General features: G+C 44.4%; 53 protein-coding genes, 16 tRNA genes, 1 riboswitch and 1 other annotated feature. Of the genes, 17 read left to right on the top strand and 52 right to left on the bottom strand.

What is annotated here, in order from left to right; all coding sequences use genetic code 11:
* Window positions 1–105 precede the first annotated feature (105 nt).
* From E2491_RS08765 to E2491_RS08755, 3 genes are all read right to left on the bottom strand, one after another.
* Window positions 106–423, bottom strand: coding sequence for a thioredoxin family protein (locus tag E2491_RS08765; protein WP_134375019.1), 318 nt, complete (start codon window positions 421–423; stop codon window positions 106–108).
* A gap of 5 nt (window positions 424–428) precedes the next feature.
* Window positions 429–1,439, bottom strand: coding sequence for a PTS sugar transporter subunit IIC (locus E2491_RS08760; RefSeq protein WP_244093921.1), 1,011 nt, complete (start codon window positions 1,437–1,439; stop codon window positions 429–431).
* A 372-nt stretch (window positions 1,440–1,811) separates the two neighbouring features.
* Window positions 1,812–2,318 carry a hypothetical protein gene (locus E2491_RS08755; protein WP_134375017.1) on the bottom strand — a complete coding sequence of 169 codons (507 nt, stop codon included), beginning with the start codon at window positions 2,316–2,318 and terminating at the stop codon, window positions 1,812–1,814.
* A 152-nt stretch (window positions 2,319–2,470) separates the two neighbouring features.
* Here E2491_RS08755 and E2491_RS08750 point away from each other — a divergent pair, with 152 nt between their 5' ends.
* Window positions 2,471–2,917, top strand: coding sequence for a YtoQ family protein (locus tag E2491_RS08750; RefSeq protein WP_134375015.1), 447 nt, complete (start codon window positions 2,471–2,473; stop codon window positions 2,915–2,917).
* Between the two features lie 305 nt (window positions 2,918–3,222).
* Here E2491_RS08750 and E2491_RS08745 read toward each other — a convergent pair whose 3' ends face one another.
* Both E2491_RS08745 and E2491_RS08740 read right to left on the bottom strand, forming a co-directional pair.
* Complete coding sequence (locus E2491_RS08745; RefSeq protein ID WP_134375013.1) at window positions 3,223–3,732, bottom strand: DUF84 family protein; 510 nt, start codon at window positions 3,730–3,732, stop codon at window positions 3,223–3,225.
* Window positions 3,733–3,734: 2 nt separating this feature from the next.
* Window positions 3,735–4,808, bottom strand: coding sequence for a M42 family metallopeptidase (locus E2491_RS08740; protein WP_134375011.1), 1,074 nt, complete (start codon window positions 4,806–4,808; stop codon window positions 3,735–3,737).
* Window positions 4,809–4,981: 173 nt separating this feature from the next.
* Here E2491_RS08740 and E2491_RS08735 point away from each other — a divergent pair, with 173 nt between their 5' ends.
* Window positions 4,982–5,296 (top strand): hypothetical protein, encoded by a 315-nt coding sequence (locus E2491_RS08735; RefSeq protein WP_134375009.1) that lies wholly within the window; start codon window positions 4,982–4,984, stop codon window positions 5,294–5,296.
* Window positions 5,297–5,621: 325 nt separating this feature from the next.
* On the opposite strand, the gene E2491_RS08730 is transcribed toward E2491_RS08735, so the two are convergent.
* From E2491_RS08730 to thpR, 6 genes are all read right to left on the bottom strand, one after another.
* Window positions 5,622–6,476: a YtnP family quorum-quenching lactonase gene (locus E2491_RS08730; protein ID WP_134375007.1), complete on the bottom strand. Its 855-nt coding sequence runs from the start codon at window positions 6,474–6,476 to the stop codon at window positions 5,622–5,624.
* A gap of 147 nt (window positions 6,477–6,623) precedes the next feature.
* Complete coding sequence (trmB, locus tag E2491_RS08725; RefSeq protein WP_134375005.1) at window positions 6,624–7,262, bottom strand: tRNA (guanosine(46)-N7)-methyltransferase TrmB; 639 nt, start codon at window positions 7,260–7,262, stop codon at window positions 6,624–6,626.
* A gap of 101 nt (window positions 7,263–7,363) precedes the next feature.
* Window positions 7,364–8,167 carry a phosphotransferase family protein gene (locus tag E2491_RS08720; protein WP_134375003.1) on the bottom strand — a complete coding sequence of 268 codons (804 nt, stop codon included), beginning with the start codon at window positions 8,165–8,167 and terminating at the stop codon, window positions 7,364–7,366.
* Between the two features lie 123 nt (window positions 8,168–8,290).
* A complete protein-coding gene (locus E2491_RS08715; protein ID WP_134375001.1) occupies window positions 8,291–9,229 on the bottom strand; it encodes a diacylglycerol/lipid kinase family protein in 939 nt (312 codons plus the stop codon).
* Entirely contained in the window at window positions 9,226–10,209 is a 984-nt protein-coding gene (locus E2491_RS08710; RefSeq protein WP_134374999.1) for an NERD domain-containing protein, read from the bottom strand. Before E2491_RS08710 ends, E2491_RS08715 begins: the two co-directional genes overlap by 4 nt.
* A gap of 15 nt (window positions 10,210–10,224) precedes the next feature.
* Window positions 10,225–10,767 (bottom strand): RNA 2',3'-cyclic phosphodiesterase, encoded by a 543-nt coding sequence (thpR, locus tag E2491_RS08705; RefSeq protein WP_166805836.1) that lies wholly within the window; start codon window positions 10,765–10,767, stop codon window positions 10,225–10,227.
* A gap of 230 nt (window positions 10,768–10,997) precedes the next feature.
* Here thpR and cysK point away from each other — a divergent pair, with 230 nt between their 5' ends.
* The gene (gene cysK, locus E2491_RS08700) at window positions 10,998–11,933 is read left to right on the top strand and encodes a cysteine synthase A (RefSeq protein ID WP_134374995.1); all 936 of its coding nucleotides are present in this window, start codon (window positions 10,998–11,000) and stop codon (window positions 11,931–11,933) included.
* Window positions 11,934–12,416: 483 nt separating this feature from the next.
* On the opposite strand, the gene E2491_RS08695 is transcribed toward cysK, so the two are convergent.
* From E2491_RS08695 to pepV, 3 genes are all read right to left on the bottom strand, one after another.
* Window positions 12,417–13,373, bottom strand: coding sequence for an NAD(P)/FAD-dependent oxidoreductase (locus E2491_RS08695; protein WP_166805835.1), 957 nt, complete (start codon window positions 13,371–13,373; stop codon window positions 12,417–12,419).
* An 87-nt stretch (window positions 13,374–13,460) separates the two neighbouring features.
* Window positions 13,461–14,324 (bottom strand): D-amino-acid transaminase, encoded by an 864-nt coding sequence (dat, locus tag E2491_RS08690; RefSeq protein ID WP_134374991.1) that lies wholly within the window; start codon window positions 14,322–14,324, stop codon window positions 13,461–13,463.
* A 22-nt stretch (window positions 14,325–14,346) separates the two neighbouring features.
* A complete protein-coding gene (gene pepV, locus E2491_RS08685; protein ID WP_134374989.1) occupies window positions 14,347–15,762 on the bottom strand; it encodes a dipeptidase PepV in 1,416 nt (471 codons plus the stop codon).
* A gap of 534 nt (window positions 15,763–16,296) precedes the next feature.
* On the opposite strand from pepV, the gene E2491_RS08680 reads away from it, so the two are divergent.
* Complete coding sequence (locus E2491_RS08680) at window positions 16,297–16,515, top strand: DeoR family transcriptional regulator (RefSeq protein ID WP_134374987.1); 219 nt, start codon at window positions 16,297–16,299, stop codon at window positions 16,513–16,515.
* Window positions 16,516–16,592: 77 nt separating this feature from the next.
* On the opposite strand, the gene E2491_RS08675 is transcribed toward E2491_RS08680, so the two are convergent.
* Both E2491_RS08675 and E2491_RS08670 read right to left on the bottom strand, forming a co-directional pair.
* On the bottom strand, window positions 16,593–17,303 hold the full coding sequence (locus tag E2491_RS08675) for a pseudouridine synthase (protein ID WP_134374985.1): 711 nt from the start codon (window positions 17,301–17,303) through the stop codon (window positions 16,593–16,595).
* A gap of 16 nt (window positions 17,304–17,319) precedes the next feature.
* Window positions 17,320–18,936: a putative polysaccharide biosynthesis protein gene (locus tag E2491_RS08670; protein ID WP_134374982.1), complete on the bottom strand. Its 1,617-nt coding sequence runs from the start codon at window positions 18,934–18,936 to the stop codon at window positions 17,320–17,322.
* A gap of 184 nt (window positions 18,937–19,120) precedes the next feature.
* Here E2491_RS08670 and E2491_RS08665 point away from each other — a divergent pair, with 184 nt between their 5' ends.
* Window positions 19,121–20,377 carry a BaiN/RdsA family NAD(P)/FAD-dependent oxidoreductase gene (locus tag E2491_RS08665; RefSeq protein WP_134375113.1) on the top strand — a complete coding sequence of 419 codons (1,257 nt, stop codon included), beginning with the start codon at window positions 19,121–19,123 and terminating at the stop codon, window positions 20,375–20,377.
* A 222-nt stretch (window positions 20,378–20,599) separates the two neighbouring features.
* On the opposite strand, the gene E2491_RS08660 is transcribed toward E2491_RS08665, so the two are convergent.
* The 4 genes from E2491_RS08660 to E2491_RS08645 form a co-directional block, all read right to left on the bottom strand.
* Window positions 20,600–21,565, bottom strand: a complete 966-nt coding sequence (locus E2491_RS08660) for a nuclease-related domain-containing protein (protein ID WP_134374980.1) — start codon at window positions 21,563–21,565, stop codon at window positions 20,600–20,602.
* 304 nt (window positions 21,566–21,869) lie between these two features.
* Window positions 21,870–22,184 (bottom strand): rhodanese-like domain-containing protein, encoded by a 315-nt coding sequence (locus tag E2491_RS08655; RefSeq protein ID WP_134374978.1) that lies wholly within the window; start codon window positions 22,182–22,184, stop codon window positions 21,870–21,872.
* Between the two features lie 85 nt (window positions 22,185–22,269).
* Entirely contained in the window at window positions 22,270–24,681 is a 2,412-nt protein-coding gene (gene leuS / locus E2491_RS08650) for a leucine--tRNA ligase (protein ID WP_134374976.1), read from the bottom strand.
* Between the two features lie 57 nt (window positions 24,682–24,738).
* Window positions 24,739–24,948, bottom strand: a binding site (T-box leader).
* 51 nt (window positions 24,949–24,999) lie between these two features.
* A complete protein-coding gene (locus tag E2491_RS08645; RefSeq protein WP_134374974.1) occupies window positions 25,000–26,184 on the bottom strand; it encodes an MDR family MFS transporter in 1,185 nt (394 codons plus the stop codon).
* Window positions 26,185–26,380: 196 nt separating this feature from the next.
* Here E2491_RS08645 and mnmL point away from each other — a divergent pair, with 196 nt between their 5' ends.
* Both mnmL and mnmM read left to right on the top strand, forming a co-directional pair.
* A complete protein-coding gene (mnmL, locus tag E2491_RS08640; protein ID WP_134374972.1) occupies window positions 26,381–27,340 on the top strand; it encodes a tRNA modification radical SAM protein MnmL/YtqA in 960 nt (319 codons plus the stop codon).
* Complete coding sequence (mnmM, locus tag E2491_RS08635; RefSeq protein WP_134374970.1) at window positions 27,340–27,912, top strand: tRNA 5-(aminomethyl)-2-thiouridylate-methyltransferase MnmM; 573 nt, start codon at window positions 27,340–27,342, stop codon at window positions 27,910–27,912. Before mnmL ends, mnmM begins: the two co-directional genes overlap by 1 nt.
* 1,090 nt (window positions 27,913–29,002) lie before the next feature.
* On the opposite strand, the gene E2491_RS08625 is transcribed toward mnmM, so the two are convergent.
* From E2491_RS08625 to E2491_RS08615, 3 genes are all read right to left on the bottom strand, one after another.
* A complete protein-coding gene (locus E2491_RS08625; protein ID WP_134374968.1) occupies window positions 29,003–30,007 on the bottom strand; it encodes an LLM class flavin-dependent oxidoreductase in 1,005 nt (334 codons plus the stop codon).
* A 134-nt stretch (window positions 30,008–30,141) separates the two neighbouring features.
* The gene (locus tag E2491_RS08620) at window positions 30,142–31,233 is read right to left on the bottom strand and encodes a tetraprenyl-beta-curcumene synthase family protein (protein WP_134374966.1); all 1,092 of its coding nucleotides are present in this window, start codon (window positions 31,231–31,233) and stop codon (window positions 30,142–30,144) included.
* A 15-nt stretch (window positions 31,234–31,248) separates the two neighbouring features.
* Window positions 31,249–32,052: an alpha/beta fold hydrolase gene (locus E2491_RS08615; protein WP_134374964.1), complete on the bottom strand. Its 804-nt coding sequence runs from the start codon at window positions 32,050–32,052 to the stop codon at window positions 31,249–31,251.
* A gap of 120 nt (window positions 32,053–32,172) precedes the next feature.
* Between E2491_RS08615 and E2491_RS08610 the strand changes: the two genes are divergently transcribed.
* Window positions 32,173–32,709, top strand: a complete 537-nt coding sequence (locus E2491_RS08610) for a gamma carbonic anhydrase (RefSeq protein ID WP_134374962.1) — start codon at window positions 32,173–32,175, stop codon at window positions 32,707–32,709.
* 12 nt (window positions 32,710–32,721) lie between these two features.
* Window positions 32,722–34,224 carry a potassium/proton antiporter gene (locus E2491_RS08605; protein ID WP_134374960.1) on the top strand — a complete coding sequence of 501 codons (1,503 nt, stop codon included), beginning with the start codon at window positions 32,722–32,724 and terminating at the stop codon, window positions 34,222–34,224.
* Between the two features lie 69 nt (window positions 34,225–34,293).
* Here E2491_RS08605 and E2491_RS08600 read toward each other — a convergent pair whose 3' ends face one another.
* Together E2491_RS08600 and metK are read right to left on the bottom strand one after the other, a co-directional pair.
* Complete coding sequence (locus tag E2491_RS08600; protein WP_134374958.1) at window positions 34,294–36,408, bottom strand: type IA DNA topoisomerase; 2,115 nt, start codon at window positions 36,406–36,408, stop codon at window positions 34,294–34,296.
* Between the two features lie 402 nt (window positions 36,409–36,810).
* Complete coding sequence (gene metK, locus E2491_RS08595) at window positions 36,811–38,010, bottom strand: methionine adenosyltransferase (protein ID WP_134374956.1); 1,200 nt, start codon at window positions 38,008–38,010, stop codon at window positions 36,811–36,813.
* Between the two features lie 156 nt (window positions 38,011–38,166).
* A riboswitch (SAM riboswitch) is annotated at window positions 38,167–38,311 on the bottom strand.
* 307 nt (window positions 38,312–38,618) lie between these two features.
* Here metK and pckA point away from each other — a divergent pair.
* Window positions 38,619–40,211 (top strand): phosphoenolpyruvate carboxykinase (ATP), encoded by a 1,593-nt coding sequence (gene pckA / locus E2491_RS08590; protein ID WP_134374954.1) that lies wholly within the window; start codon window positions 38,619–38,621, stop codon window positions 40,209–40,211.
* A 420-nt stretch (window positions 40,212–40,631) separates the two neighbouring features.
* Here the strand turns inward: pckA and E2491_RS08585 are convergent, their stop codons facing one another.
* From E2491_RS08585 to ytkD, 3 genes are read right to left on the bottom strand one after another with little or no spacing between them, the layout of a single operon-like run.
* On the bottom strand, window positions 40,632–40,874 hold the full coding sequence (locus E2491_RS08585; protein WP_134374952.1) for a DUF2584 domain-containing protein: 243 nt from the start codon (window positions 40,872–40,874) through the stop codon (window positions 40,632–40,634).
* Entirely contained in the window at window positions 40,858–41,655 is a 798-nt protein-coding gene (locus E2491_RS08580) for an alpha/beta hydrolase family protein (protein ID WP_371414465.1), read from the bottom strand. Before E2491_RS08580 ends, E2491_RS08585 begins: the two co-directional genes overlap by 17 nt.
* An 8-nt stretch (window positions 41,656–41,663) precedes the next feature.
* Window positions 41,664–42,146, bottom strand: coding sequence for an RNA deprotection pyrophosphohydrolase (gene ytkD, locus E2491_RS08575; protein ID WP_134374948.1), 483 nt, complete (start codon window positions 42,144–42,146; stop codon window positions 41,664–41,666).
* 119 nt (window positions 42,147–42,265) lie between these two features.
* Here ytkD and E2491_RS08570 point away from each other — a divergent pair, with 119 nt between their 5' ends.
* A complete protein-coding gene (locus tag E2491_RS08570) occupies window positions 42,266–43,126 on the top strand; it encodes a DUF6612 family protein (RefSeq protein ID WP_134374946.1) in 861 nt (286 codons plus the stop codon).
* A gap of 53 nt (window positions 43,127–43,179) precedes the next feature.
* Here E2491_RS08570 and E2491_RS08565 read toward each other — a convergent pair whose 3' ends face one another.
* Window positions 43,180–43,557, bottom strand: a complete 378-nt coding sequence (locus tag E2491_RS08565) for a hydrolase (protein WP_244093920.1) — start codon at window positions 43,555–43,557, stop codon at window positions 43,180–43,182.
* Between the two features lie 149 nt (window positions 43,558–43,706).
* Between E2491_RS08565 and E2491_RS08560 the strand changes: the two genes are divergently transcribed.
* Complete coding sequence (locus E2491_RS08560; RefSeq protein WP_134374944.1) at window positions 43,707–43,940, top strand: DUF6154 family protein; 234 nt, start codon at window positions 43,707–43,709, stop codon at window positions 43,938–43,940.
* 51 nt (window positions 43,941–43,991) lie between these two features.
* Here the strand turns inward: E2491_RS08560 and E2491_RS08555 are convergent, their stop codons facing one another.
* Complete coding sequence (locus E2491_RS08555) at window positions 43,992–44,441, bottom strand: Dps family protein (protein WP_244093919.1); 450 nt, start codon at window positions 44,439–44,441, stop codon at window positions 43,992–43,994.
* A 141-nt stretch (window positions 44,442–44,582) separates the two neighbouring features.
* On the opposite strand from E2491_RS08555, the gene ytzI reads away from it, so the two are divergent.
* The 3 genes from ytzI to E2491_RS08540 all read left to right on the top strand — a co-directional run bounded on the left by ytzI (window position 44,583) and on the right by E2491_RS08540 (window position 46,283).
* Complete coding sequence (gene ytzI, locus E2491_RS08550; RefSeq protein WP_134374942.1) at window positions 44,583–44,738, top strand: YtzI protein; 156 nt, start codon at window positions 44,583–44,585, stop codon at window positions 44,736–44,738.
* A complete protein-coding gene (gene yidD, locus E2491_RS08545; protein WP_134374940.1) occupies window positions 44,735–44,974 on the top strand; it encodes a membrane protein insertion efficiency factor YidD in 240 nt (79 codons plus the stop codon). Before ytzI ends, yidD begins: the two co-directional genes overlap by 4 nt.
* A 94-nt stretch (window positions 44,975–45,068) precedes the next feature.
* Window positions 45,069–46,283, top strand: a complete 1,215-nt coding sequence (locus E2491_RS08540) for a metal ABC transporter solute-binding protein, Zn/Mn family (protein WP_134374938.1) — start codon at window positions 45,069–45,071, stop codon at window positions 46,281–46,283.
* A 52-nt stretch (window positions 46,284–46,335) separates the two neighbouring features.
* Here E2491_RS08540 and menC read toward each other — a convergent pair whose 3' ends face one another.
* The 6 genes from menC to E2491_RS08510 form a co-directional block, all read right to left on the bottom strand.
* Window positions 46,336–47,442: an o-succinylbenzoate synthase gene (gene menC, locus E2491_RS08535; RefSeq protein WP_134374936.1), complete on the bottom strand. Its 1,107-nt coding sequence runs from the start codon at window positions 47,440–47,442 to the stop codon at window positions 46,336–46,338.
* Window positions 47,429–48,868, bottom strand: coding sequence for an o-succinylbenzoate--CoA ligase (locus tag E2491_RS08530; RefSeq protein ID WP_371414464.1), 1,440 nt, complete (start codon window positions 48,866–48,868; stop codon window positions 47,429–47,431). The genes menC and E2491_RS08530 overlap by 14 nt, the downstream gene beginning before the upstream one ends.
* Window positions 48,869–48,963: 95 nt before the next feature.
* Window positions 48,964–49,782, bottom strand: coding sequence for a 1,4-dihydroxy-2-naphthoyl-CoA synthase (gene menB / locus E2491_RS08525; RefSeq protein WP_134374934.1), 819 nt, complete (start codon window positions 49,780–49,782; stop codon window positions 48,964–48,966).
* 31 nt (window positions 49,783–49,813) lie between these two features.
* Window positions 49,814–50,629 (bottom strand): 2-succinyl-6-hydroxy-2,4-cyclohexadiene-1-carboxylate synthase, encoded by an 816-nt coding sequence (menH, locus tag E2491_RS08520; RefSeq protein WP_134374932.1) that lies wholly within the window; start codon window positions 50,627–50,629, stop codon window positions 49,814–49,816.
* The gene (menD, locus tag E2491_RS08515) at window positions 50,630–52,348 is read right to left on the bottom strand and encodes a 2-succinyl-5-enolpyruvyl-6-hydroxy-3-cyclohexene-1-carboxylic-acid synthase (protein WP_134374930.1); all 1,719 of its coding nucleotides are present in this window, start codon (window positions 52,346–52,348) and stop codon (window positions 50,630–50,632) included.
* Window positions 52,345–53,748 (bottom strand): isochorismate synthase, encoded by a 1,404-nt coding sequence (locus E2491_RS08510; RefSeq protein ID WP_166805834.1) that lies wholly within the window; start codon window positions 53,746–53,748, stop codon window positions 52,345–52,347. Before E2491_RS08510 ends, menD begins: the two co-directional genes overlap by 4 nt.
* A gap of 263 nt (window positions 53,749–54,011) precedes the next feature.
* On the opposite strand from E2491_RS08510, the gene E2491_RS08505 reads away from it, so the two are divergent.
* A complete protein-coding gene (locus tag E2491_RS08505; protein WP_134374926.1) occupies window positions 54,012–54,923 on the top strand; it encodes a 1,4-dihydroxy-2-naphthoate polyprenyltransferase in 912 nt (303 codons plus the stop codon).
* Between the two features lie 119 nt (window positions 54,924–55,042).
* Window positions 55,043–55,651, top strand: coding sequence for a TraR/DksA C4-type zinc finger protein (locus E2491_RS08500; RefSeq protein WP_166805833.1), 609 nt, complete (start codon window positions 55,043–55,045; stop codon window positions 55,649–55,651).
* A gap of 292 nt (window positions 55,652–55,943) precedes the next feature.
* Here the strand turns inward: E2491_RS08500 and E2491_RS08495 are convergent.
* From E2491_RS08495 to E2491_RS08420, 16 genes are all read right to left on the bottom strand, one after another.
* A tRNA-Glu gene (locus E2491_RS08495) sits at window positions 55,944–56,015 on the bottom strand.
* A gap of 7 nt (window positions 56,016–56,022) precedes the next feature.
* Window positions 56,023–56,110: transfer RNA gene (locus tag E2491_RS08490), tRNA-Ser, on the bottom strand.
* Window positions 56,111–56,119: 9 nt separating this feature from the next.
* Window positions 56,120–56,194: transfer RNA gene (locus E2491_RS08485), tRNA-Asn, on the bottom strand.
* 4 nt (window positions 56,195–56,198) lie between these two features.
* Window positions 56,199–56,275 (bottom strand) — tRNA-Ile (locus E2491_RS08480).
* Window positions 56,276–56,294: 19 nt separating this feature from the next.
* Window positions 56,295–56,368: transfer RNA gene (locus E2491_RS08475), tRNA-Gly, on the bottom strand.
* Between the two features lie 10 nt (window positions 56,369–56,378).
* Window positions 56,379–56,454 (bottom strand) — tRNA-His (locus E2491_RS08470).
* 10 nt (window positions 56,455–56,464) lie between these two features.
* Window positions 56,465–56,540: transfer RNA gene (locus E2491_RS08465), tRNA-Phe, on the bottom strand.
* Between the two features lie 9 nt (window positions 56,541–56,549).
* Window positions 56,550–56,625 (bottom strand) — tRNA-Asp (locus tag E2491_RS08460).
* An 8-nt stretch (window positions 56,626–56,633) separates the two neighbouring features.
* A tRNA-Met gene (locus tag E2491_RS08455) sits at window positions 56,634–56,707 on the bottom strand.
* A gap of 28 nt (window positions 56,708–56,735) precedes the next feature.
* Window positions 56,736–56,828, bottom strand: a tRNA-Ser gene (locus E2491_RS08450).
* A gap of 17 nt (window positions 56,829–56,845) precedes the next feature.
* Window positions 56,846–56,922: transfer RNA gene (locus E2491_RS08445), tRNA-Ile, on the bottom strand.
* A 10-nt stretch (window positions 56,923–56,932) separates the two neighbouring features.
* A tRNA-Met gene (locus E2491_RS08440) sits at window positions 56,933–57,009 on the bottom strand.
* 28 nt (window positions 57,010–57,037) lie between these two features.
* Window positions 57,038–57,113, bottom strand: a tRNA-Ala gene (locus E2491_RS08435).
* A gap of 28 nt (window positions 57,114–57,141) precedes the next feature.
* Window positions 57,142–57,218: transfer RNA gene (locus E2491_RS08430), tRNA-Pro, on the bottom strand.
* A 26-nt stretch (window positions 57,219–57,244) separates the two neighbouring features.
* A tRNA-Arg gene (locus E2491_RS08425) sits at window positions 57,245–57,321 on the bottom strand.
* A gap of 13 nt (window positions 57,322–57,334) precedes the next feature.
* A tRNA-Gly gene (locus E2491_RS08420) sits at window positions 57,335–57,406 on the bottom strand.
* Window positions 57,407–57,422: the final 16 nt, after the last annotated feature.

Below are 57,422 nucleotides of genomic sequence, written 5' to 3'. Positions count from 1 at the left end.
ATAGTTGAACAGGTTTTTCTCCGCATTCTATTGTACATGAAAAAAGCCTGACGCTAAAGGAATTCATTTTGCGCCAGGCATTACTTTTTTATGGTGATGATCTGTTTATGCAGGAAGACTCTCTACAAAATGCTCGATTTCTTCTTGTGTCTTACGGTCTTTACTCACAAAACGGCCTGTTTCTTCACCGTTTTCAAAGGCCACAAAGCTCGGAATGCCAAAAACACTAAGGTCTGCACACAGATCAATAAAGTCATCACGATCCACGTAAACAAATGTAAATGATGAAAATTTCTCTTCCACTTCAGGAAGAATCGGTTCAATCACACGGCAATCCGGGCACCAGTCAGCTGAGAACATAAAAATGTGCTTACCGTTATTTTTCAACTCATTAAATTGTTCCATTGATTCAAGCTTCTTCATTCTTTTCATCCTCCTGTATGAATCCTCATCTGACCATCTTTAATCAGACGGACTTTTCTCATGTAATGAGATAGTAACAGGGTTATGACGGCAGGTCCAATAAAATGCAACAGGAGAACCTGACCAAGAACAGTGAATGAAAAGCCCATTGTATTAAATGTCATGATCTGTCCAACAAGCCCACTCGTCCCCATTCCTGCTCCTTCAGGTGAATTCTGCATTTTGAAAATGACAGTCCCAATGGGTGCTAGTGCGACACCTGCAACGGTTGGCGGAATCCAAATGAGCGGGTTTCGGATAATATTCGGCACCTGAAGCATAGATGTCCCAAGCCCCTGGGCAACCAGGCCGCCCCATTTATTCTCTTTATAACTCGCCACTGCAAAACCGATCATCTGCGCGCTGCATCCAACCGTTGCAGCACCTGCAGCAAGTCCATCGAGTCCAAGCATCAGAGCGATCGCAGCACTGGAAATTGGCGCTGTAAGAGCAAGTCCCATGATGCCAGCCACAAGCATGCCCATCACAATCGGACGCTGTTCCGTTGCCCAGCTGATCCAGCTGCCGATCGACTGCATAAATTCATTAATCTCCGGTCCAACAAAAGCCGAAATGATATACCCTGTTGCAATGGTTGTAAATGGGGTCACGACGATATCAAGCTTTGTTGTCTGACTGACCATTTTACCGATTTCAACAGATACAAGTGCCGCCACATAGGATCCGGCAGGACCACCAAGTGAATAGCCTGCTGCTCCTGTAACGACAGCAGCAAAGAGCACTAGCGGCGGCGCTTTTAGGCCGTATGCAACTGCTGCACCAATGGCAGGGCCGGCTAGTGTAATTGCAAGCGTACCCATTTCTGTAAGAAAGGGAATAGAGAATTGATTTCCTATTGTCTGGATAATAAGTCCGATGATGAGGGAACTGAAAAGGCCAAGTGCCATATAGCTGAGGCCGTCGATTAAGTATATCTTAGGGGATAATGAAACTCCTTTTTTTCTAAGCCATTTCACGAATGCCCACTCCTTTACACTTTTACTAGTGTAAAGACAGTTGTTTGTTTTGTAAAGCGGTGGCTTTATGATTTTTCATATGCAGTCGGGCCGTCCTCATCCTTCGCTTTCCGCGGCCGCGCGGTGAGCCAGCTAGCGCTGCGCGCTACGCTGTCTCACCTGTCGCTTCTCTGCCACAGGAGTCTTCGGATGAGGACGGCCCTTTGTATATTTATAACAATTTTTAAAATACAGATTGGATCGGGCGGCATCGGTGTGACAACTATCACAATAATAATCACCGAACCATGATTACTCTCTTATGGTTATGTAGGTTTTCAGATAATAAAAAAAGAAAATGCCCGATGGTTTTGGGCATTTTCCTTTGAATGGTTATTTCCACTGGGCAGAACGGGCTGTTTCCATCATCCATTCGGCATTGTCAGCGATGTTTTGAAGGTCTGTTACGGTGGTGACTTTTACGTGGTTGACGCCTGTCACAAGCTCGTATTCTTCTTCGTCAATCTGTCTGAGCAATACGTAGCCAAATTGGTCGTTGGCTTCGAAAGTTTCGTTCACGAGCCACTCTTCAGATGAAGCTTCTGTCATTGTATAGATCGCATCCTGACCTGCTTCTTCGTTCAGGTGATGAAATAGAACGTAGGTTTCATTGCTTTTTTCAATGACAATGTTGTGATCAGCTTCTTCTGCAACTTCTGAGAAATAAGGAATGTGGAACTCGAGATCCTGTCCTTCTTCATTTGCACGTTCAGGGTCTGCATTAAATACAGCCTCTACTTCTTCAAGCGTCTTGTCTCTTTGTTCCTCTATGGTTGTATTACAAGCTGCCAATACAGCTGAAAGGGCGAGTAATAGGATTAATAAACTGAATTTCTTCATGGTATTTCCTCCTGAAATTTTTAAAGCATTCGTTTAACATCATACTGTTCATAGAGGCTTTTGACAACCCCTGGGAAGAGCAACATATTTCCAGCCTATTTTTTATCGTGATATACTTTGACTATTGCGACATATTTTGAGGAGGAATGTAGATGGAACTGACAATTTATCTTGCGGGAGAAATTCACAGTGACTGGCGGAAGCAGTTAAAAGAGAAAGCGAAGGATCTGCCATACACTCTTCATTTCACAGGACCGATGGAAAATCACGAGCGCTCGGATCAGATTGGGGAAGAAATATTAGGTGAACAGCCTTCTGCTGTTTTCAAAGACGATGCAGCTTCTGCCTTTAACAATCTTCGTACACAGGTGCTTATGCAAAAGGCTGACCTGGTTATCGCGCTTTTCGGTGAACAATATAAACAGTGGAACACCGCAATGGACGCATCCGCTGCCTTAACAGCCGGAAAACCGCTGATTCTGATTCGCCCGGAAAAGCTACACCATGCACTAAAAGAGCTTTCAAGAAAAGCAACCGTCACAGTCGAAACACCTGATCAGGCACTAAAAGCCGTTTCTTATATTTTTGAAGAGGAATAAAAAACTTTCATTTTTATATTTGTTCATTAATGAAAAGAAATGTTTGTTAACTTGTATAGATATAATGATATGATTGACTATATTTTTGAGGGCCGTTGCCACCCGAAGACTGCGGCTTATCGTGTGGCCACGAAAAAGCGGAGGCGGGCTTTTAAACAAATTTATTAGATAACTCTTTTTGATTAATTAACAATGCTGTTGCATTATTTGACTACTCTAGGTGGTTAATAAACAACTCTCACAAAAACCAGACGCAATTTTAATAAGACCTTCATCTAAAAAATCCGGCATTGCTGCCGGATTTTTTATGCTCTATTTGAAAACTCCCACTGACCAATCAGCAGCTCCAAAATATGTTCAAACATCTGATCACGGGTAATTCTGTGGTTCGTAAAAAAACCAACCGCTCCTTCTTCCTGACTGATGTTTTTATTTTGACTGTAAGCTCTCATCAAAGGCCCGAGCTCTTCCCCCTGCCGGAGCGGTTCAGCCAGCTCATCCGGCAGCCTGAAGCTCGCGCCTGCAGCGATAAAAGGTTCTCTGCCATCAGGGGTCACAAGCGCTCCCCAGTTACAAATAAAAAGTCCGTGCGGTGTCTCTGTTACGCCACCTTCAAGACCAATCCCAACGGCTCCGGGAAGCTTTTCTGCTGCTCCTTTTGCCCTGTTCACCGCGCCTTCGATTGTTTCCTCGTGACCAAATGGCTGGTCGTTGACACCTGAAGGGATATCAAACCCCTGAACGTCACCGATCTTCCAGGCAGCTTCAACTGCTTTTAATTTCGCTTTGTTCAGTGTACCTACTGCTGCCTTCATTTTTATGAACCCTGACGGATCGATTCGACCGTTGAACGATCACTTGCCTTTACGAGTTTAACTAGCAGTTCTTTTGCAGCTGCATAATCATCAATATGGATCATCGAAGCTGCTGTGTGGATATAGCGTGAACAGATGCCGACAACCGCACTTGGCACACCTTCATTTGAAATGTGGACGCGGCCTGCATCAGTACCGCCTGCAGAAACAAAATACTGATACGGAATATTGTTCGTCTCTGCTGTATCCAGAACGAATTCACGCATACCGCGGTGTGTCACCATACTGCGGTCTAAAATACGCAGCAGCGTTCCTTTACCGAGCTGACCGAATTCATTTTTATCGCCTGTCATATCATTTGCAGGACTTGCATCCATGGCAAAGAAAATATCCGGTTTAATCAGGTTGGCAGCTGTTTGTGCTCCTCTTAAGCCGACTTCCTCCTGCACGGTTGCACCACTGTACAGCGTATTCGGCAGTTTTTCATCCTTCAGCTCTTTCAGAAGTTCCACTGAAATTCCGCAGCCGTAGCGGTTATCCCATGCTTTAGCCAGAATTTTTTTATTGTTTTCCATTGGAGTAAACGGACATACAGGCACAATCTGCTGTCCCGGACGGATGCCCATTGATTCAGCATCTGCCTTATCGTCTGCACCTACATCAATGAGCATATTTTTAATTTCCATCGGTTTTGCACGTTTTTCTTCGCTCAATAGATGAGGAGGGATAGATCCAATGACGCCAATGATCTTTTTATCTTCAGCCACAATTTCAACGCGCTGAGCAAGTAACACCTGACTCCACCAGCCGCCGAGTGTCTGGAATCGGATCATCCCGTTTTCGGTAATGCCCGTCACCATAAACCCAACTTCATCCATGTGACCTGCAGCCATAACAACCGGTCCATCTTCAGGTCCTTTTTTCAGTCCAAATATGCTACCAAGACCGTCCTGAACGATTTCATCTGAGTACTTTGAAAGCTCCTGTTTCATAAACTTGCGGATCGCATGCTCATTTCCGGGTGCGCCGGGTAATTCTGTTAAAGTTTTAAATAGGGATAATGTATCCTGATTCATTATGTATAACTTCCTTTCTGTCGTGTGTCGAAACAACTAACGTTTATTTTACAGAACTTTCACTCCTCTTGCCACAATGGAACAACTAATTTGTCAAAATTGGAAAAGAGAGATGCAGATAAAGAGCCGATCCGCTATACTGATAAAAGAACGGTCCGGAGGTGAAAGTGAACATGAACTGGAAAGATGTATCAATTGGTGCAGCAGTTGGGCTGGCAGCAGGTGTTCTTATCAGTAAAAGCGCTGCTCAAACCGTTTCAGTATCTGCTGACAAAGTGTTGAATGATGTAAAAACACAATTTAAGAAGCAGGGCCCAATCGATGGCTCCTGGATTCAGATGAATCCTGAAGAGCATGAAGTGATGGGTGTAAAAAATAAAGTCTACCGTGGGGGCATTTCCCGTCATCAGGGAAGTGATCTTGAGCAGTTTGAGTTTATTGCGGACTCAAAGACCGGTACAGTGATGGATATTTACAAAATCTCATAAATGCTAAAGAGACTGGAACGGTTTGTTCCAGTCTCTTTTTGAGTTTGAGAAGCTTGTTAAAAGCCGGACGGAGACGCATCCTGCGCGGCCGCACGGTCCCGAAGCTGATTAACATTAACAGACATTACGAAGCAAAAACGGGACGGGTCGCATCCTTCGCTTTCCATGGCCGGGCGGTGAACCCCTTGTGCTGCGCACAATGGTTTCACCTGTCCCTTTCCGCCATAGGAGTCTTCGGATGCGACCCGTCCCTCTGATGATCATTTTCAGAAAGAAAACAATAAGGGCAAAGCGCGCTGTTCAGTCTAATTGTTTAAAAGATCTATTAGTCCTTGAAAGCAGTTCTTTTTAGGGAGTCTGCTACTTCTTTGCCTGATGGATCCCATTTGATCATGCGGTAGATGGCGTCGTGGTAGAAGCTGAACCACCAGCCTTCTGCCAGTCCTTTTTTCACCCAGTGTTCTTTAGCGAAGACGCTGGTCATTGGGTAATCGTCATAGGCAAGCACCCATAAAGGGTTCTGGTGGGCGTGGGTTGGCATGAGATCAGCCATATGAACAATGGTTTCTCCATGCTGTTCAAGAACAACGATGGAGTGTCCGTCACTGTGTCCGCCTGTATGGATCATTTTGATGCCGGTCAAAATCTCTATCTCTTTTTCAAAAGTTTTCACCTGCTCCTGAACCGGCTCCCAGTTTTCTTTCCAATATGTATTACGTGATCTGATATTCGGATTTCTCAATTCATTCCATTCTATCTCTGATGTGTAAATATCCGCATTCGGGAACACTGAATACAGGTGACCATCAGTAATGCCGGTTAAACCGCCTGCATGATCAAAATGCATATGTGTCATTAAAACCGTATCAATATCCTCAAGCGTAAGCCCCAGCTCCTTCAATGATTGATCCAAAGCAGCTTCCCTGGTAACCCCGTAATTCCTTTTTTTCTTGTCATCGAGCTTACCGTATCCGACGCCTGAATCAATCAGCAGATTCCGTTCACCTGTTCGGATCAGTAACGGCTCTGTCACAAGCTCGATCTGGTTAAGCTCATTAACCGGGTATTTTCGTGACCAAAGCGGCTTTGGCACAACCCCAAACATCGCCCCTCCGTCCATGTTTGTAATACCCCCATCAAGCCAATACAAAGTCCAATCACCAAAAGTAAAAGAATCCAACTCCATCCCCTCCTTATGTATACGTTTTCATTTTAACATAAACAGTATGAAAAATGAGCGCTTGCTCAGTTGCTCATATACAAATAGCCCGACTCACCCATACACTCCTATGATGGAAGCGAGGGATTAGTCGAGCCCGGCTCTTTATTACTGATACTGCACTTCACAACGGTAAATCGGCTGACCTTTAGCCGAAAACTTCTCTTCATACTCTGTCATAATATTACCCTCAAAATCACTCTTATGAAGATCCAGACTTACATATTTGAGCAGCATGCCATACTGCGAAAAACTCCAAAGCGAATACTCAAATAGTCCGCGATTATCTGTCTTAAAATGAATCTCCCCATTTTCAGGAAGCACCGTTTTATACAAATCAAGAAACTTCTTAAATGTCAGACGGCGTTTCTCATGACGGGTTTTTGGCCATGGATCTGAAAAGTTAAGATACACTCGGTCAACCTCACCTGGCTCAAATACGTCAGCCAGGATTTCAGCGTTGATCGTCAGAAGCTTTACGTTTGGCACATCAGCTTCAATCATTTTGTCCAATGCCACAACCGCAACACTTTCAGACAGCTCAATGCCGATATAGTTGACATCCGGATTTTGCACGGCCATTCCTGTAATGAATTGGCCTTTCCCCATACCAACCTCGATATGGATAGGATTGTCGTTGCCAAAAACAGCATTCCATTTTCCTTTGTGTTCCTGAGGAATTGCCGGAACAATAGAAGGAAATTCATCTAAACGGTCTTTTGCCCATGGTTTATTACGTGTTCTCATTGCTTTCTCCTTATCCAATTGCTGATATCAGCATTTTTTTATAAAAAGCTGTGCATAAAAAATAGCCTTGATGATTTCCAGTTTCCCAGAAAGGCACCAGGCTATTTTTTATTTTCATGAACCCATGCTGTCTGAAAACAGCGTTGAAGGAAATTCATCCATTTCGTGACGTCATGAAGCCGGCCTTTATCTTTTTGCCACTGGAGCATTATGAGGGCCTGGCATACGACATACCATTTCATACGGAGACGGAATTCACCTGTCAGTTCTTCTCCGTAGTCAGCCATCCAATCTGCCCATTCAGCTTCGGGCACATACCAGTATAGCAGCATTCCAATATCGACTGCTGGATCTGCAAGCATCGCACCATCCCAGTCAATCAAAAACAGTTCGTCAATTTCAGAGAGCAGCCAGTTATTGTGGTTGACATCTCCGTGACAAACAGCAAAATTCTCCGTTGTTAGATCATCTATGTGCCGGTTTAAAAAGTCGAGTGCTTCCCTGACCGGCTTTAAAAAAGTTAATTCCGTGTCCAGTGTGGATACCACCTCTTCAAGCATTAATGAAGGGGCATACGGTTCTTTTCCTAAACGACGCAGCATAGAGGTTAACGGCTTGGAGCTATGAATTTTTTTCAGCATTTTTGCGATACGGGGACCATTCATCTCCTGCGCTTTTAACTCACGGCCGTTCAGCCAATGCTGAGCCGTAATGACATCGCCATTTTCAAGCCTCTTTGTCCATTTCAGCCGGGGAACAATTCCTTCAGCAGACAACACGGCAAGAAAAGGGGATGAATTGCGCTTAAGAAATAACTTCTGCTCGTGATAGCGTGCGAAAAAAGCTTCACCCGACGCTCCACCAGCGGACATAATCTCCCATTCCTGATCAAACAGATGTTCCAATTCACTCACCTACTAATGTTGAGTCATTTCTTTTACTCATTTTACAGAACAGAAAAAGATAGCTGCTGCTTACATAAACAATAGCTATCTTATGCAGATTTTATCGTTAATTGATGGGTTTCGTCAAGACCCATCTCTGAAATCCGCTATTTTCAACGTTTTTGCAGCCACCTGTGCGAAAAGCTTGGCATCCGGTCCAATTTTCCCTTTATCCTCACCATCTGCATGAAGACGTACATGATGGGAGAGAGTCAGTTCAATTTTCTTTACTTTAGCTGTATGTACTTCCTTAAAGCGGATATGTGCACCTTTGAAAACACTCAAAAACACCGTCAGAAATTTGATGACTGACAGACCGTGAACAACAGTCACGTCAAGCTTCTCATCCATGGAATCTGCATTCGGCGCAATCCGCATCCCTCCACCAAAGTAAGGCTGATTGGAAATCGTGACAAACCAGACTTTTTCAAAGGAGACAGGCTGCCCATCAAGCTCCGCTATCAGTGTAAATGGTTTAAACGTAAACAGACATCGGATCAAAAACACAACATAGACTAGCTTTCCAAGTGAAAGCCGGTTCAGCTGTTTTTTCAACTTTGAGCGGTTGGCAAGCCAGGCTACTTCAGCATCAAAACCCGCACCTAGATTGCTGACCGCATATCCATTTTCATTAGCCTGAAATGCAATCGATTCATGGGACGTTGACGTTTCATCCCATTCTATGATTCTCTTGATCCCCGTTTCAGAAAGCGGTACCCAACTGAAATATCTCGCAAAATCATTCCCCGATCCTGCAGGGATAGAGGTAAAGTAAGCCTGGCTATGTATGGATGCTCCGTCAAAAACCTCGTTCATCGTCCCATCTCCGCCCATCACAGCAAAAAGCACTGCAGTCTCCCGATTCAGACGGCACCAGGCTTCCGTTCGCTTCCTGGCGTCTCCAGCTGATGTGGTCACCCAGATTTCTACAAGCTCATTTTGATAGCGGTTAAGCACCTCCAGAAGTGAAGGACCAGCCTTACCTCCACCTGCCTGAGGATTTAACACAAAGATTGTTTTCATTCTTCCGGATCCATCAGCAGTTCGTTTTCATCCTGTTCCGACTCACTCCACTGCATCCTTCTGACAGAGGTTGTCTGTGTATAATCGATCAGCGCTTTTGCTGCTTTCATTTGCATATGCTTAAACGGCGAACCCATGTTTTTCTGAGATTCATGCCACTGATTGACGGTTCGTTTATCAAGAAGACGATAGCCATAAGGTACATCAGGGAAATCAAGATATCCGTTTCTTGACATGATAGCTTTCTTAACTGAAAAGTCTACTTCTGCTTTGGCAAAAATCGTTTTAATAATAGATTCTGTCCGGTCTAATGAGAGTATCGGACTGAGCAATGAGTGCTCTTTATCACCATGCTTCACTTTCCAGAATCGATCCATTGATCCTACAAATACAGCATCATTCGCCTCTTCAAGAATAGAGATACACCACAGATCTGTAGGTGTAAATAAAAGAATCTCCAGCTCAACCGGTGCTTTTTTCAACAGCATCACCGGTTCATACATCAACAAAAACGTATCAGGGAAGCGCTGTAAAAAGTATTTCAGCTTTTCATCCCTGGTGTATTTTGCATCTATGTACGATTTTTCAGTCAAAGTGGAGCTCGCCCATTTTAGCTGAAAATGAAAAAGCTGATCGAGATACAGATGTTTCAGGTCTTCGATCGTTTCCGGACGGTAATAGACAGAAGGCTCAAAACGGAAGGAATCATCATCCTGAGGTGCATCCTCCCCCTCCACTTCCTCCTGCGATTCATTTTTCACCCATATCTTCTTAAATCGGTCAAACAGCGTGCTTTTACCCTCAACCTCTTCTTTGAACTGATTAAATTCATCTTCGTTCAAAAAAATCCCGCCGTCTTCCCATTGTTCCTTCAGCTTGTTCCATTGCTGTTTTTTCAACCGGACGTATTGTGAAGGATAGCGGATCATATCTCTCTCATATCTTGAAACGTAATCCTGAAGCTTAATCAGCTGAGCCACTTAGTCTCCTCCTTCTTAACTCATGAGTTTATAGTTCCAAACACCTTTATATCTTGGCGTTTTCTCAGGAAAAATCTGATATAAAACAATATCTTTCACCTCTAGTATAAATGGTAAAAGATCCTGCTTAAGGGTAATCGATTCCTGATGATCCCATTTCTTTGCCACCGTAATATGTGGCCTGAACGGTCTGTTTTCACGTTTTCTCCCTGCCTCTTCAAGACTCAGCTGCACACCCTCATACAGCTGTTGAAGAGAGTCAGAAGCTTCAGGTCCTGCCCATAATATCCTCGGTTTAAGAGAATGCCCGAAAGTACCTACTTCCCGTACTACAACTTCAAATGAGTGATAAACCGGCAATTTTTCCTGTAACCGGTTTTTAAACTGCTCAAGAAAGCTTGAATCAGCAGACCCTAGAAAGCTCAGTGTAAGATGAAAGTCCTCAGGATGAGTCCATTTTTTAAATGAGTATATTTTCTTCCATTCCTCCTGTTGTAAAGCTAGATGCTCCCTTGCAGGTTTCGTCAGGCTGACTGCCAGAAAATAATGAGGCTCCATGCATACACGCTCCATTCTCATTTGCTGCAACACTCTTTACTTTATTATCGGCAAAAAAGTCCGATCCTTGCGGACAGTTTATTTTACCATTCATCACCTTTTATTATTACCGTCATTATACAACGATCACACCGCCAGGAATAGCAATGATGATGAATGCCTGATCATTGAATCCCGCTGACGTTAAATGTAGAATAAAATCACAATGTGCAGTTGAAAGGATGACCGTGATGAGAGTTGTAAATAATATCGCTGAATTAATTGGAGACACTCCATTTGTTAAATTAAACAGGCTGCAGCCTGAAAAAGGGGCAACGGTCTATGCAAAGCTTGAATTTTACAATCCAAGTAAAAGCGTAAAAGACCGCGCTGCTTTTAATATGATTGTTGAAGCTGAAAAATCAGGGATGTTAAAACCCGGCTCCACCATTATTGAGCCGACAAGCGGAAATACAGGAATCGGAATTGCCATGAACGCTGCCGCAAGAGGCTACCGCTCGATCCTTGTCATGCCTGATACGATGACCGCTGAACGCATTAATCTGCTAAAGGCTTACGGGGCAGAAGTCGTATTAACACCGGGTGATGAGAAAATGCCGGGCGCGATTAAAAAAGCCAATGAACTGGCCGGGCAAATTGAAGGAAGCTTTGTTCCAATGCAGTTTGAAAACTTTGCAAACCCCGATGCGCATCGTACATCAACTGCGCTCGAAATCATTGAAGCCGTTGAACATATCGGAAAGCCGCTTGGTGCCTTTGTCGCAACGGCCGGAACCGGCGGAACGATTACAGGTACTGGCGAAACATTAAAAGAAAAATACGATAACCTCCAGGTACACGTTGTTGAGCCTGCCGGGTCACCGGTCCTTTCAGGAGGAAAACCCGGAAAACATAAACTGGTCGGCACAAGTCCGGGCTTTATCCCTGATATTTTAAATCAGGATGTATATGATCAGATTCATAAAATAGAAGATGATGATGCTTATGATATTACACGCAGACTTGCCCGTGAGGAAGGAATTCTTGTTGGCCCATCTTCAGGTGCAGCCTGTTATGCCGCTTTGAAAGTCGCAGAAACGCTGCCTGAGGATTCTATCGTGATCTTTATTGCCTGTGATACAGGAGAGCGTTATTTATCGAGTGATGTTTTTAGATTTGAGGAGTAATATAATAACCGGGTCGGATGCCCCCTTCGCTTTCGATTGTCTAGCTGCGGCGACTAGCCCCTCGAGGTCATAAGTCAAAGCTGAACGAGGGCGAAGGTCAGCCCTCTTTTCATCTTCGCCTTATGCTTGTCGGGGCTGGACGAGTCGCCTACGCTTTTCGGTGGCCGGGCGGTGAACCCCTTGTGCTCCGCACAACGGTTTCACCTGTCCCTCCTCTGCCGTAGGAGTCTCCGGGGGCATCCGACCCTTTTTGACATTAAAGTGTAATGATTATATGGAAGTTTAAAAAACTTGCCAGAATTAAACCGTTTGACAAAACCTCATGATGCCGTGAATCCATTATGAAAACAGATCGAATACGCTGTTCATTATTCCTTCATTGTTGAAAGTTATTCTTTCTTTTCCGGACTTGATTCCATCTTTTCAAAAAATCATTCCATCACAAAGACGCTGATCCTACTTAATATATCAAAACAGCACCGTCTACTGCTCCCTCACAACCGCCTCTGCTACATCGAGCCCTGATAAATAAGCACTTTCACACCGCGTTGTGCCTGCTTCGTCTTCTGGGCGGAGAAAGGAGTCTCCTGCCGCCCATAATCCAACAGCCAGCTTGAGCGTTGAGGTGTTAAGCGGGTTGACCGTTTCAGCGTAACGCCATTTTTTTAGTTGACGTGTTCTGATCGATGTCTCTCCGAAAAACGGAGCTGCCTGCTGTTCGATGTATGACAATGTCTCTTCTGCGTCATGATCAAAATGTTTTTTGGACCACTCTCCCGTCATGTAAACCGTTGCAACCGGAGTATCCGATATTCCTTTTTCTTTATGTTCAATAATCCGGTCGATGCCTTCATGAAAGTCGCCAATAATTCTGCCTTTTTCAGAAGCCGGAGTTGTTTCAAATGAGAACAATCCCGCAACAACAGGTGTCATGTCAACATTTTTTAAATCGGGAACAACATCCATTCCACTCGTCTCCAATAGCTCAGTTATCTGCGGTATTGGCATTGTGAGAATGACCTTTTCTGCTATGGCAACAGATTGCCCTTGTTCGTCCGTCAGCTCATATCCACTGTCATGCTTCTTTATCCTTGTGATTCTTTTATCAAGCACAGCAGGAAGCCCTTCTGCATAGCGTTTCATAAGTGCATTCATCCCATCAACAGACGCGTAACGTGGATGATCATCTCCAAACCAGTGCTTAATCCAGCCTTTTTCAAGCCATTCAGCAGTAATTTGTTTAAATGCTACTGTTCTTGTTGTGAAAAACTGGGCACCGTGATCGGCTTTTCCTCCGTCAATTCTTCTTGTCGCCATTCTTCCGCCGACACTGCGTCCTTTATCAATAATTAGAATGTTTTCCCTTTTATCCTGAAGCTGCCTGGCAGCGGTGATACCCGTTAAGCCTGCCCCGACAATGACTGTTTGATATGTATTCATCTTCATCCCTCCTGTAGCTTTTATCGTAGCATGAACATGCAAAAAACCCCCGGGAGAATGTGTCCCGGGGGCAGGAAAAATTCAGGATTAAATGGTTTGTGCAAGTGACCCGCATTGCTTCTGGACAGCCTCTTCAAAAGCTGCCTGCAATTTTTGCGTCCACTCACCAGGCTTGCCATTTCCAACCGGCGTTTCATCGAGTTGAACGAGCGGCATTACTTCTGCTGTCGTACTGGCCATAAACACTTCGTCTGCTTTAGCCAGATCATCGAGGGTAAATGACTGCTCAGACACTGAAAGCCCGATTTCTTTACAAAGCTTTAGGATCTCCCTGCGTGTGATCCCGTTTAAAATCAGGTTCGTAGCGGGATGGGTATATAATGTATCGTCTGAGATGATAAACACATTGGAAGAAGAGCCCTCCGTTACGGTTCCATCGCGGTGAAGAACGGCTTCAAATCCACCTTTTGAAACAGCTTCCTGTTTAGCAAGCAGATTTCCGAGAAGGTTCAGACTCTTAATATCACAGCGCAGCCAGCGCACATCATCGGTAATAATCGCCTTCACCCCTGCAGTCATATCTGCTACAGGACGTGCCACTTCTTTTGTATAAGCAGTCAGCACGGCTTTTGTCTGCTCCGGAAAATGGTGCTGTCTGGCAGCAGATCCTCTCGTTACCTGCAGATAGATAATGCCTGTATCAAGCTGATTGACCTCCATCAGCTTTTCCAGCCGGGCAACAAGCTCATCGTACGTAAATGGAAGTGTCAGATGAATTTTATCAGCTGACTCGAATAAACGCTCGAGATGCTCTTTTGCCGTAAACATGTTTCCACCATATACGCGGACTACTTCATACACACCATCACCAAACTGATAGCCGCGGTCCTCTATATCCACTGATCCGTTTTCACGGTCTAGAAACTGATCATTAACAAGTATTGTACCCATACTGATCTTCCCCTTCATGATATTATTTTTCGCAGGCAAGCTCATAAATGGCTTCTGCGTAAATGGCCGTTGCGCTTAACAGATCTTCAACATCAATATATTCATCTTTTTGATGGGCTACATCTTCCTTGCCTGGGAAAAGCGCCCCAAATGCTACACCCTTTTTTAAAGAGCGGGCATATGTACCGCCGCCGATCGCCAGCAGCTTACCTGGCTCACCTGTCTGTTTTTCATAAATGGAAAGGAGTGTCTGAACAAATGGATCATCCCCATCAACATGATGCGGCTTCGAATCATTCAGCAGCTCTAACGTAACGCCAAGCGACTCCATTTCTTTCTGAAGAACTGTACGTCTTTCATCCATATCATATGTGACAGGATACCGGACGTTCAACCCGACATAGGCTTCCTTTTCACTGTAACGCATGATGCCTGTATTCAGTGTCAGGTCTCCGCTAATCTCGTCCCTGCCTGAAAGACCAAGTGCAATCGCCCTTGAATCGCTGTATAAATACTTTTTGGCAAATGAGAGATAGGTTTTTGCCCTGGCATCACATTCAAACCGGCACAGGAATTTCACAAGAAGCAGTCCTGCATTGATGCCATTATCAGGCTCCATTGCATGGGCAGATTTCCCGTGCAGTTCAAGCGTTAAAAGCCCTCTGTCCACATAAAAATCACCTTTAACATCCTGTTCCTTTAAAAACTCTTCAAACTCCTGAAGTAAATATGTCTGTTCAGCATGAACAATCAGTTCAGCCTTTACGTAATCCGGGACCATATTGTAACGTTCGCCGGAATATAATGTCTTCACTTCAATTTTAGGTGCCCGCTCATCTTCCTTAAACCTGGTCAGATGAAGATTAAAATCTGTGATGCCTTTTTCCGCATGAATAATTGGAAAATCAGCATCCGGTGCAAATCCGATTGAAGGCATCTCCTCGTGCTTAAAGTAATGCTCCACACAGCGCCAGTCACTTTCTTCGTCCGTGCCGATAATCATCCTTACACGTTTATTCAATTTTAAATTAAGCTCTTGAATCATTTTCATCGCAAAATAGGCAGCAATGGTCGGGCCTTTGTCATCAATAGCTCCGCGTCCAAAAAGCTTACCGTCGTGAACCGCTCCCTCAAAAGGATCGTAAGTCCATCCATTTCCTGCAGGCACCACGTCCACATGACAGAGGATCCCAAGAAGATCATCTCCCTGCCCCATTTCCAAATGTCCTGCCAGGTTCCCGACATTTTTAGCTGTAAATCCATCGCGCTCTCCTGCATCAAGCAGATATGATAATGCACGCTTTACTTCTGTCCCAAGCGGCGCATCATCCGTGGCATCATCTTCATTCAGCACACTCGGAATCGCAATCAGTCCCTGCAGCTCCTGAATGATTTCATCCCGTCTCTTTTCGGCTTCCTGTTTCCATTGAATTGTCACAGCATTCACCTCAACTGTCGATAATGGTCCTATTATAGACTATTTTAAATCGGGAATCACCATGCAATTCGGATTAATCACAAAACATTGGTAAGAATATTTATAAGTAAAACGATGATCTTTTATCAAAAGATCAGTTTTATGACATAACATATGAATGGTGGTGATATGATAGATAATCCGAGACATAATGTCGAACATTCATATAAACACGCAATAATGAATGAAGCTTCATTTACTCAATTAATATGAAAACAGGGCTTATAAAAACAAGAAAATTCATTTTCATGAAAACGCATACAAGATTATCACAATGCGAACATTAACCTTTCAATATTGTAAATAGTATGTAAAACGCATCAAAACACTAGAAAAAATGAGGGAATAATTGTACAATGAAATTGTCAGACAATATCGTTTGTCGAAATAGAATGAAAAGGGGTTGTCGTAAGGCATCCAATTTTAATCTTACTCGTGAACTTTAACCTGTCACCTGTCGTCCTTGCCATGGAAAAAAGATGAGGGAGTGGTTTTTTGAAACCAACTACGAACAGAATGCTGACCCGGATCAAATCGGTTTACATGTTCATTAAGGAAAATGGAACGGTAACAACGAATGATCTGGTAGACGAATTCGGCATTACACCTCGCACCATTCAAAGAGATTTGAATGTGTTAGCCTATAACGATTTAGTGACAAGTCCTAGTCGGGGCAAATGGACAACGACACAAAAGAAAGTAAAAATTTCATAATGAACTTTTTTGAAGGGGGCTTTTGCCCTCTTCTTTATTTTTGCCCACAAAAAGACCGGACTGATGTCCGGTCTTTTTTATCGATTTTTCAGAAGGTGAACTTCCTCCTCTGTCAGTTCGCGGTACTCTCCCGGTTCAAGATCCGGGTCAAGGGATAGCGGACCCATCGAAAGCCGCTTTAGAAATACAACTTCTTTTCCAACAGCCTGAAACATCCGTTTGACCTGATGGAACTTGCCTTCTGTGATCGTCAGTTCAATTTCTGAGGTTTCCGCACTTTCGAGGATCACGAGCTTACCCGGTTTCGTTTCGTATCCGTCATCGAGTGTCACACCGCGCTCAAATGCATTGATATCTTCGTCAGTTACGTGCCCGGCAATTTTAGCATAATACGTTTTGTCCACGTGCTTTTTAGGTGACAGTAATTCATGGGCAAGGACACCGTCGTTTGTCAGCAGGAGAAAACCTTCTGTATCTTTATCGAGCCGTCCGACAGGAAACGGTTCGAACAAATGCAAATCTGTATCAATCAGATCGAGCACCGTTTTGTGAAGATTGTCCTCCGTTGCTGAAATAACGCCCTGCGGCTTATTCATCATTAGATAAATAAATTCCCTGTAATGAACCCTCTCTCCATTTACTTCTACGACCTGTGATTCCGGGTTCACCTGCAGTTTGCCGTCTTTTGCAGGCTTACCATCAACGGTCACAGAACCGGATTTCAGCCACTTTTTCATTTCTTTACGGCTGCCAAACCCCATGTTTGACAGCAGTTTGTCTAATCGCATAGTGCGTCTCCTTTAATTAAGAAAATCGATTACGCAGTCTTGTAATACGGTCACCAAACAATCGGTCAGCCAGTCTTGATTTCATACTCAATACGGCATATACAAACGCACCTGCCGAGCCGCAAACGAACAGAATAATGATCGCCTGCAGACGACTTTCCGGATCTAGGACAAGACCCAGACCGTAATACAGAACCAATACCGGCACGGCCATAATCACATTAAAAATCAGCATCAGCATTGTTCGTTTTACAACCATTCTGTATTTATAAGCGGCAAAATGCTTGATGACAATCAGGTTAATAACAATTGCAGCTACATAGCCAATACTTGTTGATAACACAGCGCCCTGCACTTCCATCAGCTGGACAAGCGGAATATTCAAAGCCAGCTTCACTAACAGACCGACCAATAGACTCAAAACACTCCAGCGCTGTTCATTGATTCCCTGCATCATCGCAGCGGTTACCGTGTATACGGCAAACAGAACTGCAACAGGCGCATACGTTCTCAGCACTTCAGTTCCAAGCTGGTCCGCTCCGTAAAATACCGTGTAGGCAGGCTCCGCTAAAAGAGATAGCCCAATTGCAGCAGGCATTGTCAAAAACAGCAGTATTTGAAACGTCTGATCAATCTGGCGATTTAAATTGTTCCAGTTCCCTTTAGAAAAGCTGGACGTAATAACCGGAATTAGCGTCATCGCAAAAGCGGTCGCGAGCGACACCGGAATGATTACAAGCTTGTGGGTTGTAAAATTTAATATTTCAAGCTGCAGATCCGTTACTGCGGCGAGACCAATACTTGCCATCGCCTTATTAAAAGTCAGTGTATCAATCAGCTGGAACAATGGATTGGCAACACCAACAAGAACGAAAGGAACCGAATAAAGGATAATTTCCTTGTACATATCCTTAATTGAAACATCCATTTCATTTTTACCCTGGGCACGCATTTTATCCAGGTGAGGCTTACGCTTCAGGAAGTAATATACAAGTAGCGCAAGACTGGCAACACCGCCGACGAATGCAGCAAACGTCGCAACACCGATGGCCTGGGTCATGGAACCATCCATAACGAATAAAACAACATACACACCTGCAAGTAAAAAAACAATCCGCACGATTTGTTCAATCACATTTGATACGGCGGTTGGCCCCATGGATTGATACCCCTGGAAAAAACCCCTGATCAGACTCATCACCGGGATTACGATTAAAGCAAAGCTGACAGCCCTTATCACTGATACAACCTGATCAACACTGACTGCCTGTTCATCTGATTCAATCACCATTTCCGCAAAAACAGGTGCGAGTAAGTACATAATTAAAAATGATAAAATTCCAGTCAATGACATCAAAAAGAGACCTGAACGAAAAAGTTTTCTTCCAACTTCATACTCCTCTATCGCATTATATTTTGAAATAAATTTCGACACCGCCAGCGGCACACCCGCCGTCGCAATCGACAAGAAAATCGTATATGGAATATATCCGTACTGATAAAGAGCAAGCGCTCCCGGCTCATCTTTGACGAGCTCATTAAACGGAATGACATAAAACAGTCCAAGAAACTTAGATATAAAGGTACCCAACGTCAGGATAAACGTTCCCCTGACTAATGTTGAAGTCGACATGTAGTTATATTCACTTCCCGATCCTTAAAACAAAATTTTGACACTATTCGTAGTGTACTACTCAGTCGTGTCATTGACAATGAATAACTCGGGTAATTCATTGAATTGTCGGGGATATCACGCTAGAATAGATGGAGTTCATACGTACGTCATACGGAATTGATGCAGAAATGAGATGAAACAGATGAAATACGATGTCATCGTGGTGGGTGGAGGCCCATCCGGTTTAATGGCTGCCATTGCAGCCGGTGAAAAGAAAGAAAGCGTTCTTCTTATTGATAAAGGAAATAAACTCGGGCGAAAACTCGCCATTTCAGGAGGCGGCAGATGTAACGTCACGAACCGCCTGCCGATTGATGAAATTATTAAACATATTCCAGGAAACGGACGCTTTCTGTACAGTGCGTTTTCAGTTTTTAATAATGAAGATATTATCCGCTTTTTTGAAGGGCTTGGCGTGGCGTTAAAGGAAGAGGACCACGGGCGGATGTTCCCGGTGTCTGATAAGGCGCAGTCAGTGGTGGATGCTCTACTTCGACGACTTGGTGAGCTGAAGGTCGAAATACGCACAAACGCACCGGTAAAGGAATTGTTAGTTGAAGATAGATCGGTTACAGGAATTGAAACGGAATCAGGAGATCGTATTCTCGCTGATGCTGTTGTTCTGGCTGTAGGCGGAAAATCTGTACCTCAGACAGGCTCCACGGGTGATGGTTATCCGTGGGTGCAAAAAGCAGGTCACACCGTCACGGACCTGTTCCCGACTGAGGTTCCTCTGCTGTCATCTGAACCCTTTATCCAGAATAAATCACTTCAGGGACTCGCCTTGCGCGATGCAGCAGTCAGCGTGTTAAATAAAAAAGGCAAAACGATCGTGACTCATCAGATGGACATGCTTTTCACCCATTTCGGACTATCCGGACCCGCCATTTTACGGTGCAGTCAGTACGTAGTAAAGGAAATGAAAAAACAAAAAGGTGCACCGGTCACGATGCATATCAGTGTCATGCCGGATCAAAATGCAGAATCCGCTTTTCAAATGCTTTTTAAACTCGCAAAAGAGGATGCAAAAAAAGCGGTCAAGAACACCTGGAAAGGGCTCGCGCCGGAACGATACCTGCACTTCTTAATGGAAGTTAATGAAATCGATCCGGATCAGCAGGCCGGTACGATCTCCTCTGAAAAAATAAGAGGAATGGCTAAAGCATTAACCGGTTTTGAGATGAAGGTCAACGGAACCCAGTCGATTGAAAAAGCCTTCGTCACAGGCGGCGGCGTTTCCGTAAAAGAAATCGAACCGAAAACCATGGCTTCAAAAAAATGTGATGGCCTGTTTTTATGCGGAGAGCTGCTCGATATCCACGGGTACACAGGCGGCTATAATATTACATCTGCACTCGTAACCGGACGACTTGCCGGAACGAATGCGGCGGAGAAATAATACAGAAAAACCGGACTCCCTTAGGGAATCCGGTTTTTTCGGGGGTCCAGGGAGAACCATTAGACAACTTTTTTGGTTATTTGACAACTCCCTGGTGTTATTTAACGACTCTCTCTGATTATTTGACAACTTACAGGTGTTATTAAACAACTCTCTAATGTTATTTAACAACTCTCTCCTATTTTATCAACCCACTTCGAAAACATTTTGGATAAGAAAGAATCATTCTATTACATGAATCCAACTGACATACTCTGCTGACTTCGTATTTCCAACACATTTAATATCAGCTGACATCAGAGAATGCTTGAATCCCCTTACATCATCGATCAAATAAAATGCACAAAGATCTTTTAACTTTGCCTTCTTGTTAATGAGAAGAAAATAATCTATAAATTGTTCTTGATCTAACTGCTTTTGAGAGTAGCTACAACACTCACATACCCATCTGAATTTTACCTTTTTTAATGTTAACCTATTACATTCAGGACATCGCATGCCTAAATTTAGTTCTTCTATCTTGAGATTGTATTTCTTCAAAGGGTCCTTCCAGATAGGTTTTATTGAAAATTCTTTTAAGGATAAAGTGAGCGCTTTGATTTGCTCGTCAGTGAGGTATACCTTTTGATTCTCTTTTATAAGTTTTCTAATGTGATAGGTAAGCTGATCGCTTTTGATTACTTTCTGGGGTTTTGCAAGTTGGTGATTAGCAGTGTGGAGACTGCTATTGGTAGAGGTAAATACGATGTAGCCAAGTACAGGAATATTTAATCCCAGCTCAGTGAGAATTTTTTTCATTCCCTCCTCTTGCCTATGTATTTGCCAGAGCGGATCCCTGAAATAATTTTCAACCCCATTAATCTCTCTTTTCAAAGAGCTGGCCTCTGGTTGAAATGTCAGTTTTCCAATGATGTTTTTACATTCAATGATAAGAATAAATGAAGGGGTAATATGAATTTGATCGTACTGAATTGTTTCAAAATAAGAGGGTAATGTGAGGTTTTTAATGGTGGAGAAATTCGAATTTGTGAATGGATCTGTCAGAGAGTCCAGGTAGCATTCACCTTTATAGCCTGCTCTGAGTCGGTTTAATTCTTCTTCGAGATAAGCAAGATTTGTATGATTTCTGTCTAACCGAGCAATCAACCTTTCTAGGGTTAGCATATCAAGCGATTTTTTTCTTTCCAAATTTGATCCCTCCTTTTTTGTAAGAATATCACATTCTCATATAAAAAAGGACCAAAACTATAACTTGAATATCTTTTTCCGGCTAATCTAGAATGTCATTTAACAACTTTTCCTATGTTTTTAACAACCATTGTTGATTATTAGACAATTCTTTTAGATAATTTAACAACTCTTACTCGTTATTTGACAACCCCTACCCTTTATTTTTCAATTTTCTCCAAAACCCCGGCGCAGACCGGGTGCATTTGATGCTTTTTACAAACAGAAAAACCGGACTCCTTCGTAAGGAATCCGGCTTTTTAAATTACGCTTTCGGCTTCGTTTCACCCTGATATTCAAGCATGCCGCCTGTCATATTGACGACTCTATAGCCGTGGTCATGCAGGAACCAGCCTACATTTTCACTGCGTCTGCCTGAGCGGCAAATAAGTACATATTCTGTTTCAGTATCGAGCTCATCAAGATGCATCGAAATGTCCCCCATAGGAATATGAGTCGCCTGTGGAATCATTCCTTCAGCAACTTCATCATCCTCACGCACATCAATCAGGTGAAGGGACTCCCCTGCTTCAAGCTTTTCCTGAACTTCTTTTGCTGTTAATGTTTTCAATTCTGACATGATCCAGCACCCTTTCTATCATTGAACTTTTTTCATTATATCAAAAAAGGACCAGGAGACCTATCTCCCGGTCCTTCATTTTAAATCAATTCGCCACAATATTCACAAGCTTGCCTGGCACGGCAATAACTTTGCGGATCGTTTTGCCTTCAACAGCAGACTTGATCGCTTCCTCTTCAAGCGCAACCTTCTCCATCTCTTCACGGGATGCGTCGCGGGCGATCATCATCTTTTGCTTCAGCTTACCATTAATTTGTACGACAATCTCAACTTCGTTATCCACAAGCTTCGACTCATCAAATGTTGGCCATGCAGCGTAACTCAACTCACCTGAACCAACCTTTTCCCAAAGCTCTTCAGCAAGGTGAGGCGCAAATGGCGACAACATTTGTACGAATCCTTTTACATACTCAGCAGGGATCGTATCCGCTTTATATGCATCATTGACAAATACCATCAGCTGAGAGATCGCTGTGTTAAAGCGGATACCTTCGATGTCCTCTGTCACCTTTTTCACTGTCTGGTGGTACACTTTTTCAAGATCAGCGTTTGGTGCATCGGTTACTTTAGCGGAAAGCTCTCCGTTTTCAGTAACCAGCAGGCGCCATACGCGGTCAAGGAATCTGCGTGCTCCATCAAGACCGTTTTCAGACCAGGCAACGGATGCTTCAAGTGGACCCATGAACATTTCATAGACGCGCAGTGTATCGGCACCGTGTGAACGGATAATTTCGTCCGGATTAACGACATTGCCTTTTGATTTACTCATCTTCTCGTTGTTTTCACCAAGAATCATTCCCTGGTTGAACAGCTTCTGGAACGGCTCTTTTGTTGGGACAACCCCGATATCATAAAGAACCTTGTGCCAGAAACGTGCATAAAGCAGGTGAAGAACGGCATGCTCGGCTCCACCGATATAAATATCTACCGGAAGCCAGTGCTTGATTTTCTCCGGATCCGCCAGCGCTTCTGTATTATCTGGATCAATATAGCGCAGATAATACCAGCAGCTGCCCGCCCATTGCGGCATGGTATTCGTTTCGCGGCGTCCCTTCATGCCTGTTTCAGGATGCGTCACGTTGACCCACTCATCAATATTGGCAAGTGGCGATTCGCCTGTGCCTGATGGTTTGATATTTGTTGTCTTAGGAAGCTCGAGCGGAAGCTCTGACTCCGGCACGCCGGTCGTTGTACCATCTTCCCAATGGATGATTGGAATCGGCTCTCCCCAGTAACGCTGACGGCTGAACAGCCAGTCACGCAAACGGTACGTGATTTTCTTTGTACCAAGCTGCTTTTCTTCAAGCCATTCAATCGCTTTTGAGATGGCTTCATCTTTACCAAGACCATCAAGGAAACCGGAGTTCACGTGTTTACCTTCACCCGTGTAGGCTTCTGTTGAAATGTCTCCGCCTTCTACAACCTCTTTAATTGGCAGCTCGAATTTTTTCGCGAATTCGTAATCACGCTCATCATGCGCAGGCACGGCCATAATCGCACCGCTTCCGTAGCTCATCAGCACGTAATCAGCAATCCAGATCGGCATTTTTTCGTCATTGACCGGATTAATTGCATATGCGCCTGTGAACACCCCTGATTTATCCTTCGCAAGGTCCGTTCTTTCAAGGTCACTTTTAGATTTGATCGTGTCAATGTAAGCATCAACTGCAGTCTTCTGGTCATCTGTTGTGATTTTCGCTACAAGCGGATGCTCCGGTGCGAGGACTGCATACGTTGCGCCAAACAGGGTATCCGGACGTGTTGTAAACACATCGAACGTTTCATTCGTTCCGTCAATCTGGAAGTTGATTTCCGCTCCCTCTGAACGTCCAACCCAGTTGCGCTGCATGTCCTTAATGCTCTCAGGCCAGTCCAGCTCATCCAGATCATCAATCAGACGGTCCGCGTAAGCAGTAATCTTCAGTACCCACTGCTTCATCGGACGGCGCTCAACCGGGTGTCCCCCACGTTCACTTTTACCGTCAATAATTTCTTCATTCGCAAGAACGGTTCCAAGTGCCGGGCACCAGTTCACTGCTACCTCATCCACGTAAGCAAGTCCTTTTTCATAAAGCTTCAGGAAAATCCACTGTGTCCATTTGTAGTACTCAGGATCCGTCGTGCTGATTTCACGATCCCAGTCATAAGAGAAACCGAGCTCCTGAATCTGACGGCGGAATGTATCGATATTTTTCTTTGTAAACTCAGCTGGATCATTTCCTGTATCGAGCGCATATTGCTCAGCCGGAAGACCGAACGCATCCCAGCCCATTGGATGAAGAACGTTATAGCCCTGCATACGCTTGTATCGGGAAAGAATATCTGTTGCTGTATAACCTTCAGGGTGTCCAACGTGCAGACCCGCTCCTGATGGATAAGGGAACATATCCAGTGCATAGAATTTCTTTTGGGAAAGATCTTCTTTTGTTTTAAATGTTTTTTCGGTTAGCCAATGTTGCTGCCACTTTTTCTCGATCGACTGATGATCAAAGCTCATGTCGGTTCCTCCTAATGTAAAAATTTACCTAAAATAAACAAAAAACTCCCGCCCCATATATGGGACGGGAGGTAATTAACACTCCCGCGGTACCACCCAAATTCGTGTACACGCGCTCAATCCTTATCGCGGAAAACGGATGATGCTAATGACTTTCACATCATCGACTCAAAGGTGAGTTCACAGTGCTGCCGATCTGCTTTCACCAACCGCAGATTCTCTACATTCAGCCGCTATCCTGCTACTAATCCTTCTCAGCGTCAACTTATTCAATCTATTTCCTTATTGTATGCAAATGTGTTTGGGCTTGCAAGTCTTTTATGAAACGGATGCAACCGGCTCCTCCGCTCTTAAAGGACGATCGTATAAAAGCGTCAAACCAATCGAAAATACGAGAAGCACAATTAACAACATAAACAGTGCCGGCATTCCGTACAGATCGACCATGATTCCGCCGAGCAACGGGCCGATCATCCGGCCTCCAGTTGCCGTGCTGTTCACAACCCCCTGATAAAATCCTTCTCTTCCCTTCGGCGCAAGCCTGCTCGCAATGGTCGGAACAGCAGGCCAGATCAGCATTTCACCAATTGTTAAGACGATCATCGCTGCTAAAAAGCCCATAAAATCACCTGCGTAGGCCGTAATACCAAACGAAAACATAAAAATCACGGTTCCGATCGTCATCTGGATTTTCAAATTATGCTCAAACCGTTTGACAATCGGTTTAATCAGCGGCTGTCCTGCTACAATCAATAATCCATTAACCGTCCAGAGCAGGCTGTACTGTTCAAGTGGAATATTAATCTGCTGCGTATAGTCAGCAATGGTCGACTGCCACTGAACATAACCAACCCAGCAAAGCAGGTAACCTCCACATAAAATGAGCAGCGCGTTAAAAGCAGCTTTACTTTTAATCTTTCCTCTTTCCTGCAAAACATTCGTCTGGATATTCGGCTGAAGCTCAATGTTTTTATAGGTGAAAAGTGCAATCAAAAAGAACACAATATACATAATCAAATTCGCGATAAAAATATATTCAAAAGAAAAAGACGCAACAAATCCGCCAAGCGCAGCGCCTGTTGCCACCCCGACATTGGTTGCAAGGTAAATGGCATTAAACGCTCTTCTCCCACCTTCCGGCCAGACAGAACCGGCCATGGCATACATGGATGGAAACACAATTCCGGATCCAAACCCGATGATGATCATAAAGAAGACATAATGCGGCCATCCGTGCCACACCGTCAGACCCGCTACTGCTGCAAGTGTAATCACGATTCCTAACATAATCGAGCGGTAACCGCCGATTTTATCAAACAAAACACCGCCAAGAAGATTTCCAAGTACACTCGCACCGGCATTGGCCATCAGGACAAGTCCTGCCGTTGTGAGTGATTTTCCAAGCTCTCCGCTTATGTAAATCGTATTAAGCGGCCATAAAAAAGAAGCCCCGGTCACATTAATCATCATTCCAATGACTAAAAACCATAAAGATCGCGGCACTGTACTCCCTCATTTCCCTATTTCACTGTACGTGTATTTATTTCGGGCACCAAATCATTTTACCGGACAATCGTCCCTGTGACAAGATAACCTTTTCCTATAAAACAGTCTCTTTCGGCTGGTTCAATATTGTGTCTCATGATAGAATTCGAACAGGAGACAGACCAGCTGTTTTAACATAAGGAGGTTCACCCTTTTGACAATCAATAATCCATTCCAGTTCGCAGCGGATAATAAACGCTATCATACATGGAATTATCATTTGCGTAACCATTTTGGACATAAAGTATTTAAGGTCGCACTGGATGGCGGCTTCGACTGCCCGAACCGTGACGGCACCGTTGCCCATGGCGGCTGCACATTCTGCAGCGCCGCAGGATCCGGTGACTTTGCAGGAAATCGTGTTGATCCGCTTGAAAAGCAGTTTAATGACGTCAAAACCCGGATGCATCGTAAATGGAAGGAAGGTAAATACATGGCCTACTTTCAGGCATTTACGAATACGCATGCCCCGGTTGAGGTTCTGCGTGAGAAATATGAAAAGGTGCTCGGGTTTGAAGATGTGGTCGGGCTGTCAATTGCCACACGTCCGGACTGTCTGCCAGATGATGTCGTTGACTATCTGGCGGAGCTGAACGAACGCACATATTTATGGGTAGAGCTCGGGTTACAGACGGTTCATGAATCTACAGCCGATCTGATTAACAGGGCCCATGATTTCGAATGCTACAAAGAGGGAGTCAAAAAGCTGCGCGACCGCGGCATCCGTGTATGTTCCCATATCATTAACGGCCTGCCTGGTGAAGACCGTGACATGATGATGGAAACAGCAAAAGCCGTTGCCGATCTTGATGTACAGGGGATCAAAATCCATCTGCTTCACCTGCTTAAAGGAACACCAATGGTTAAGCAGTATGAAAAAGGACATCTTGAGTTTTTAACACAGGAGGAGTATGTTCAGCTCGTCTGCGATCAGCTCGAAATTCTTCCTCCGGAGATGATCATCCACCGTATTACCGGTGACGGACCGATCGATCTCATGGTCGGGCCGATGTGGAGCGTGAACAAGTGGGAAGTACTCACGGATATTGACCGTGAACTGATCAAACGGGAATCCTGTCAGGGCAGCCGTTATCATAGTGAGGTGCAATTGTAATGAAACTGGATCGTATTCTGCCGTATACAAGACAACTGCTGGAGAGAGCCGTCTCCCTAGGTGAGGTCGTCATTGACGCAACGGTTGGAAACGGAAATGATACACTGTTTTTGGCCAGATTAGTCGGGGAACACGGCCGCGTTTACGGCTTTGATATCCAAAAAGAAGCGATTGACGAGACCATGACAAAACTCGAGGAACACGAACTGAAAAACCGCGTTCTTCTTTTCAACCAGGGACATGAAACGATTGAAGATACCCTGCCTCCAGTTCATCACGGGAAAGTAGCTGGGGTTGTCTTTAACCTAGGTTATCTTCCTGGCGGAGATGAGACAATCGTGACACGTCCGCGCACAACGATTTCTGCTGTGGAGCAGTGTTTACGTGTGATGAAGCCTGGCGGGATGCTCGTGCTTGTTGTGTATCACGGTCATCCTGAAGGAGCCGTGGAGCGTGATTATCTGCTGCGTTTTGCCGAACAGATCGATGGCATGGAGGCGCATGTGCTGCGTTATCAGTTCATTAATAATCAAACGCCTTCGCCTTTTATTATTGCGATTGAGAAAAGATAACTTACAACATTTAACTTGAAAGAACCGGACCTGCCACCTCCTACGCTTTCTTTGTCTAGCTGCGGCGACTAGCCCATCGAGGTCATAAGTCAAAGCTGAACGAGGGCGAAGATCAGCCCTCTTTTCATCTTCGTCTTATGCTTGTCGGGGCTGGACGAGTCGCCTCCGCCTTTCTAAGACCGGGCGGTGAACCCGCTGTTCTACGCACAATCGGTTTCACCTGTCCCTTCCTGTCACAGGAGTCTTCGGAGGTGGCAGGTCCTTTGTTGAGATTAAAGATTGTAACTTAAATTCAAAAAATGCGAGTCCGGTCGCATGGTTTTTGATTAAAGCTGCTAAATAACGGCAAAGAGTTGTTTAATAACAATGGTAAGTTGTCAAATAATGGATCAAAGTTGTCTAATCATACAGATAAGTTGTTTAATAATCAGAAAAAGTTGTTAAATAAAGTTTAAGTCCGTTCCTAGAACCAGTTAATCCATGATCGTTAATATGACGGTAAACAAAATAACACCAAAAACAATACCAAACAACGCCTGCAACAGAATCTGCTTAAACTTCCGATCATCATTTCGGGCTTCTTCAGCATCGTTTAAAAATGAGAAGATCCCAGAGGTGAAAATAGCATCCCATAGTTTCCAGCCTTCTTTATTCTTCTTATCCCTATTCTCCTGATTATCCAGCCAAACCCCTCCTATTTGCTTTAATACTTAATAAATCATCATCTGCTAAAACCATATAGACATTTTACAATTGTTTTTCTATGAGGTTTTATTATTCATAATCTAATCAGTGTATATTTCTTTATTCAACAATCCTTATTAAATTCCTTTTTATGAAAATTAATTAATTTATAATTCAAGGACTTTTTAAATGAACTGACAGAAGTACCGGGGAAATCCTCAAATATAGCGTTTGAGAAATTCTAATTAATATAATGATGAGTTCGACCCGGTTTTCTTTTCTTTTCAATCAACAATAAAAAGCATGCCCCGCTTCATCCAGAGGATGCGTCCCGGACCGGTTTGCTCCATAAATACCAAATCCCCCGATAAAGATAAAAAATCAGGACCCCTAAAGGTCCTGATTTTTATTTAAGCATGCGCTCCGCTATTCGTTTAAACGAATTTACCTTATCCTCAAAATCATACGTAATCGTCGTCAGCATAATTTCATCCGTTCCATACTCCTCTGACAGACGGTACAATTCTTTTTCGATATGGTCAATATCACCGATAATCATACGCTTGCGATTTTCCTGCACTCTCATCATTTCATAAGGTGTATACGCATAGTTCATCGCTTTTTCAGGGCTTGGTGTACCTTTTGACGGCATGCCTTGTTCCAGCATAACCATTGAAAGATCAAGACTTGAAGCGATGCGCTCAGCATCCTCCATTGTTTCTCCGCAGATCGTGAAAACCGCTACAGTATTTTGTGGCTCTTTATAATAATCAGACGGCTCAAATCTCTCTTTGTAGCGTTTTGTGTAAAGAGGCCCGCCTTCTCCATTGATAAATAGGGCAAACGTATATGGCAGTCCTTTTTCTGCTGCAGTCAGGGCTGATGAAGGACTTGATCCAAGCACCCATACATCTGGAACGGTCTGTGTGACAGGCGTTGCTTTGATGTTTCCGTATGGATGATCAGCCGGTACGTCGTCATGCAAGTATTGAAGCAGTTCATCAATCTGCTCAGGATAGCGGTTGATATCACGCGGTTTCCCGTCACCAAGCGCATAGGACGCCCGAGGCATACCACCGGGTGCACGGCCAATTCCCAGATCGATTCTGCCTGGTGTTAATCCTTCTAATACTTTAAAGTTTTCTGCTACTTTGTATGAGCTGTAGTGAGGGAGCATAACGCCGCCTGACCCTACTTTTATTCTCTCTGTTTTAGAGGCAAGATGAGCAATTAATACTTCCGGTGAAGAACCTGCAAGAGTAGGTGCATCATGATGCTCAGAAACCCAAAAGCGTGTATAACCGAGTTCATCAGCTATCTTTGCCAGCTCTACAGTTTGTTTCAACCCTTCTTCTGCCGTACTTCCCTCAGCGATGGACGATTGATCCAGTATACTTAATTTTAATGTCATTCCGGTCACTCCTTTGCCTTTTCATTATTCTTCAGATGACAACGCGAACGCAAGAAACCTGCTCAGCTATTAATCAAATAAAAAACCGGAATCTCCAAATGCGATGGGATGTCCGGTGAAGGCTTGTCAGATCATTAAATTGTCTTTTTGGCTATAGTATTGCCGGAGAACATTTTAGAGACATTCCGGTAGGCTCTGCCATTTAAGTAGAAGAAAAAGCTTACCGGACCACTTGAACGGATCATCTTCCAGGCAAGTTTTTTCACCTCAACCTGGCTGTGAACTTTTTCATCAGACAGATAGACACCAAGAAGCCCCCGGTTAATCAGTTTGTGAAAACGGCTGTGGGGCAGCTTTCCTGTATGAATGTCTGCCTGTTTCACAAAATGCTGAAGCCGGTTAAAAAGAGCGTTGTGATCCGGGTAGTAAAAACAGAAATTCAAATCCCCTTCTGCACGGTCTTCCTCCTGGTCAATAAAGTAATCAAGTAAAATATGCAGTCCCTGAATATAAGGAAAGTAACCTTCCTGAATCATTTTTGCATGTTCCTTCTTAAAATCCGGCCTTAATGAGTAGGATACCAGACAAAAAATGCCCAGGGTGGAACCGGTACATGCTGAAAATTCATACCACTCCATTCCCGGAAAATCTTTACGATGATCGTTGAACCACTGCTGCAGTCTGTGTTCCCGTTCATTTTCCTGAACATGCTTATGTATTTGCAGATCACAATACAGGCGGGACAGGTGGAGAAGTTCATCTTTTATAAGCGGATAATTAGGAATCCTTGACAATACGTCCTGACAGCGCATCACGAGTGATGTTAAGTAACTGGGTTCCTGGTCCTCTCTGCATTCATAGTAATTCCCAGGCACCGCACCGACCGTTAATGCATCCTCCATGGCACGATGAAGACAGGCAAAATCTTCAGGATCGAGTGAGGTACTGCGGTCACAAAGATTGTCAAGATAATCACTGATCGTCTGATACGCCACAATAAACTCTATGGCATCACGTTTTCCATGCAGCGCCAAAAGCCCCATGATCCCTCCACCTTCACAGTGAAAGGTTTTATCATGAAGGCTGTCCAGCGCCTGTTTTCTAAGCTCTTCGTTGTCTATGTGGACGGCTTTCTCTTTCCAGTAAGCCAATTCCCTGTGAACAATCGGAAATACTTTTCGATATACCTGATTCATTAAAAAAAGCGGTTCATTCGGTATTGCCATCCTGATCACCTCTTTTTATACATCATAGCCAATCGACCGGAGTCTGTTACGTGCGAACGACTCCGCATAATAAAATACTTCTTCTCTTTCAGGTTCGTTAAATAGTTCATGGTAGCACTGTGGCCATTCCTTTACCTGCATCTCTGTCAACGGCAGCTGAAGGAGCCACTTTCTTGCCGGCGCACTATCCACCAGTCTGTTGTCTCCACTCTGCATGAGCAGGACCGGAATATCCGGGAATGTCTTGCCGTCAACTGATACATATTTCATCGCCTGAAGAACTTCGCGATACCATCTGACGGACACTCTTGAAATGTAGATTGGATCTTCAATGTCCAGTTCAATAATTTCCTCATTTCGTGTAGCATCCGTAATCGGAAACCCGAAAGAAAAACGATGTTCCGGAGACAGTTTATTTAAGCTCCCTGATAAAAGCTGGGTTGTTTTAGATGGAGTGTATTTATAAGCAAAGCTCGGATTAGACAGAATCAGGCCTGCTATTTCCTTGTTAACCTTCTGAAGCATTCTGACGGCGATTAACCCGCCAAGTCCGTGACCGAGTAAAAAAACAGGCAAATCAAACAGATAAGCCGCTTCAATCCATTCATTAACTGCAGCTTCATATTCTTTAAATGAATCAATGTGACCTCTTTCTGTGCGCTTCACCATTCCCTGTCCCGGCAGATCTCCCATTACGACATGGTAACCTTTCGACCTCCACATTTCTATCAGCCAGCCGTAACGTACGTGATGTTCAAATTCTCCATGAATGATCACGATCACGCCATGAGCCGCATGTTCCGTTTCCCATTTCCACATGACCGGATTCCTCTCTTTCTGACTGTGTTTGTTGCGTAAAAGCCTATATTTTCAGTTTTAAATCGTGACTGTGATACACTAAACTATAACATAATAAAGACTGATTAAAGGAGCGATAACATGATCATCCCTTATAAAACCCACCACCCAAAGCTGCACGAAAGCGTCTACATATCAGACTCTGCAATGGTTTCCGGAGATGTGACAATCGGGGCACATTCAAGCGTCTGGCCTGGCAGTGTCATCCGGGGTGATGTATCTCCAACCATCATCGGAGAAAGGGTCAATATACAGGATCTGTCTGTGCTCCATCAAAGTCCGGATCGTCCACTGATCATTGAAGATGACGTAACAGTTGGTCACCAGGTTACACTTCACAGCTGTGTCATTAGAAAAAAAGCATTAATCGGGATGGCATCTGTCATTCTTGATGGAGCGGAAATTGGAGAAGGAGCCTTTATAGGTGCCGGCAGCCTCGTACCGCCAGGCAAAAAAATTCCTGCCGGCATGATGGCTTTTGGCAGACCCGCAAAAGTGATCCGGGAAGTGACCGATGAAGACCGGCTTGATATGGAGCGGATCAGCAGAGAATATGCTGAAAAAGCCCAACTTTATAAAAAGTCGGAAGCTGATCATAAGAATGGAGATGATCGTTAATGAGTGATCCTCATGCTGATTGAATCTTTTGGGCCTGATTCATTTGTGTTACTCGCCGGACTACTTCTTGTTGCCGGCGTTCTTGTCGCTAAATTCTCTAACCGCTGGGGACTTCCATCCCTTGTTCTCTTTATCGTAATCGGGATGATTATCGGAAGTGACGGTTTAGGTATCGTATATTTTGATAATGCCAGCGCCGCACAGTTAATCGGTATTGTCGCGCTCGTCATCATTTTGTTTGAAGGGGGTCTTCAGACAAAATGGAATACTGTCCGCGCTGTTGCCTTACCTTCACTCTCCCTTGCAACACTTGGGGTGCTGTTGACTTCCGGCATTGTCGGCTATTCGGCTTACTTGATTTTCGATATTACGCTCCTTGAAGGAATGCTCTTTGGCGCGATTGTTGGTTCTACTGATGCTGCGGCTGTTTTCGCAGTATTAAAAGAACGAAACATTAAAGCAAAAATGGGGGCAACCCTTGAAGCTGAATCAGGGACAAATGATCCCATGGCCATCTTCCTTACTCTTTCCTTTATCGAATTGCTGACTTTGGAAGATGCAACGATTCTCGGGATGGTCCCTTCTTTCTTCTGGCAAATGGGAGCAGGGCTTGCACTCGGATTAATCTTCGGGAAGGTTGCATCAGAATCACTCAACCGTATTAAGCTTGAGTCAAGCGGACTGTATCCGATCTTTTCTGTTTCTTTTGCTCTTCTCACTTACAGCGTTACAGCAATTATAGGCGGAAGTGGATTTCTCGCCGTTTATGTAGCAGCTTTAATTATTGGTAACTCTGAATTGACATATCGCTACTCTATTTTTCAATTCAATGAAGGATTTGCCTGGATGGCACAGATTCTGATGTTTATCATCCTTGGCTTGCTCGTCTTCCCCGGTCAGCTTTTTAATTTCGATATTATCGTAAACGGACTTATCTTATCAGTTATCCTTATTTTTATTGCACGTCCTGTTGCTGTATTTTTATCGACGATCGGGATGAAGTACGAATTTAAGGAAAAGCTGTTTATATCCTGGGCCGGACTGCGTGGAGCCGTCCCGATTGTATTGGCGACTTTTCCGATTGTGGCCGGATTACCAAACAGTCAGCTCTTTTTCAATGTCGTCTTTTTCATTGTTTTAACTTCAACACTTATTCAGGGCTCAACTATTTCAAAAGTAGCTGCCCTGCTTGATCTGGTGGGACCTAAGAAAGATACGCCCCATCACTCACTGGAGTTAATCTCAATCGGAAAAGCCAACGCTGAAATGATTCAATTTCATACAAACCGTGATATTGAAATAGTAGGAAAAAAGCTGAAAGACCTTAATTTCCCTCATCAGGTCACCATCAGTGCCATCGTCCGGAACGACCAGCTGATCAGTCCTTACGGTGAAACAGAAATCAAAGCAGGTGACTTTCTTTATATTCTTGTATCTACGCAGCATAAGGATGAGGTGCGTAAATTACTGGAGAAAAAGAAAGTCAGACAACCGGTTAAGCCGGCTGTAGAATAATAAAAAAACACCCCATAAAAGTTAGACTAGTGTCTAACTTTTATGGGGCAGTTCAACATGTGCTCTTTTTTATTTGAATTCCATCTCGATTTTCCCGTCCTTCAGCACGAGTCTTGCACTGAATGTTTTCCCATTTTTACTTTTAAAGCCCTTTAATAGAGCAGTCTGTCCCTTTTCACAGAGGGCTTTAATTTGGGCATCTGAAAGTTTTTTTGATAATAATATTTTCGGCAGCGTCTGGCGGCAGCCGTTTTTATATTCATTACAGCCGTAGAATCCGCCTTTATCCACCATTTTACCTTTTTTACACGATGGACAGTCAGCGAGAGATGAGGATCTTTTCTTCGTCCCTGTGCCGCCTTGACCTTTTGGAATCGCGCCTATTTTCTCTGGCGCTGTCTGCATCATATGCTCAATAAATGAGCCTATATTTTTCAGGAACGCCTCCTGATTCCCCTGTCGTCTGCCGATCTTCTTCAGGTAAGCCTCCCACTTTGCGGTCATCTCCGGGCTGCTCAGAAGCGTTCCTTCAATGACTTTACAAAGTGTGACCCCCTTATCCGTCACACTTACGTTGTTTTTAGTAATCGTAATGTACTTTTGTTTTTTCAGCGTATCGATAATCGACGCACGAGTCGCTTCTGTTCCTATCCCTTCGACTTCTTTTAATACAGCCTGATCCTGTTCGTCTTCCAGCAGTTTACCCGCTGTCTTCATCATCAAGATCAGCTGACCTTCTGTATAGGGCTTTGGCGGCTTGGTCACGTCCTCTTTCACATTTACCTTACTTGGCAACATATCCCCCACCGTTACATTTGGAAGTATCGCGTCCTTTTTATTCGTCTCATTAAAAAGCTCTTTCCAGCCGCGGATTTTTTCAACTGTTCCTTTTGCTGTAAACAGCAGCCCGTTTATATCTACCTCGATGACGGTTTCCTCATAGTGATAATCTTCATGAAACATTGCCAGTGTGCTGTTAACGATTTCTTCGTAAACATTCCGCTCCATCGGCTTCAGTTTCTCAAGACGGTCTTTAGTCAGCAGCTTTCTCGTCGGGATGATGGCATAGTGCTCCTGAACTTTCTGATCCTGAACGTATTTTGGTCTTGGACGTGGATGCTTTACATCAAATGAAGCGCCAACTGATTCTTTCATTTTTTCAACCTGTGCCGCTAAATAGTTAAATTCATTTCTTGTAATAAACGGACAGTCAGTTCTTGGATAAGACACAAGTTTTTTCTCATACAGATCTTGGACCGTTTTTAATACATTCGATGGACTGTACTTAAATCTCCTGTTCAGCTTCGCCTGCAGCGTAGAGAGACTGTGCAGACTCGGTGCCTGCATTTTCTTCTGCTTCTTTTCTGCTTTAGAAACGGTCCCGTTAAGCGTTTTCCCCTCTTCAATATAATGCTTTTGAAGAATCTGCGCGGCTTCTTCTGACGTTTTAAACGATTCTTTATGTTTCGTCTGAAAGTTGATGTCTTTTGCCTGATGATCAGCTAGCAACTGGAAAAACGGCTCAGGCTTAAAGTTTTCGATCTCATGCTGCCGCTGCCAGATCATATAGAGCGTCGGTGTCTGAACGCGGCCAACGCTGAACGGTCCATCAATTCCTTTTTCCTGAAGCAGCAGCGTATACAGCCTCGACATATTCATCCCGACAAGCCAGTCACTCAGCTGTCTCGTTTGCGCTTCATCGTAAAGAGGCAGATAATCCTCCCCATCCCGAAGCTCCTGAAATCCTCGACGGATCACATCTTTTTCAAGCGAATTAATCCATAAACGTTTCGTCGGTTTATGCATCATGTTGGCCTGTTCAATAATGGAACGGGCAATATTCTCCCCTTCACGGTCACTGTCTGTTGCAACGATGATCTGATTCGCTTTTCTTAACAATCCTTTAATGATGTTAAATTGAGCCCGTTTTGCGTACGGGACTGTAAATTTGAATTCATCCGGAATGATCGGAAGTAAATCGAGCCGCCAGCGTTTCCATTCTTTTTTGTAGGCATGAGGTTCCTCCAGTGATACGAGATGACCGAATCCCCAGGTAATAGCGGCACCACCCGGGAAAAGCGGATCGGAGATTTCATAATAGCCGTTACTTTTTTGGGCTGATGAAAATGCATCAGCGTAGCTTTTAGCCTGTGATGGTTTTTCGGCAAGGATGACTGTGTACAAGGGAATTCCTCCTAAGTTGTTTTTGAGGGAATGTGTATGGGGAGTGTTGCGGATTGTTTTATTTTATCATTGTTGGATGTGGAACGCGAACGTTTATTCGGAGAGTGGTTTGCATGAGAGGAACTGTGGAAGTATACAAAAAACCGGTCCGGGACCATCCTGCGCTTTCCGTGGCCGGGCGGTGAGCCCATTGCGCTTCGCACAATTGGTCTCACCTGTCCCTTTCCGCCACAGGAGTCTCCGGATGATCCCGGACCTTTGAGATGAAAACGGGAATTTTTAATACATTTATTTGTTAGAACAGTACAATTCGGTCCGCAGAACGATACAAATTACAATCGGAACATGACAAAAAAACGGAACCTGCACAAGTCAGGTTCCGGTTTTATTATTTACGATTGATTACGCGTTTACTTCTGCTTTTAGCACGTCAGCTTTGTCTGTTCTTTCCCATGGAAGGTCAAGGTCGTTACGGCCGAAGTGTCCGTATGCTGCTGTCTGCTTGTAGATTGGACGGCGCAGGTCAAGCATTTTGATGATGCCGGCAGGGCGAAGGTCGAAGTTATTGCGCACGACTTCGATCAGTTTTTCTTCATCAGCTGTACCTGTTCCGAATGTGTCGATTGAAATGGATACTGGCTGTGCTACACCGATTGCGTAGGCAAGCTGTACTTCACATTTGTCAGCAAGGCCTGCTGCCACGATGTTTTTCGCTACGTAACGGGCTGCATAAGCACCTGAGCGGTCAACCTTTGTTGCATCCTTACCAGAGAATGCACCACCGCCGTGACGTGCATAACCACCGTATGTGTCAACGATGATCTTACGTCCTGTAAGACCTGCATCTCCCTGAGGTCCGCCGATTACGAAGCGGCCAGTAGGGTTGATGAAATACTTTGTATTGTCATCAATCAGATGAGCTGGAACAACCGGCTTGATGACATGCTCCTTCAGGTTGCGCTGGATACGGTCCAGGCTTACTTCAGGGTGGTGCTGAGTTGAAATAACGATTGTATCGATGCGTACAGGCTGGTTATTTTCATCATACTCAACCGTTACCTGTGTTTTTCCATCCGGACGAAGGTAAGGAAGGATGTCTTCTTTACGCACTTCTGTCAGGCGGCGTGATAATTTATGAGCAAGTGAAATCGGAAGAGGCATAAGCTCTTCTGTTTCGTTGCAGGCAAAGCCGAACATCAGACCCTGGTCACCCGCTCCGATTGATTCGATTTCAGCGTCAGTCATATTGCTTTCACGATCTTCAAGGGCACGGTCAACACCTGCTGCAATGTCAGCTGACTGCTCATCGATTGATGTCAGCACTGCACATGTTTCAGCGTCAAAGCCGTATTTTGCACGTGTATAGCCGATTTCACGAATCGTTTCGCGCACGATTTTCGGGATATCAACATAAGTAGATGTTGAAATTTCTCCGGCTACGAGTACAAGACCCGTCGTTACAGATGTTTCACAAGCCACGCGGGCATTCGGATCATCCTTTAAAATGGCATCAAGAATTGAATCAGAAATCTGGTCACAAATTTTATCCGGATGTCCCTCCGTTACGGACTCGGATGTAAAAAGATGACGTTTTGTTGACATGAAAGTCTCCTCCTTGTGAAGCGTATATAGTCGACGGTACTCATTACCCTTAGAGATCGAACGTTAACCTTTTATGATCTTCCAAGTATCGGCCAAAATAAAAGAAACCTCTCCCCATGTTTGTGAGGAAAGGTTCATTCGTCAGATCGCCTTTCACTCTTATCGTTCAAGACAAGTTCGTCTTGCTACAGGTTAGCACCTTCGCTCAAGTGATGGTTTTACCGCAAAAGCTGTTCGCTTTTTTGCAGAGCAGGTTGCTGGGTTTCATAGGGCCTGTCCCTCCACCAGCTCGGGATAAGAGTATCCGTTCAAAGAACAATCATACGGAAACAGCCGGGTGATGTCAACACTTACTTTTTCAGAAACAGAGTCACGATAAATGTCAGAAAATACGAACAGATTTCTTCTTTATTTCATTATAATGTAAGGGCTTTCAATTCAGGGCTGGAAAATGTTATGTTTGATAGGTGAAGTATTTTATTTAAGGAATAGGAATATTTCTGTGACAATCCTGTAAATTCGATTAATTAGTATAGACTATTTAATCAAATGTGTTATACTAATTTCGAACAAAGGGATAACCATTTTTAAAAAAGGGTGGGAATGCAATGACAACAATCCGGAATTCATCAGACCTTCAGGAACTACTTATGAAAGACAATGTGTATAAAAACTTATCTGTTCCTCAGCTGACTGAAAAAGTACTCATGCGTGAAGAAGGAACATTAACTTCTACCGGAGCAGTCCGTGCCGAGACAGGTACATATACCGGCCGCTCACCTAAAGATAAATTTATCGTGGATGAGCCGTCAGTACGTGACCAGATTGACTGGGGCAATGTGAACCAGCCGATTTCACAGGAATCGTTCGAGCGTTTATATGAAAAAGTCCTTGCTCATCTGTCTGAAAAGGAAGAGCTATTCGTGTTCGAAGGGTTTGCAGGAGCTGACCTTGATTCAAGATTGCCAATTCGAGTAGTAAATGAGCGCGCGTGGCATAACCTGTTTGCCCACCAGCTCTTCATCCGCCCGAAAAAAGACGAGAACTGGAGCAGCCCGACAGAGTCACCATTTACCATTTTGTCCGCTCCTTCGTTAAAAGCTGATCCAGCTAAAGACGGCACGCGTTCAGAAACATTTATCGTTGTTTCATTCGAACAGCGTACGATCCTGATCGGCGGGACAGAATACGCGGGAGAAATGAAGAAATCGATCTTCTCTGTTATGAACTACCTTCTTCCACAGAAGGATATTATGCCGATGCACTGTTCAGCGAACGTTGGGGCTGAAGGTGATGTTGCTCTGTTCTTCGGACTTTCCGGTACAGGAAAAACAACGCTGTCTGCTGACGCTGACCGCCGCTTAATCGGGGATGATGAGCACGGCTGGTCCGATAACGGCGTGTTCAATATTGAAGGCGGCTGCTATGCAAAGTGCATTCAGCTTTCAAAGGAAAAAGAGCCACAGATTTATAACGCGATCCGCTTCGGATCCGTACTTGAAAACGTTGTGCTGGATCCTGATACGAAAGAACCTGATTACGATGATTCATCACTGACTGAAAATACGCGTGCCGCTTACCCGCTACAGGCAATGGATAATATCGTGGACCCAAGCAGAGCGGGACATCCAAATACGATCATTTTCCTGACAGCTGATGCGTTTGGCGTACTGCCTCCGATTTCGAAGCTAACGAAAGAACAGGCGATGTACCACTTCCTAAGCGGATACACATCCAAGCTTGCAGGAACAGAGCGCGGTATTACTGAACCGGAAGCCACATTCTCAACCTGCTTCGGCTCACCATTTCTTCCATTGAAGCCAACCGTTTATGCTGAGATGCTCGGCAAAAAAATGGAAGCTCATGACGTTGAAGTGTTCCTTGTTAACACCGGCTGGACAGGCGGCGCATACGGAACCGGCTCTCGAATGAAGCTTGCTTACACAAGAGCCATGGTCCGTGCAGCACTTCACGGTGAACTGAGAAATGCTGAAACAACAAAAAGCGGACTGTTTGGTCTTGAGACGCCTCTTCACGTTCCAGGTGTTCCGGATGATGTACTCGTTCCACGTTTTGCATGGCCGAGCGAGGAAGCCTATGAAGCAAAAGCGATGGAACTTGCAGAGAAGTTTAAGGAAAACTTCAAAAAGTTCACAACCGTTGATGAAAAAATCGCTGAACTTGGCGGTCCTGTTGTATAATACTGATTGGGGTCAATCAACGAACGTACACATAGAAAAAAAGAGTCCTTAACAGGGCTCTTTTTTAATGCTTGTTATTCTACGAAACCGTGCCGGGACATTCCTATTTGCGGCCGAGGAAAAGGATAGCTCGTGCTCTCTTTAACGTTGTCTATTTTTAAGGGCTTCAGACACGAATCGCTCAAACCATAGAGATTATAAACAATGTATTAGGACTGGGGGACATCCGTAGACTCCTATGGCGGAAAGGGACAGGTGAAACCGATGTGCGAAGCATAACGGGTTCACCGCCCGGCCATGGAAAGCGGAGGATGTCCCCCAGCCCGGTTTTCTTCTATCTGATTGAATATATGAGGAATGTCCCGGCACGGCTTTCGAGAACTACCTTCTAGTAAAAAAGAGCCCAATTAAGGACTCTTTTTAGTTACTCGACTGCAATGTCTTAAGTTCGTATGAGATAATCGTTGCCTGGTCGCGCCATTCGAGGCGGTGTATTTCAGCTGTACCTTTTAGTTCACCTTCAATTGTTTTGCGCACTTCAAGTGGTACATGCATTGGATAAAGCCTGTACCCGTCCTTGATCAGCTGAAAAAAGTTTTCCTGCTGACGCACTTCTTTTCCTTTTGTGACAATCATCGTATTCATTTCAAGAGGCATCCCCATGATTCTTCACTCCTTTCTGATGTTTCATCCATGTCGTTAATTTTTTTACAACACTCAGATTTTCAAGCGGTGGAAAATTATGATCGAAGTGTTCATAATACCACGTATCGCATTTTTTACCGAGTTCCTTCAGGCGATTTTCAAGTCTCACGGCGTGTTCGAAGGTTACATTTGTGTCTAGTACGCCATGTATGATCAGAACCGGACAGTGAATATGCTCTGCATCGTAAAGCGGGGTTCGCCATTTATAAGATTCAGGCTGTGTTTTAGGAGAACCGCCAATGACTCTTTTCATCATTCTTCTCATGTCTTTTCTTTCACGATAAGTCAGTTCCATATCTGATACGCCGCCCCAAGTGACCATGGAGGTGATATTTTCGAGTTCTACGGCTGCCTGCAGCGCCATGACGCCGCCGCGGGAGAATCCGAAAATATGCAGCGACCCGTTGACATTAGGATGATCTCGTAAATAGGCAGCTGCTGAGAATACGTCATTACGGTCTTCTCCTGCGAAATCCTCATTGCCTTCTCCCCCTCTATTTCCTCTGTAGTATGGGGCAAATACGACAAATCCCTGCTGGGCAAACTGGGCAATTCTTGAGGGTCTGACCATACCTACTCCCTTGATCCCTCCGCGCAAATAAAGAAACGCATCATATGTCCCTTCTTCTGCAGGCTCTGCTAAAAGTCCTTTTACCCGAAGTCCGTCTGACCAGTAAATCACTTCATGCATCTTGACGGAGGCAACGGGTGAAGGATACGGATTTCTGGTTAACTCCACTCCATCGTTCATATTTTAGCGCTCCCCTTATCAAGCTGATTCAGGAAAGCCAGCGAGTGCTTCAACACATCATCCTTCATGATAAAGCTGTAGGCATCGTCCTGCTGCTTTTCAACGAGATCATCTTGTGTCAGCACCGGCCCTTCTGTCTCATGAAAGTCGTCCTGATCATAAAAGGATTGAAGTTCTGTGAAAAAGACATTTTTAATAATCGGTGTATCGAGGTGTACTTTATATTGTCCAATATAATGCAGGTCTCCCGCTTCAGCTCCGAGCTCTTCCCTGATTTCTCTTCGTGCAGCCTGTTCAGGATTTTCGCCCGGCTCCACTTTACCCCCGGGAAACTCAAGTCCTCTTTTTTTATGTTTGGTTAATACCCACTTCCCTTTGTATCGCGTCACAATCCAGACATGTGCAGGTGTGCTGGAGAACGGGTTTTGATCATATGAAAAATCAACATTGTTTTGATAATAATCCAGAAATCGAAACATTCAGGCACCTACTTTCGACAGGAAATTCTATTTTTTAGGATTTTTGTGAAACTTTATTTATTTATACCCGTATCTATACTGTACGATAAACATAACAACATTACAGGAGATGATATAGGATGAAAAAATGGCCAATCTATGCAGCATCTGCTTCTCTAGCTTTATTACTTGCAGCGTGTTCTGATTCAGCCGAGCCTACTGAAGGCACAGAAGAAGCATCTGATATGACACTGCAGGAAGTGTTTGAGAAATCAATCGAGGCAAGTAACGACATTTCAAGCCTCAAATCCACGATGAACATTGATCAGACGATGACAATCAGCGGAGAAGATATGACATTCAACACCATTTCAAACTCAGATGTGGAAATGACTGCTGATCCGCTTGCGATGTATCAGGTCACGACAACAAGCATGTCCGGTGAAGGCGCTGAAGAAGCCATGTTGCCTGAAACTGAGATGGAGTCTTATATTACACAGGATGGGTTCTTTATGTATGACCCTGCCTCGGAACAATGGATGAAATTCCCTCAGGAAATGTCTGATCAATTTCTTCAAATGAGCGAGCAACAGTCAGATCCAGCGGCTCAAATAGAAGCGCTTGAACCATTCATGGACGATTTCACATTTGAACAAAACGACTCTTCATATATTTTAACCCTCAATGCATCTGGAGAAAAGTTTAGTGAGTTTTTGATTGATCAGGCAGGGGAAATGATGCCGGATATGGGCATGGGTATGTCTGTTGAAGAACTTTTTGAAACGACAACGTTTGAGGATGTAAAATATGAAATCGTGATCTCAAAAGATGATTATCTGATGGAATCACTTGTCCTTGATATGACGATGAATATGGACATGGAAGGTGAAACGATGTCCATCAAGCAGCACCTGGAGTCAGATTACACAGAATATAACACAGTAGACGAAATTACTGTGCCTCAGGAAGTTTTAGATAACGCAGTAGAAATGGAAATGTAATAACAGAAAAACGATGAATCCCCTCTAAAACAAATTGTTTAGAGGGGATTTTTTTATTGCGAACGCTTCTCTTCTGAATCTTCTTTCCCAACGCTGATATAAGGATGCTCAGCAGTCGGCTCTTTAAGACCCATCGATTTAATATGCTTCCTTGCTTCCTCATTTCCTATTTCCCCAATCAGTCTGTAGACACGAATCAATATTGAATCAGATTTCATATTCGGTTCATCGTCGTGATACGGGACAAAAGGCGTCTGTGCTCTCACAAATCCTTCCATTGAGGCATCTTCTCCACGATCAAAGAGCATTCTGAGTTCCGTGATTTCATCATCCGTTGCATGTACGACAAATTCATACGGTGAATCCGTTCCGCTCCTCAGGATTTCTCCTCTGGCTACTGATACATAATACGTTTTTTTATCCTGTTCCATATGATCCCTCCTCTAAATGAAGTATGCCCAGACATCTGTATGCTAAAAATATGATTATCTTCAGCTTTACCGGGTATAGTTATTCTAAGACAAACGACACCCATGATCTCTCTCATACTAATTACATCAAAGGAAATGGGGACGACTGAATGAAACTCGTGGACGAGATTTTTGAAATGTATAAAGGAAAGATACGCGGCACTCAGGAGGACTTTGATATTATTGCTTTTACCATCCTTGAGCAGCTCGATTATAATGAGCTGATTGATATGGTCAAAGAGCTTCCGGAAGAGGAACTTGCTTATTTCATACGCCTTTACATAGTTGAATCATTAAAGGGCCGTATGGAAAAATATGCAGATGATACTTCTTTTTATCATTAAAACAAAAAAGGCGGGACGCTCTTATGGAGTTCGTCCTGCCTTTTTTGTAAATTATTTACCAAGAAATGATCTTAACATCCAGGCATGCTTTTCAAGACTCTGATGAATGGACAGCAGCATATCACTTGTCATTTCATCATCATCTTTTTGAGCAAGTTCCATTCCTGTCTTCAAGTCGTTCATCAGCGTTTCAAAGTCATCGTAAAGTGATTCCACCATCTGGTCAGCTGTCTCGTTTCCTTTTGCTTCTTCAACGAGTGACAGCTCAAGAGATTCCTTCAGCGTGGCAACCGGCTCTCCTTTTAATGCCAGAAGACGCTCGGCCAGTTCATCAATATGGAGGGCTGCTTCGTTATAAAGCTCCTCAAATTTTTCATGTAAAGTAAAGAACTGATGACCTTTTACATACCAGTGGAAATTATGAAGCTTTGTGTATAACACCGTCCAGCTGGCGATCTGCTTGTTCACGTTTTTCACTAAATTCGGGTTTGCACTCATCATTTACTCATCCTTTCCAATTTAAAAATCCGTTTGTTCACACCTATATTTTTACCACTGACGGTCCTATTATAAACATTCAAGCATTTATCATACGGCTTCAGTTACGATCCATGCTAAACTGAAGTAAGGAGTGTGATTTCAATGGACTTATGGGTACTCATCATCATTTCACTCATTGTTATCGCCCTTGTTTTAGCCCCTTTCTTTATCGCCATTAATAAAGGATACAGCTACGAACATAAAGTGGATCCATTACCGGATAATGAAAAGGAAGCTGAGAAGGAACGTGAGCAATGAAAAACGTAATGCTGGCATTTATCCGTTTTTATCAAAAAGGAATTTCTCCTTTGACTCCACCGAGCTGCCGCTTTTATCCCACATGTTCTCAATATGGGCTTGAAGCGATTCAGAAACATGGTGCTTTTAAAGGTGGAATCATGACAATGATCAGAATTTCCAAATGTCACCCTTTCCATCCCGGTGGCGTGGATCAGGTCCCGGAAAAATGGCCGTCAGGAAGAAAAAATTCCTGACGGTTTTTACTTGCTTTCTTTTTTAAACCATAGTAAAGTAGCATATGTTGATTACAAATCGTAACTATTACTATTTAAAAAAAGAGGTGCAGAAATGAAAAAGAAAGCTTTACTTTTACTAGCCGCTACTGCTCCCTGGATTTTGGCTGCCTGCAATACGTCAGACAGTTCGTCCAGTGAAAATAATGAAAATACATTAGATGTTTACACAACGGTTTATCCTCTCCAGTATTTTACTGAGGAAATTGGCGGTGAATATGTAAATGTTGAAACAATCTACCCTCCAGGTGCTGATGAGCATACGTTCGAACCTTCCCAGCGCGATATGATTGATCTGGCTGAAGGTGATTTATTTTTCTATATCGGACTTGGTCTGGAAGGTTTTGTAGATAATGCCACAGATGTTCTTCAAAGTGAAGATCTGACGATGGTTGCGACTGCAGATTACGTGTCTGACGCTGAACTTGGTGAAGGCGGAGACGGGCATAATCACGGTGAAGAAGAACACGCTGAAGGCGAAGAGCATGCACATGACGAAGAAGAACATGCTGAAGGCGAAGATCACGCTCATGGCGAAGAAGAGCATGCTGAAGGCGAAGAACACGCTCATGGCGAAGAAGAGCATGCTGAAGGTGAAGAACACGCTCATGGCGAAGAAGAGCATGCTGAAGGTGAAGAACACGCTCATGGCGAAGAAGAACATGCTGAAGGCGAAGAGCATGCACATGATGAAGAAGAGCACGCTCATGAGGAAGAAGGTCATGAAGGACACGATCACGGAGATACAGATCCTCATTTATGGCTGGATCCGGTTTTATCCCAGTCACTTGCTGAATCTATCAAAGACTCACTAGTAGAAAAAATGCCGGAGCAGGAAGCTTATTTTAATGAAAATTATGAAGAGCTTGTTGCCCAGCTGGATGAACTGAATCATGAATTCGAAGAGCTTGCTGCTGCAGTTACTTTAGATCAGTTCTTTGTTTCACATGCAGCATTCGGTTACTGGGAAAGCCGTTATGGATTAAACCAGCAGGCGATTGCCGGTCTATCCACTACTGATGAGCCATCACAACGTGAACTGACTGAAATTGTTGAATCTGCCCGCTCTCAAAATCTGGAGCATATTCTGGTGGAACAAAACGTTTCATCAAGTTTAACAGATGTGATTCAGGTAGAAATCGGTGCAGAAGCACTTCCATTGCATAACCTCTCTACTCTGACAGAAGAAGACATTGAAAATGAAGAAACATATTTCACACTGATGGAACGTAATATTGAATCATTAAGAACTGCTATGAAAGCTGAATAATTCATTAATCACTAAAATCCCGGACATCTGCTGATCAGATGTCCGGGATTTTTTAATGCTTCTTTATGTCAAATGAATGCAGGGTCACTTCCTGAAGTCTTTTATGATTCAGTGAAACCCCTATCCCATAACCTTCAAATCGTTCAATCTCACCTGATTTGACGATCACATCAGGTGTTGCAATGTCTTCTTCCCAATAACGGCTGGATGAGGAAAGATCGCCAGGAATATTAAACTCCTTAAGCGTGGAGAGCGCAACGTTATGTGCTCTTGAAATGCCAAATTCGAGCATCCCCCCACACCATACCTGAATGTGATGGTCCTGACATAAACGGACGATTTTCAGTGCTTCTGTTAAACCGCCAACCCTGCCTATTTTAATATTGATCACCCTGCAGCTGTTAAGCGCAATGGCATTTGCCGCTGCCTTATAGGAATCAATGCTTTCATCCAGACAGACCGGTGTTTTTAATTTTTTCTGAAGCTCTGCATGTCTGACAAGATCTTTCTGTGATAACGGCTGTTCGATCATCTGCAGCCCCAGTTCATCGAGAGCAAGCAGATCACTCTCTTTTCCTTCATACGCTGAGTTGGCATCTGCCAGAATCGATAAGTCAGGAAATGCTTCCCTGAGTGCTTTGAGCGGCTCGAGATCATAACCTGGCATGATCTTTACTTTCACGCGACTGTAGCCCTCTCTGACCGCTTCCTGTGCCTGGTCAAGCAGATCATCAATGGATTGTGATCCGATCGCAACACCGGCAAGTGCTGTCTTTCTTGTGCCTCCAATGATCTCATACAGCGGCTTACGGGCCTGTCTCGCATGTAAATCCCATAAAGCCATATCCACTGCTGCTTTTGCCATTGGATTGCCTCTTACCGTTGCATATACACGTTCCGCTTCCTCAGGGTGGTGGAGATCCTCCTGCAACAGCGCAGGCAGTAAGTATTTTTTTAGCATCAGTAAACTCGTGTCAACAGTTTCTTCTGTATACCAGGGTTCAGAAAATGCAACACCCTCGCCTAAACCGGTTAACCCATTTTCATCATGAAGCTCGAGCACAAGGCCTCTTCGTTCTGTCACGGTTCCAAGACTTGTTCTAAACGGCTTTTTCAGCGCCATACTGATTTCGTGTATGGTGGCTTTAGCAATTTTCATTGTCTGCATTCACCTCCTCTTTTAAAAAGCGGCGAATCAGCTTCCCTCCTGCGTTTCGTGGCAGACTGTCCTTAAAATAAATGCTTTTTGGCGTTTTATAAGCAGCTAAACGCTCCCTGCAATAACGCAGCAGTTCTTCTTCCGTACACGTCTCATTCGTAACAAGAAATGCGACAGGAACCTCACCCCAATCAAGGTCTTTCTTCCCTGCCACTCCGGCTTCCCTGACCGCTGGATGACTCATCAGCACGGATTCAATTTCAGCCGGATAGACGTTCTCTCCTCCTGATATAATCAAATCTGATCGGCGATCCACCACATACAAAAATCCATCCTGATCGAGATAACCCATATCCCCCGTTTTGAGCCATCCCTGCTGCAGTGCTTTTTCCGTTGCCGGGCGGTTGTTGAAATAGCCTGATGTAACGGATGGTCCATTAAGCGCAATTTCTCCAACATCTCCATGAGCAGCGACTTCTCCCGATTCCTTAATAATTTTCAGTTCACCCGGAAAAAGCGGTTTTCCTGATGAACCGATTTTGAACGGGGCGTCATCAGGTGACAGCGTGGTAAATTGAGAGCACGTTTCAGTCATCCCGTAAGATTGAAAAACAGGTATTTTCAGCTGATGACATTGTTCCACCATCGATTCCGGTGCAGGCCCCCCGCCCAGAAGCATACAGCGAAATGACGGATGATAGGCAGCATCTTTCACCTCAAGCAGGCGCTGAAGCATAACGGTGACAACTGACAAAACGGTTCCTTTTCCACTGACCAGATCATTGTGAATAACGGCTTCATCGAATTTAGCGTATAATCTGACCCCTATTCCATAAATGACGCTCCTCATTAAAATAGAATAACCGCTGATATGAAATAACGGGACAGCACACATCCAGATATCCTTCGTATCGAGTCCGATATTAAAGGCTGAAGCAGAAGCACTGGCAAAATGATTATCATAGGATTGCATGACACCTTTTGGACGACCGGTCGTTCCGGAAGTGTACATAATCGAGCAAAGATCTGAGTGACCCCAAGACGTGACGTCAAGTGGGGCCGACTGCCTAATGTCATACACTGTGATCATTTCTGCAGACAACGGCGATTCTATCCATTGATCCGTCACGACAAGCTGCGCTCTGCTGTCTGACAGCTGATAATTCCATTCATCACGGGTAAGTCTGCTGTTCAGCATTAAAACCGGGAGCTCAAGCTTTTGCAGTGCGTGGATGACCATGACCGTATCAGGGTGATTCGGCAATAACACGGCTACAGGATCAGATGAATGAATAAAGCCTGACAGCTTAGCTGCAAACTCATTTACTTCTTTCTCCAATTCTTTAAATGTCCAGCTGTCATGCCCGAAATAAAGGGCAATCCTGTTTGGAGTCAAGTGCGCTCTTTTTTCCAGCCAGCTCGTCATGATTGTCACTTCCTTATTTTCATTTACGTGTTATGTATTCTTTTTCTGATCGATAAAAAAGCCCATGGACCATGCCATGGGCTTTGAAACGTTGCTTAAGGGAAACGCGGGAACTGTCCGAAGTCAGGTGAACGCTTTTCTTTAAATGCGTCACGGCCTTCTTTCGCTTCATCTGTCGTGTAATAAAGGAGCGTTGCATCTCCTGCAAACTGCTGAAGACCTGCAAGGCCATCTGTATCAGCATTCATCGCTGCTTTGATAAAACGTAGTGCAGTCGGGCTCTTCTCAAGCATTTCCTCACACCATTTAACCGTTTCATCCTCAAGCTGGTCAAGCGGAACAACCGTGTTGACTAAGCCCATTTCAAGCGCTTCTTTAGCGTCATACTGACGGCAAAGGAACCAGATTTCACGTGCTTTTTTGTGTCCTACGATACGGGCAAGATAGCCTGAACCGTAGCCTGCATCAAATGAGCCAACCTTTGGACCTGTCTGTCCGAAGATCGCGTTATCAGCAGCAATAGTCAGGTCACACACAACGTGTAATACGTGGCCGCCACCAATGGCATATCCTGATACCATGGCAATAACCGGTTTTGGAATGACACGGATCAGACGCTGAAGGTCCAGCACGTTCAGACGCGGAATTTCGTCTTCCCCTACATATCCTCCATGTCCACGCACACTCTGATCTCCACCTGAACAGAATGCTTTATCGCCAACACCTGCAAGGACGATTACACCAATTTTGGCATCGTCACGCGCATAAGCAAATGCATCGATTAATTCCATTACTGTTTTCGGACGGAATGCATTACGCACCTCCGGACGGTTGATCGAGATTTTAGCAATCCCATTGTACGTTTCATATAAAATATCTTCATAGTTTCGTTCCTGTACCCATTCACGAGTCATGAAAGAAACCTCCTTTTATGTAATCGGGTTTTTAATTCACATGGTGAATTAAAAACTCCCTTACTATTGTATCAAACTTTTCAGGTTGTTCCACCTGTATTGCATGTCCGGCACTTAAAATGACTTCATGACGGCCATCAGGAAGGTATTTCATCATTTCTCCGGCAATCTGATTAAACTTTGAATCATACTCTCCTGTCAACAGCAGCACAGGCATGTGAAGCTCAGTCAGCCGCTCCCAGTATGAAAGCTGCTGACCGGTTCCCATCCATCTGAGACTGGCTGAAAGCCCTTCAGCAACATTAGATAACCGCTGTTCTCTAATGATCTTCTTCTGCTCGTCCGGGAGACTTTTCTGGGAAGCAAACAACGGAATCGATTCCCACCTGTCAGTAAAAGTACTGACTCCCTCCCGTTCAATGAATTCAGCCAGTTCCTGATCCTGCTTTCGTCTCTGAGCCCGCTCTTCTGAAAGCCTGAGTCCCGGTGACGCACTTTCAAGGATCAGTGAGGTGATCATCTCCGGATATCGGACTGAAAAAGCAAGCGCGGTTCTTCCTCCCATTGAGTAGCCAAGAAAGGCTGCCTGATAAATGGATAAATGCTTCAGTATAGATTTAATGTCATCGCACACGCACTCCATTGAAATGTAGTCCTCATTCAGAGGCACCTCTGTCTGACCATGCCCCGGGAGATCAATCGCAATAATCCGGTATTGATCCTGAAGCTGCTCCTGAAAACGGGACCAGCTGTCAGCAGAGCCTGTAAAGCCATGCAGAACGACCAGATCACTGCCTGACCCTTTTATCTTAACGTGATAGTATCCGTCTCTGATCCTGACCCTCATTTAAACCTTCTCCAAAACCGACCGGCAAGCTGTCCCGACTGTCTGCCAGAGCTTGCGGTGGGCAATGACATTTTCATCGCGGTTTGTGAGCACTTCAGTCAGCTTCAGACGATCTGATCCGCCATCTAATGCATTCTTGAGCTCATCTTTCGTTTTACAGCGTTGATAATCAATACCGTAAAAGGAAGCCGCCTGTTCAAAATCAAGAGAGGGAGGCGTGCCAAACAGCGTTTCAAAATGAGCCGGTTCCTTCGCCTGCGGCAGGAACGAGAAAATTCCTCCGCCATTATTGTTCATGACGATAATCTGAAGATGGCTTTTATGCTGTTTTGCTACGAGCAGACCATTCAAATCATGGAACATCGACAAATCACCGATTAATAAATAGACCGGTTCGTTTTTCACCGCAGCGATACCAAGCGCAGTAGAGACAACGCCATCAATCCCATTAGCACCGCGGTTCGCCCACAGATGAATTGCATTTGCCCCCCTGATCCAGAATGTGTCTACATCCCTGATCGGCATACTATTACCTGCTACAAGGTGACTGCCGGCAGGAAGCGACTGAATCAAGGCTCCAACAGCTGCCCCTTCATCCATTTGTTCAGAAATATAGTGAGCAATTTCAATTTCAGCAGCGCTATTCAGCTCCTGCCACCTCTTCAGCCAATCATTCGAATGAGTGGTGGTTACCTTGTCACAAACTTTTGTAAAGCTGTGAATCGAGCTTTCAATATAAGAAGTTGCGGCTGAGATCGGATCTCTCCACTCCGCCCCTTCGTCGATCAGCCACTGCTCAGCATCGCATCCCTGCAGGTACTGGCTGAGTGCTTTAGACACAGGCATCCCTCCAACACGGATGATCAGATCCGGCTCGAGCATTTCCTTTATCCATACATCCTTTAAAAAAGCATCATACGTTTCAATAACCGTAGCATGCTTTTGCATCCTACTACGCAAGCCGCTCAATGGATCAGCAAGTATTGGATATCCCATCTTTTTTGAGAACGCAATGAGATCGTTCAATGAGCTCTCTGACTCCATCGGACCGGCAATAATCAGCCCTTTTGATGAATCGTTCAATTTTTTGGCAAGAACGGAAAGCTGCTCATCTGACAGCTGCTTTGAAGCATGAAAAACATCTGCAACAACATGTTTTTCACTGTATGAATCCAGCCTCGGAATCAAAGGTTCCCTGAAAGGAAAGTTCAAATGAACCGGTCCTTTAGGATGTGCATCAGCTTTGGCTGCCGCTTTTGCAGCAATCCTGCCTGTATAGCGCAGAACCGCTGAATCAGCATCCGGAAGCGGCATATCATAAAACCACTTCACGTGATGTCCATATAAATGAATTTGATCAATCGCCTGAGGAGCACCGTTGGCTCTCAGTTCATGCGGTCGATCCGCTGTAAGTACGATTAACGGTACCCGTGCATATGTTGCCTCTACCACCGCAGGGAAATAATTCGCTGCTGCGGTTCCGGATGTACAGACAATCGCCACAGGTTTTCCGCTCGCTTTAGCCATACCAAGCGCATAAAAAGCCGCTGATCGCTCATCCACATTAATGTGAGTTTCAATCAGCGGGTGGGCTTCAAGTAAATAAGCAAGTGGCGTTGACCGGGAGCCTGGACTAATCACAGCCCTGGTCACGCCACTTTGATACAGTTGTTCAATAAAGGTTGATACATATTCCGTTAACTGATCCTGATGATTCATTTCATTGTTCCTCCCACGGCTCTTAACATTGGACGGAACTTAATTAATGTTTCCTGGTACTCACTTTCTGCTTCTGAATCCTTCACGACTCCACAGCCTGCGTATAAATAGGCGTAATCCTGGATAAGCAGTCCGGAGCGGATCGCAACAGCAAACTCCCCATCTCCATCCGCATTGATCCAGCCGACAGGTGCAGCGTAAAGTCCGCGATTCATATCTTCTTCTTCCCGTATAACCTGCAGCGCTTTATCAGTTGGTGTTCCGCCTAGTGCAGGTGTGGGATGAAGCTTTTCCACGAAATCAACAATTGTTTTTCCGGAATCTGACTGCCCTTTTACAGGGGTATATAAGTGCTGAATATCTCTCATTTTCATTAAACCCGGCTTTGCCGGGACATGAATGGACTCACATAATTCCTCAAGATTCTTTGAAATCATTCTGACAACGATTTCGTGCTCAACAAGGTTTTTCTGATCATTTAATAATTCCTGACCAAGTTTTTCATCCTCTTCAATCGTCTTACCTCTGACGATCGAACCTGCGAGACACGTTGACAGCACTTCATTACCTTCTTTTTTGACAAGTCTTTCAGGCGTAGCACCAATAAAACAAGTATCCGCCACTTCAAAAGAAAAAATAAAACTGTCCGCCTGATCATCTCGAAGTCTTTCCAAAACGGAATCCGATCTCTTTTTGTTATTGAAATCAACCTTGATTTTCCGCGCAAGAACAACCTTCTCCATCTCACCCTCATTGATTCGTTCAACAACGGAGGTCAGAGAAGTCTTCCATTCTTCCGGTCTGATCTCTTCAATGGATTCTACACTGACATCCTGTAAACCCGTTACAGCCCCATTCATCAGCTGTTCTTTCGTCAGCTGCATACGGTTCCAGACCTCTCCTGCAAAATCTCCTTCCATACAGACAATATTGACAGTCAGATAAGAACTACCATCATGATCAACTGTCAGCATAAAGGAAGGCAAATGAAAATATGCCTTCGAGAAATTCGACCATTCAATCGCTGTTTCCTGTTTCGGATCAAAGGTAAAGCCGCCCATTAAAACAGGGCCTGTACTCATCCCGGCTCTGTCTTCAATCACAGCGCCTTTTAAAAACTTCTGCCACTTTTTATGCAGCTCATCAAAGCGGGATTGCTCCCTTTCTGATGAAAAAATCTCGGCATTTCCAAGACCGACCAGTGTTGTCTCTCCTTTAGGATCCTCCCAATAAGAGCGTTCTCCGTGATAGATAGAATAACCCGCTTCATAAAACTGAAGTGGGTCCACTGTGTCGATTTTCATTACCTTGCTATATAAAACTTTTTTATTGGTTTTTTCAGCGCTTTCAAAAGCGCGTTCAAATGCTGTAAACCCCTGTGATTCGTGTAGGATTTTCACTGTGCTTCCCCTCCAAAAATCGCACATTCGTCCATCTGAATTGCTCTCTTTAAGATACACTTCTTTTTACAATGATGTCAATGAATCGTCATCGGCAAACATTCTATTTTACAGACATCTTCAACTTTTTCACAGAGGCAAAAAGAGATATAATAAAACTGTAGAAACTTTGTCGAAATTTGAAAAGTTTATTGACACAGTTCTTCCTGTTTCATACACTTTAAGTTGGCTTTATTGCGTTAGTACAGTTAGGAGAGAATAACATGAGTTTACAGCCTGAACGCGATCAGGGATGGCGAATCTGGTGGCAACTGACCAGACCGCATACATTGACCGCAGCATTTGTTCCTGTATTACTGGGAACCGTTTTAGCACTTGATTACAGCAGCCTCAACTGGCCAATGTTTCTGGCTATGCTTCTCGCAAGCATCCTCATACAGGCTGCAACCAATATGATTAACGAATATTACGATTTCGTACGCGGACTGGATAATGAAAAGTCCGTTGGAATCGGAGGCGCCATTGTAAGAAACGGCGTTAAACCAAAAACAGTACTGAACCTTGCTTTTATCCTGTTCGGTGTTGCACTTCTGCTGGGGCTGTACATCTGTGCCAACAGCTCGTGGTGGATTGCTGTGATCGGACTTGTCTGTATGGCGGCTGCCTACCTATACACAGGTGGACCCGTTCCAATCGCTTACACACCATTTGGTGAAATAACTGCCGGATTTTTCATGGGATTTGTCATTATCCTGATCTCATTCTACATCCAGACCGGCATGGTAAATGCAGTGGCAATGCTTGTGTCCATACCAGTTTCCATCCTGGTTGGAGCCATCCTACTTGCCAACAACATCCGTGATTTAGACGGAGACAAGGAAAACGGCAGGAAAACCATCGCCATTCTCCTTGGCCGTCAGAATGCGATTTATCTGCTTGCCGGTATGTTCACCGTCTCATACGGCTTTGTAGTCGTACTCGTGATTACAGGTACTGTTTCACCATGGCTGCTCATCAGTCTGCTCAGCATTCCTAAAGCTGTCAGAGCAACCAAAGGGTTTATCGGGAAAACAATGCCGATCCAGATGATGCCTGCAATGAAAGCAACAGCACAGACCAACACCATTTTCGGCTTTTTGTTATCAATCGGTTATTTAATCGGCTACTTCTTTTAAAAGACTCCTCCGGGGGTCTTTTTTATTTTTGAAGGGCATTGAAAAACAGTCTGAGGTTTCAATTTTTGTGAGAAGGATAAACTGTAAGAAGTGACTTAGATGAAGGAAGGATGTTTTGCATGATTACAGATAAACAAAAACAATATCTTAAAAATGAATTACTCACCAGAAAAAAAGAAATCATCGAACAAAACGAGAAACCGAAAGATAACACTAATACAGAGCTTTCAAACTACGATAATCACCCTGCTGACAATGCCACAGATCTTTTCGAAAGAGAAAAAGACCTGGCACTTGAAGAACATACGCAAAAAGAGCTTGATGATATTAACCATGCATTAAAGGCAATGGACGAAGGCACTTATGGGATCTGTGCTGTAAGCGGAGAAGAAATCCCATACGAACGTCTGGAAGCCATCCCTACCGCACTTACATGTGTAGAGCATGCTGAACAATTCAGCAATGACCATTCCAGACCAAGTGAAGAATCAGTCCTGTCACCTTCCTCTGATCATCCATACAGAGGAGAAGAAAGCGAAGTCCGCGACTATGAGAACAGCTTTGACGAAGTAGGACGATATGGTACCTCCGAAACCCCTTCCGATATGGCTGACGGATCCGGAGACTATAACGACCTCTACAGCGAAGAAGACGTGAACGAAGACACCATCGGAACAGACCTCGAAGGTGACGAAAGAAAGATTTATAAAAACAGTGATAAAGAATAATTCGTTGAAGGAATGGACCTGATTAATAGGCCCATTCCTTTTTTTGAGCAAAATAGATTAAATCAAAACCATCTAATCTGTCACTGAAAACGGTCCTGCAGTAATCAATTTGTAAATCCCCGGAGACTCCTACACCAGAGCCAGAGAAAGAACAGGAGAAACCCTTGTGCTAAGCACAAGGGTTCACCGCCCGGCCGTGGAAAACGAAGGGGAAATTCGGCCTGATTAGTAAGTTCAGAAGAAATTTAGGAAAAATAAAAAACACACTTATGACTAAGTGTGTTTTTAAGTATGACCCGTACGGGATTCGAACCCGTGTTACCGCCGTGAAAGGGCGGTGTCTTAACCACTTGACCAACGGGCCTAAAGAGCGGAGAAGGAGGGATTTGAACCCTCGCGCCGCTTACGCGACCTACACCCTTAGCAGGGGCGCCTCTTCAGCCACTTGAGTACTTCCCCATAAAAAAATGGCTCCACAGGTAGGACTCGAACCTACGACCGATCGGTTAACAGCCGATTGCTCTACCACTGAGCTACTGTGGAATAATGGTGGGCCTAAGTGGACTCGAACCACCGACCTCACGCTTATCAGGCGTGCGCTCTAACCAGCTGAGCTATAGGCCCATACTTTATTTAATAAAGTTGGAGCGGGTGATGAGAATCGAACTCACGACATCAGCTTGGAAGGCTGAGGTTTTACCACTAAACTACACCCGCAGCAAATATATGGGGCGACTGATGGGAATCGAACCCACGAATGCCGGAACCACAATCCGGTGCGTTAACCACTTCGCCACAATCGCCATAGAAAAATGGTGGCTTTGGACGGAATCGAACCGCCGACACATGGATTTTCAGTCCATTGCTCTACCAACTGAGCTACAAAGCCAAAATAAAATGGCGGTCCCGACCGGGATCGAACCGGCGATCTCCTGCGTGACAGGCAGGCATGTTAACCGCTACACCACGGGACCAAAGGTAATTGCGGGGGCAGGATTTGAACCTGCGACCTTCGGGTTATGAGCCCGACGAGCTACCGAGCTGCTCCACCCCGCGACGATACATATAAATGATGAAATTAAAATGGAGGAGGTAGAGGGATTCGAACCCCCGCGGGCTGTTACACCCCTGTCGGTTTTCAAGACCGATCCCTTCAGCCAGACTTGGGTATACCTCCATGAACCTGTATTAAAATGGTGGACCTTGCAGGACTCGAACCTGCGACCGGACGGTTATGAGCCGTCTGCTCTAACCAGCTGAGCTAAAGGTCCTTTATTATATTGGTGGCGGCAGAGGGGATCGAACCCCCGACCTCACGGGTATGAACCGTACGCTCTAGCCAGCTGAGCTACGCCGCCCAATAAATAAAGTATCCTTCAAAAAATATGGTGGAGCCTAGCGGGATCGAACCGCTGACCTCCTGCGTGCAAGGCAGGCGCTCTCCCAGCTGAGCTAAGGCCCCATATTTAATAAAAATCTTTTAAAAATAATGGTCGGGAAGACAGGATTTGAACCTGCGACCCCTTGGTCCCAAACCAAGTGCTCTACCAAGCTGAGCTACTCCCCGAAAAAAAGTATGTGGTATTCTATGTATGGCGCGCCCGAGAGGAGTCGAACCCCTAACCTTTTGATCCGTAGTCAAACGCTCTATCCAATTGAGCTACGGGCGCTAAATATATAGTAAGCGGAAGACGAGATTCGAACTCGCGACCCCCACCTTGGCAAGGTGGTGTTCTACCACTGAACTACTCCCGCATATTGAATTGGTGCG

This window comes from Jeotgalibacillus sp. R-1-5s-1 (assembly GCF_004405105.1).
Taxonomy (GTDB): domain Bacteria; phylum Bacillota; class Bacilli; order Bacillales; family Jeotgalibacillaceae; genus Jeotgalibacillus.
This window is presented reverse-complemented; position numbering and strand designations above follow the sequence as displayed.

What these genes read in the sequence shown, in the direction of transcription:
- E2491_RS08570 (WP_134374946.1), top strand. Translation starts at nt 42,266, where the DNA reads ATGAAAAAATGGCCAATCTATGCAGCATCTGCTTCTCTAGCTTTATTA.
- E2491_RS08655 (WP_134374978.1), bottom strand. Translation starts at nt 22,184, where the DNA reads ATGTCAGAATTGAAAACATTAACAGCAAAAGAAGTTCAGGAAAAGCTT.
- E2491_RS08530 (WP_371414464.1), bottom strand. Translation starts at nt 48,868, where the DNA reads ATGACGAGCTGGCTGGAAAAAAGAGCGCACTTGACTCCAAACAGGATT.
- E2491_RS08565 (WP_244093920.1), bottom strand. Translation starts at nt 43,557, where the DNA reads ATGGAACAGGATAAAAAAACGTATTATGTATCAGTAGCCAGAGGAGAA.
- E2491_RS08670 (WP_134374982.1), bottom strand. Translation starts at nt 18,936, where the DNA reads ATGTCGACTTCAACATTAGTCAGGGGAACGTTTATCCTGACGTTGGGT.
- E2491_RS08560 (WP_134374944.1), top strand. Translation starts at nt 43,707, where the DNA reads ATGAAACTCGTGGACGAGATTTTTGAAATGTATAAAGGAAAGATACGC.
- thpR (WP_166805836.1), bottom strand. Translation starts at nt 10,767, where the DNA reads ATGGAGCCTCATTATTTTCTGGCAGTCAGCCTGACGAAACCTGCAAGG.
- menB (WP_134374934.1), bottom strand. Translation starts at nt 49,782, where the DNA reads ATGACTCGTGAATGGGTACAGGAACGAAACTATGAAGATATTTTATAT.
- cysK (WP_134374995.1), top strand. Translation starts at nt 10,998, where the DNA reads ATGAGAGTTGTAAATAATATCGCTGAATTAATTGGAGACACTCCATTT.
- E2491_RS08695 (WP_166805835.1), bottom strand. Translation starts at nt 13,373, where the DNA reads ATGAATACATATCAAACAGTCATTGTCGGGGCAGGCTTAACGGGTATC.
- E2491_RS08715 (WP_134375001.1), bottom strand. Translation starts at nt 9,229, where the DNA reads ATGAAAACAATCTTTGTGTTAAATCCTCAGGCAGGTGGAGGTAAGGCT.
- E2491_RS08610 (WP_134374962.1), top strand. Translation starts at nt 32,173, where the DNA reads ATGATCATCCCTTATAAAACCCACCACCCAAAGCTGCACGAAAGCGTC.
- ytzI (WP_134374942.1), top strand. Translation starts at nt 44,583, where the DNA reads ATGGACTTATGGGTACTCATCATCATTTCACTCATTGTTATCGCCCTT.
- E2491_RS08605 (WP_134374960.1), top strand. Translation starts at nt 32,722, where the DNA reads ATGCTGATTGAATCTTTTGGGCCTGATTCATTTGTGTTACTCGCCGGA.
- E2491_RS08505 (WP_134374926.1), top strand. Translation starts at nt 54,012, where the DNA reads ATGAGTTTACAGCCTGAACGCGATCAGGGATGGCGAATCTGGTGGCAA.
- E2491_RS08620 (WP_134374966.1), bottom strand. Translation starts at nt 31,233, where the DNA reads ATGGCAATACCGAATGAACCGCTTTTTTTAATGAATCAGGTATATCGA.
- E2491_RS08500 (WP_166805833.1), top strand. Translation starts at nt 55,043, where the DNA reads ATGATTACAGATAAACAAAAACAATATCTTAAAAATGAATTACTCACC.
- mnmM (WP_134374970.1), top strand. Translation starts at nt 27,340, where the DNA reads ATGAAACTGGATCGTATTCTGCCGTATACAAGACAACTGCTGGAGAGA.
- E2491_RS08750 (WP_134375015.1), top strand. Translation starts at nt 2,471, where the DNA reads ATGGAACTGACAATTTATCTTGCGGGAGAAATTCACAGTGACTGGCGG.
- E2491_RS08540 (WP_134374938.1), top strand. Translation starts at nt 45,069, where the DNA reads ATGAAAAAGAAAGCTTTACTTTTACTAGCCGCTACTGCTCCCTGGATT.
- E2491_RS08745 (WP_134375013.1), bottom strand. Translation starts at nt 3,732, where the DNA reads ATGAAGGCAGCAGTAGGTACACTGAACAAAGCGAAATTAAAAGCAGTT.
- E2491_RS08585 (WP_134374952.1), bottom strand. Translation starts at nt 40,874, where the DNA reads ATGGGGATGCCTCTTGAAATGAATACGATGATTGTCACAAAAGGAAAA.
- pckA (WP_134374954.1), top strand. Translation starts at nt 38,619, where the DNA reads ATGACAACAATCCGGAATTCATCAGACCTTCAGGAACTACTTATGAAA.
- trmB (WP_134375005.1), bottom strand. Translation starts at nt 7,262, where the DNA reads ATGAGAACACGTAATAAACCATGGGCAAAAGACCGTTTAGATGAATTT.
- E2491_RS08755 (WP_134375017.1), bottom strand. Translation starts at nt 2,318, where the DNA reads ATGAAGAAATTCAGTTTATTAATCCTATTACTCGCCCTTTCAGCTGTA.
- menH (WP_134374932.1), bottom strand. Translation starts at nt 50,629, where the DNA reads ATGAGGGTCAGGATCAGAGACGGATACTATCACGTTAAGATAAAAGGG.
- E2491_RS08615 (WP_134374964.1), bottom strand. Translation starts at nt 32,052, where the DNA reads ATGTGGAAATGGGAAACGGAACATGCGGCTCATGGCGTGATCGTGATC.
- E2491_RS08665 (WP_134375113.1), top strand. Translation starts at nt 19,121, where the DNA reads ATGAAATACGATGTCATCGTGGTGGGTGGAGGCCCATCCGGTTTAATG.
- E2491_RS08625 (WP_134374968.1), bottom strand. Translation starts at nt 30,007, where the DNA reads ATGACATTAAAATTAAGTATACTGGATCAATCGTCCATCGCTGAGGGA.
- ytkD (WP_134374948.1), bottom strand. Translation starts at nt 42,146, where the DNA reads ATGTTTCGATTTCTGGATTATTATCAAAACAATGTTGATTTTTCATAT.
- E2491_RS08735 (WP_134375009.1), top strand. Translation starts at nt 4,982, where the DNA reads ATGAACTGGAAAGATGTATCAATTGGTGCAGCAGTTGGGCTGGCAGCA.
- metK (WP_134374956.1), bottom strand. Translation starts at nt 38,010, where the DNA reads ATGTCAACAAAACGTCATCTTTTTACATCCGAGTCCGTAACGGAGGGA.
- E2491_RS08675 (WP_134374985.1), bottom strand. Translation starts at nt 17,303, where the DNA reads ATGCGATTAGACAAACTGCTGTCAAACATGGGGTTTGGCAGCCGTAAA.
- menD (WP_134374930.1), bottom strand. Translation starts at nt 52,348, where the DNA reads ATGAATCATCAGGATCAGTTAACGGAATATGTATCAACCTTTATTGAA.
- E2491_RS08555 (WP_244093919.1), bottom strand. Translation starts at nt 44,441, where the DNA reads ATGATGAGTGCAAACCCGAATTTAGTGAAAAACGTGAACAAGCAGATC.
- yidD (WP_134374940.1), top strand. Translation starts at nt 44,735, where the DNA reads ATGAAAAACGTAATGCTGGCATTTATCCGTTTTTATCAAAAAGGAATT.
- dat (WP_134374991.1), bottom strand. Translation starts at nt 14,324, where the DNA reads ATGGGTACAATACTTGTTAATGATCAGTTTCTAGACCGTGAAAACGGA.
- E2491_RS08740 (WP_134375011.1), bottom strand. Translation starts at nt 4,808, where the DNA reads ATGAATCAGGATACATTATCCCTATTTAAAACTTTAACAGAATTACCC.
- E2491_RS08765 (WP_134375019.1), bottom strand. Translation starts at nt 423, where the DNA reads ATGAAGAAGCTTGAATCAATGGAACAATTTAATGAGTTGAAAAATAAC.
- leuS (WP_134374976.1), bottom strand. Translation starts at nt 24,681, where the DNA reads ATGAGCTTTGATCATCAGTCGATCGAGAAAAAGTGGCAGCAACATTGG.
- menC (WP_134374936.1), bottom strand. Translation starts at nt 47,442, where the DNA reads ATGAAAATTGCTAAAGCCACCATACACGAAATCAGTATGGCGCTGAAA.